We start from the raw sequence: 57671 nt of genomic DNA, 5'->3' as shown, positions 1-57671 counted from the left end.
CCAGGTCGTCGAGGCTGAACGCCTCTTCGTCCGCGCCCGCCTGTTCGGCGCCCTGCTCTGCCGGCAGCTCGCCGTCGAGACTGCCGTCCAGGTCGAGATCCAGGTCGAGGGAGAAGTCATCCTCCGCTTCCTGGGTATCCTGCGCGCCGGCGCCGCCGCCGAGATCGTCGGACAGATCCATGGTCAGGTCGTCCAACAGGGAGGTGTCGCCCTCCAGTTCGCCGCTGGCGGCGCTGTCGCTGGCGAAGTCGTCCTCGAAAGAGGCACTGATATCATCCAGCTGCGCGGCTTCCAGGGATTCACTGGAGAAGTCCATTGCCGGCGCCTCGAAGGGCGGTGCGCCGGCAATGCTCTCGCGCAGGCGCGCGGCGCGGTCCGCGGCCGGGCCGTCGCTGATGCTGAGCAGCTGGCGGTAGTGATCGTCGAACTTGTCCACATTCTGCTGGTGCGCGTAGACCTCCAGCAGCATCAGCCGCGCATCGACGTTCTGCCCGTCCTGCTCCAGGCCCTGCAGCAGCTTGCTCTCGGCCTCGTCGTACTGGCCGAGGGACAGGTGGATTTCCGCCTCGGAGATCGGGTCGTCGGTGCCCACGCCGTCCAGTTCACCGATATCGAAGTTGTCGGCGGCCTCCATGGTTTCCAGCGCCGCCAGATTCTCGTCTTCCTGCCCAATTTCCGGCGCCTCGGCCAGTTCCCGCTCGGCGAGCATCTCGCGCTCGACCGCCAGCATGGCCTCCTCTTCCTCCTTGCGGCGACGCCAGGTGAAGAACCCGAACAGCCCCACCAGCAGCACGCCGGCACCGATGCCGATCAGCTGGATATTCTCCATCAGCCGCTCGACCAGCGTCGGCTCGGACCTGGTCTGGACCGACACCACGCGATTGCGGTTGTTGTCTTCCTCCACCTCGGGCTGGGCGGCGACTTCGGGCTCGACCGCCTCCGCCTCGGCATCGGCAACTTCGGATACCGTTTCCTCCGCGGCGGCCTGCCCGCTCTGTTCGGCCTGCTCGCTCTCTCCGACGCCGACCGGATCCAGAGACGGTTCGGACTGCTCCGCCGCCGCCTGGACCGCGCGCATCTCTTCGTTGGAGACCTCGACCAGGCGCTCCATGGTGTCGATCTGCTCGTCCAGCTCGGCAATGCGCTCCTGCAGCTCTTCATTCTCGAGGCGCGACTTGTCCAGCTCCTCCTCGGTGACGGCCAGCTCGCCGGCCAGCGCCTCGCTGTCCTCGGCGCCGCTGCCGGAGCCGGATATCACGGATTCGTTGTCCCCCGGCGCGGCGAGACTCACGCGGCCCTCGACCGCGTCGCCGGCCGAGGTCTCCTCGGCCACGGCGCGCGCGTCCAGCGGCGCACCGGTGGCCGCGTCGCCACCGATACGCTGGCGCCAGGAATCATTCTGCGAGGCCACTTCGGAGATGGCCTCGGTCAGGGGCAGCGCGCGCACGTCCTCCGCGCTCGGCAGGCGCAGTACGGCCCCCTTCTTCAGCAGGTTGATATTGTTGTTGATAAACGCCTCGGGGTTGAGGCGCTGAATCGCCAGCATGGTCTGCTGTACGGAGAACTCGCGGCTGACGCGGTTTTCCAGCGCAATCTCCCACAGGGTCTGGTTGGCGGATACGGGTCCATAGACCCGGCTGCCGCCGGGCGCGGTCTCGGGCGCAGCGGTCTCGACCTCGCGCACTGTGTCGGCCACCTCTTCGACCACAGGCTGCCGGGCTTGCGGCCGGGGGGCCTCCGCCTGCTGAGACTCGGCGGCGGGTGCCGGTTCCGCGGGGCGCACCGCCGGCTGCGGAGCGGGCCTCTGCACCGGCGTATCCCTGCGCACCTGCTGACGCTCGCGCTCGGCGGCGCGCACCGGCTGCTGCGCGGTATTGGTGGAGAAGGCGGGGAGATCCATCAACAGGGTGTATTCCCGCAGCAGGCGGCCGCTCGGCCAGCGGGTTTCCACCAGGAAATTCAGGAAGGGCTCGCGAATCGGCTCGCGGCTGGACACGCGGATGATCGGCTGACCGCTCGAGTAGTCCACATCGAAGCGCAACCCGGTGAGTAAATAAGATCTTTCGACACCGGCCCGCTCAAAGTCGTCCGGGCCCGCCAGGCGCACCTTGATCTCACTCTCGTCGAGGCCGCGAGTTTGCAGCAGACTGATTTCTGCATCGAGAGGCTGGTTGAGGGTGGAGTTCAGTTTGATCTCACCCAGCCCGAGCGCCAGAGCCGCGTTGCCACCCAGTGCGCTGACCAGACCTACCGCAAATGCCAGCTTTCGCACACGCATATCCGATTCCCTTTATTGTTAGAATCACCGGGTCTTCCGCAAATCACGCTTCCGAAATCCCCATCACTGTACAGTAAACGTTCAACCATGCGACTACCGCAATGGCAGCCGTTTCAACCCTGGCGAAATAGTCGCCACCCCCAAGCCGAACGAAAGTTAAGAATACACCTTCACTATGGCGGCTAAGTATTAAATATCAGTGGTTTTTTAGCAACAAGTGCACAATCTGTACGCAATTTATTGCCAGATCTTTGCGCAAGTTGTCCGACGCCGTACAAAAATTGAGCTGGCGCGAATTCAACAGGCTCTCGCGCAGACGGCCGACCAGAGTGACATCGCCACCGACGGCATTTTCCGCCGAGGGCCGTTCGGCCAACTGCAGGCGGGCGCCGTTGGCAAGCAGCGCGCGCACTTTTTCCAGATCCACGTCCTGGTTAAGCACCGCACGCAGGTTGGCCAACTGGCCGTGGAAAACCGACGAGGTATTGATACAGGCATCCACCGCCACCGCCTCGCCGAGCAGGCGGCGCAGGTCGTGTACCAGCGCCAGCTCGCTGATATTGTGGCCGCTGGCCAGCAGTGCCTCGCTGGAGCTCAGCTGATTGAACGCCAGGCGCTGGCCGATGGCCGGGTCGATTTCCGCCTCCTGGCCACTGAACATGCGCGCAGTCTGCGCCGCCATAGAATCCACCGCCGCCTTACCCAATTCGGACACCGGCTGGTTCAGCTGCACTTCCACCGCCTGCAGCTGGTCGAGCAGCGGGTACAGCGCTTCCGCCACCATGGCCGCGCCGGCCACCGGCAGCGCCAGCACCCGGCGCTCGGCGGTGGCGATGGCGCCGCTGTTCAGCAGCGGATGCACCAGGGTAACGCTCTCGTCGCCGCGGGTATTCTCGGCCGCATCCAGCACCCAGGCGCCGGCCGCCTCGGCCGCGGCCAGGGCCGCCTGCGCCGCGTCGCCGCGCTTCAGCAGCAGCACCACCTGTTCCGCGGCGAACTTGAACTGTTGCAGCGACTGCACCGGGATATTGCGCTTGGCGAACACCTGCGAATCCACCTCGCTGTCCTCCACTTCCAGCAGGCGCAACTGCTCGGCGGCGACGGTGCCACGCTCTTCGAGGATTTCCAGCAGGGGGGCAAAGGCGGCGTTATCGACGCCGACGATAACCAGTTCGCGGGTAGCTTCCGACATGGTGATTCACTTCTTGGGATGGGGTACAAAAGAGGGGCGATTATACCCGCAGGGCACAATCAAAAAAGCCGCTCCGGGATTTCGGGGCGGCTTATTTGTGAGAAGAGGTTCACAGGTCGAAGCCCGGATCCGTAAGAGGGCTGTAGCGGGGGCGGTGGCGGCCCCGCTGCCGGGGCTCTGCGCGCCCGGCTTACAGCTTGCCGAGCAGAATCAGCAGCACCCGGCGCAGGGGTTCCGCCGCGCCCCAGAGGAGCTGGTCGCCGACGGTGTAGGCGTTCAGGTACTCGGGCCCCATATTCAGCTTGCGCAGGCGGCCCACCGGGATATCCAGCTTGCCGGTCACCGCGGTCGGCGTCAGCTGCTGCAGTGTGGCCTCGCGCTCGTTGGGCACCACCTTGACCCAGTCGTTGGCGGTGCCGATCAGCCGCTCGATTTCCGCCAGCGGCAGGTCTTTCTTCAGCTTCACAGTAAACGCCTGGCTGTGGCAGCGCATGGCGCCGATACGCACGCAGGTGCCATCCACCGGGACTGTGCTCTGGGTGCCGAGGATTTTGTTGGCCTCCACCTGCGCCTTCCACTCCTCGCGGCTCTGGCCGTTTTCCAGCTGGGTATCGATCCAGGGCAGCAGGCTGCCGGCCAGGGGCGCGCCGAATTCGCTGGTCGGGAAATCCGCGGAGCGCATCTTTTCGGCCACCTTGCGGTCGATCTCCAGGATGGCGCTGGCCGGGTCGGCCAGCTCATCGGCGACACCGTCGCGGATGGCGCCCATCTGCGCAATCAGCTCGCGCATGTTTTTCGCACCGGCACCGCTGGCGGCCTGATAGGTCATCGCCGACACCCACTCCACCAGGTCCGCCTTGAACAGGCCGCCGAGAGCCATCAGCATCAGGCTGACGGTGCAGTTGCCGCCGATAAAGTTTTTCGTACCGGCCGCTATGCCCCTGTCGATCACGTCGCGGTTCACCGGGTCCAGCACAATAATCGCGTCGTCCTCCATGCGCAGGCTGGAGGCGGCGTCTATCCAGTAGCCATTCCAGCCCTTTTCACGCAGCTTGGGGAAGACTTCTTTCGTGTAGTCGCCGCCCTGACAGCTGACGATGGCATCGAGCCCGGCCAGCGCGTCTATATCGTAGGCGTCGCCGAGCGGCGCCACGTCGCGGCCAATATCCGGGGCTTTGCCGCCGGCATTGGAGGTGGAGAAGAAAACCGGCTCCGGGATATGGGCGAAATCATTCTCTTCCAGCATGCGGCCCATCAGGACCGAGCCGACCATGCCGCGCCAACCGATAAAACCTACTTTTTGCATTGCAATCAACCTTTGGATTCCGTGGTGTATGGGTTCCGGCCCGGGCCGGAACGACGACGAGTGAGGGAGCGGCGCAACTATCAGAAAGCGGCCACCACTGCTGCGCCCATCTCCGCGGTGGATACCTTCTCACTGCCTTCGGTGTAGATATCCGCGGTGCGCAGTCCCCGATCCAGCACCTTGCTAACCGCCGCCTCTATCGCGTCTGCCGCCTCGCCCATATCCAGCGAGTAGCGCAGCATCATCGCGGCGGAAAGGATCGTCGCCAGCGGGTTGGCGATACCTTGGCCGGCGATATCCGGCGCGGAACCGTGGCAGGGCTCGTAGAGGCCGAAGCCGGTCTCGTTCAGCGACGCGGACGGCAGCATGCCGATGGAACCGGTCAGCATCGCGGCGGCATCGGAGAGGATATCGCCGAACATATTGCCGGTGACCATCACATCGAACTGCTTGGGCGCGCGCACCAGCTGCATGGCCGCGTTGTCGACGTACATGTGCGACAGTTCCACGTCCGGGTACTCCGGCGCCAGGCGGTCCAGCACCTCGCGCCACAGCACCGTCACCTCCAGCACATTGGCCTTGTCCACGGAGCAGAGTTTGCCATTGCGCTTCTGCGCCGCCTCGAAGGCGGTGCGCGCGATACGCTCGATTTCCGACTCGCTGTAGACGTAGGTGTTGAAGCCCTGCTTCTCGCCGTTCTCCAGCGTGCGGATACCGCGCGGCTCGCCGAAGTAGATACCGCCGGTCAGCTCGCGCACGATCAGTATATCCAGGCCGGAAACCACCTCGGGCTTCAGCGAGGAGGCGTCGGCCAGCTGCGGGTAGAGGATGGCCGGGCGCAGGTTGGCGTAGAGGCCCAACCTGCTGCGGATCTTGAGCAGGCCCTTCTCCGGGCGGATCTCCCGCTCGAGGGTGTCCCACTTGGGGCCACCGACGGCGCCCAGCAGCACCGCGTCGCAGGCGCCGGCCGCTTCCAGCTGCGCATCGGTGAGCGGCTCGCCGTGGGCATCGATGGAGGCGCCCCCGATCAGGCCCTGTTCAAAGGAGAGGCCCAGATTGAATTTTTTGTCCGCGGCTTCCAGTACCGCCACCGCCTGCTCGACAATCTCCGGGCCTATGCCGTCGCCCGGCAGAATCATGATTTTTTTGCTCACGAGAATCTGTTTCCTCTAATCGCATTTTTCCGGCATGGCCTCGGACTTCGATGCGAAGGCGCTGCTGCCGGGAACTTCCTGCGGGACTGTCGGCCGGAGAGACCCGGCCGACAAGCCTACAGGGATGTATTCACGGCGTGTCCCGCAGGAAGTTCCCGGCAGCAGCGCCGCCCGGAACTGCGAGCACCACGACTATTTAACGGCGTCGAACAACCAGGGCGCCTGCTCGCGGCGCTTGGCCTCGTAGGCGCGGATAGCCTCCGCGTCCTCGAGCGTCAGGCCGATATCGTCGAGGCCGTTCAGCAGGCAGTGCTTGCGGAAGGCGTCCACCTCGAAATCGATGGTGTCGCCATTCGGCTTGACGATCTGCTGCTTTTCCAGGTCGATGGTCAGCTCGTAGCCTTCCTGCGCGTACATCTCCTCAAACAGCTGATCGACGATTTTCTCGTCGAGCACGATCGGCAGCAGGCCGTTCTTGAAGCAGTTGTTGAAGAAGATATCCGCAAAGCTCGGCGCGATGATCGCGCGGAAACCGTAGTCGTCCAGGGCCCAGGGCGCGTGCTCGCGGCTGGAGCCGCAGCCGAAGTTCTTGCGCGCCAACAGCACCGACGCGCCCCGGTAACGGGGGAAATTCAGCGGGAACTCCGGGTTCAGCGGCCGCTTGGAACAGTCCTGCCCGGGCTGCCCCTCATCCAGATAGCGCAGCTCGTCGAACAGGTTGGGGCCGAAGCCGGTGCGCTTGATGGATTTCAGAAACTGCTTCGGGATGATCAGGTCGGTATCCACATTGGCGCGATCCATCGGCGCCACCAGACCCTTGTGCCGGATAAAAGCCTTCATTTACGCAGTCTCCAATTGGGTTTCAAATTCACGCACATCCACGAAGCGACCGGCAATCGCCGCGGCCGCCGCCATGCTCGGACTCACCAGGTGCGTGCGACCGCCGTAGCCCTGGCGCCCCTCGAAGTTGCGGTTGGAAGTGGAGGCGCAGTGCTCGCCCGCACCCAGCTTGTCCGCGTTCATCGCCAGACACATGGAGCAGGAGGGCTCGCGCCACTCGAAGCCCGCCTCGATAAAGATGTCGTGCAGGCCCTCTTTTTCCGCCTGCGCCTTCACCGCCTGGGAACCGGGCACGACCAGCACCTGCTTGACGCTGTCGGCCTTTTTCCGCCCTTTGGCCACCGTGGCGGCGGCGCGCAGGTCCTCGATACGGGAGTTGGTACAGGAACCGATAAACACCCGGTCGACTTTGATATCGGTGATCTTCTGGCCGGCGGTGAGCCCCATATACTCCAGCGCGCGCTCGATACCGGCGCGCCTGGTCGCATCGGTTTCGTCGGCCGGATCCGGAACGCGGGCGCTGACCGGCGCCACCATCTCCGGGGAGGTACCCCAGCTCACCTGCGGCTCTATATCCTCGCCGCGCAGCTCGACGACCGCGTCGAACACGGCGTCGTCGTCGGAGTGCAGGCGGCTCCAGGCCTCGACGGCCCTGTCCCAGTGCTCACCTTTCGGCGCGTAGGGCTTGCCCTTCACATAGTCGAGGGTGATCTGGTCCACCGCCACCATACCGGCGCGGGCGCCCGCCTCGATGGCCATATTGCACACGGTCATACGGCCCTCCATCGACATCTTGCGGATCACCTCGCCGCCGAACTCTATCGCGTAGCCGGTGCCGCCGGCGGTGCCTATCTTGCCGATAATCGCCAGCACCACATCCTTCGCGGTCACGCCCGGGCGCAGCTCGCCGTCGACGCGCACCAGCATATTCTTCATCTTCTTCTGGATCAGGCACTGGGTGGCCATCACATGCTCCACCTCGGAGGTGCCGATACCGTGCGCCAGTGCACCCAGGGCGCCGTGGGTGGAGGTGTGGGAGTCGCCGCAGACCACGGTCATACCCGGCAGTGTCGCGCCGGTTTCCGGACCGATAACGTGCACAATGCCCTGTCCCGGCTCGTTGATGCCGAACTGCACCACGTCGAAATCGCGGCAGTTTTCGTCCAGAGTCTGCACCTGGATACGCGACACCTCGTCGCGGATACCGGCCACGCCGGCGGCGCGCTCGGCCGCATCGGAGGGCACATTGTGATCCGGCGTCGCGACCAGGGAGTCCCTGCGCCAGGGCTTGCGACCAGCCAGTCGCAGACCTTCAAACGCCTGCGGGGAGGTCACCTCGTGGATCAGGTGGCGGTCGATATAGATCAGTGCGGTGCCGTCTTCGCGGCTCTTTACCAGGTGGTCCTGCCAGAGTTTGTCGTAGAGCGTCTGCCCGGCCATGGCCGTTTCTCCTCGTTTTTGGATTGACGCAGTCTAGACTCGGGCATTGAATAACATCAATTTATATTTATTATAAGTAAAAGTCGCATTTGGAATAAGAGCAAGGCAGCTACAACCCAATCCGACAAGAATACGGAATTCTGATGCGAAGGTGCTGCTGCCGGTACTCGTTTGCGGGACTGTCTGCGAGAGGGACCTCGCAGACAAGCCTACAGGGACGTATTCACGGCGTGTCCCGCAAACGAGTACCGGCAGCAGTGCCGCCACCTCACCTGCTCGCAGGCACCAACCACAGGAGCATCAAACATGGAAATCCAGTGGCTCAAAGCCTTCCTCGCCACCGCCGAACAGGGATCTGTCTCCGAGGCCGCGGCGCAGCTGCATCTGACCCAGCCGGCGGTCAGCAAGCGTCTGGCGGCGCTGGAGCAGCAGCTGGGCACGCCGCTGTTCGACCGCATAGGCCGGCGCCTGCAGCTAACCGATGCCGGCCGCGTGCTGCTGCCGCGGGCGCGACATATCCTGAACGAGGTCAGCGACGCGGAGCGGGAGCTGCGCGCCCTCGGCGGCGCGGTGACCGGCAGCCTGCGCATCGCCACCAGCCACCACGTGGGCCTGCACCACCTGCCGCCGGTGCTGAAGGCCTTCAGTTCCCGCTACCCGGACGTGGCCCTGGATATCGACTTCGTCGACTCGGAACAGGCCTACGAGGCCCTGATGGCCGGCGAGTACGAGCTGGCCGTCGTGACTCTGGCGCTGAAGGAATACCCGAGCCTCGAGGCGCGGGTCATCTGGCCGGACCCCTGCGTCGTCGTGGCCGCGCCGGATCACCCGCTGTCGAAGATGCCGGCCCTCGACCTCCCCGACCTGGCCCGCTACCCGGCGATACTGCCGGACCTGAACACCTATACCGGCAGATTGATCAAGCGCGAATTCGATGCCCGGGGCCTGAAACTCACCGCCAAACTCGCGACCAACTTCCTCGAGACCATCAAGATGATGGCCGGCGTCGGCCTCGGCTGGAGCGTACTGCCGCGCACCCTGGTGGACGACAGCCTCGCCGTACTGCCGGTGGAAAAGCTGCACATAGTGCGCAACCTCGGCGTGATCAGCCACCGCGCGCGCACGCTCAGCAACGCCGCCGGCGCGCTGCAGCAGCTGCTGTTGTCCACAGCGGACAAAAATTCGGCGGAAGAACCCTGATACGAGGCGCAATTCGCGGAAATTGTGCGGCCGACAACATCGCAACGGGCAAAAAAAGGTAAACTCCGCCGCAGCAATAAAAACGGAGAGAACCCAATGAAAAAAACAGCACTCGCCCTCTGCGCAGCCCTGGCCAGCGGCGCCGCCAGCGCCGACACCATTCTCGGCTTCGACGCCAGCGCCGGTGTCTGGCAGCCGGCCTACACCGGCAGTATCGGTGTGGACGATTTCAACGTGGACGAGTTTTCCCTGGCGGAAGACAATATCACCTTCCTGCAGGCAGCCCTGGAACACCCGGTGCCGCTGATTCCGAATATCATGCTCTCCCACAGCAAGGTCGAGACCAACGGTGAGGCCGTACTGGACGAGTTCGTCACTTTCGGCGACGAAACATTCCTGATCGGCTCCGAAGTCAGTGCGGACCTGGATCTGACTCACACCGACGCCACCCTCTACTACGAAATACTGGACAACTGGGTCAACCTGGATATCGGCCTGACCGCGCGCCAGTACAAGGGCGAGATGATGGTGGCCAGCCAGTTGCAGTCCGAAACCATCGAACTGTCCGGCGTGCTGCCGATGGTCTACGGCATGGCCCGCTTCGACCTGCCCTTCACCGGCTGGTCCGTGATCGCCCAGGGCAACGGCACCGGCTACAAGGGCGACACCCACACAGACCTGACCGCCAAGGTGCGCTGGGACTTCGTGCCGGCACTGGATTTCGCCATCGAGGCCGGCTACCGGGTGATGAGCCTGGACCTGCAGGAGTTGGACGAGCTGCAGAGCGATATCGAGATCAAGGGCCCCTATATCGGCCTGAACCTGCACCTGTAATCGCCATTGCGGATAGGCGCCGGCTGCCGGCGCCTTTCTCCTTCCCCGCAAGCGACGGCTTTTTACTTCCCGCCTTGGCCCTCAACTCCCGCCTCCAATTCCCCTCCCGTTTTTACTTTTTTTCCGGCGCCCGCATCCGAATCCATCCCGCGCGTCGTCCATAAGACGATTGGCAAAGGGCGCCCATCGCCAATCCTGCTCGTTCCGGCTTCCGGCCCATAGGCAAAGCTCCGGGTTTCGTGATTCCATGAATTGCGACCGGCGCCAGGGACCGCCGCTGGCGAATCTTGCAATCCAGGCAGATAAAACGCATGAACAAGAAATATTTGAAAGCCGCCGCACCGGTACTGGTGCTGGCATTGGGTTTTGGGGTTGTACAGCTCATGGGCGCGGCCAAGCCGGCGCCAGAGAAAAAGGAAGAAGAGCAGAGACTGCTGTCGCTTTTCTACTCCGAAGCGCGCGAGGAGACGGTGCATCTCGAAGTTGCCACTCAGGGCGAAGTGCGCCCGCACACCGAAATCGACCTGATGCCCCAGGTCCCCGGCCGGATTGTCGCCATCACGGACAAGTTCGCCGAGGGCGCCGGCTTCGAGCCCGGCGAGACCCTGATCCAACTGGACGATGCCGACTACCGGCTGGCCCTGGCCCGCGCCAAGGCCGGTGTGGCGCAGGCCGAGGTGCAGCTGTTGCAGGCAAAGGCGGCGGCCGCGATCAAACTGCAACAGTGGCAATCCATCCATCCGCACAAGGAACCCACCCCGCTGCAGGTCAACCGGCCCCAGGTAGAGGAAGCCGAGGCCATGCTGCGATCCGCCAAGGCCGAGCTGGCCGACGCCGAGCTGAACCTGGCGCGCACCCGCATCACACTGCCCTTTCGCGGACGCGTGATTCGGCGGGATGTGGGCGTGGGCCAATATGTCACCGCCAGTACCCCGCTGGGCCGCGTGTTTGCCACCGATCGGGTGGAAGTCCGCCTGCCACTGACCGATTCGCAGCTGCAGGAACTGGACCTGCCCATGGGCTTCGTCGCCAGCGAAGAGCAGCCGGGTCCACAGGTGACGCTTTCCGCCCAGGTCGGCCGGCAACAGCACCAGTGGCAGGGGCGCATAGTGCGCACCCAGGCCGCGGTAGACCGGCAGACCCGACTCATTTATGCAGTGGCGGAAGTGCACGCCCCCTATGGCGCGGGCGCCAGCGACGGCGTGCCGCTGGCGGTGGGACTGTTCGTCACCGCTAGAGCAGAGGGCGTGCAGCCCCACCGGGCCCTGGTGCTGCCGCGGGATGCGCTGCGCAATGCCGACAAGGTGTATGTGGTCGATGGGGACAACCGCCTGGATATCCGCACCGTGGAAGTGTTGTCCACTTCCGAGAACCGGGTAGTGGTGGCATCCGGCGTTGCCGACGGCGAGCGGGTGGTCACCTCCACCGTCGCCAATGTGGTGGACGGCATGGAAGTGCAGCCCATCACCCAACTCGCCAGCAAGTAACGGAGGCCGCGCATGAACAAACTGATTGAATGGTGGGCGAGCAACCGCGTGGCCGCCAACCTCGCCATGGTGGGGATCTTCGTTGCCGGCTGGATCGGCTTCGGCCTGATGGAGCGGGAAATGGATCCCCAGGTGCGCTTTCCGGGCCTGGAAATCCGGGTCGCCTGGCCGGGCGCGGCGCCGCAGGAAGTCGAGGAGCAGATAGTCGCCAGAATCGAGGAGGCGGTCAGCGACCTGGACAACATCGAGTGGGTGCGCTCGTCTTCCGCCGAGGGCTGGGGCGAAGTGTATATCCTCGCGGAGTCGACGGTGGATTTCCCCCGCTTTATGAACGACATCAAGATCCGCGTCGACGGCATCAACTCCTTTCCCCGCGACATCGAGCCGCCGCAGGTGCAGCAGTGGGTGAACCGGCAGGAATTTATCCGCGTAGCGATGCACGGCGACCTGAGCGAGCGCGAACTCAAGCGCCTGGCGGAACAGCTGCGGCGCGAGGCCGCCACCCTGCCCGCCATATCCCTGGTGGAACTGTTCGGCACCCGTATGGAGGAGGTCTCCATCGAAGTCAGCGAACTGGCGCTGCACCGCTACGGCATGACCTTCCAGGAAGTGAGCGATGCCATCCGCGCCAGCTCCCTCAACCAGTCCGCCGGCACGGTGCGCACCGAAGTGGGCAGCTACCAGCTCAAGGTGCGCAACCAGGCGGATACCGAACAGGAATTTGCCGATATCATCGTGCGTCAGACCGCCGACGGCGGCACCATTCGCGTCGGCGATGTGGCCACTGTCGTGGACGGCTTCGAAGACAACGAGATCCTCGCGACGCTGAACGGCGAACCGGCGATACTGCTGCAGGTGATGAGCACCGAGACGATGGATATCGTCACCGCATCGGAGTCGATCCGCGGCTGGATCGAAGAGCGCCGCAAGACCCTGCCCGCCGGCGCCGAGCTGACCCTGTGGACCGACAATGCCGTCGACTTCAAGAGCCGCCTCGACACCATCGGCAGCTCCGCGCTCCAGGGACTGCTGCTGGTATTGCTGGTACTGGTCTTCAGCCTGCGCCCGATCGTGGCCTTCTGGGTTGCGGTGGGCATAGCCACCGCCTACGCCGGCGCCTTTGTACTGCTGCCCACCGTGGGCGTGTCGCTGAACATGCTGTCCACCTTTGCCTTCCTGCTGGTGCTGGGCATAGTGGTGGATGACGCCATTGTGGTGGGCGAGAGCATTCACACCGAATCCCACAATTCCACCCACAAGACGCCCCTCAGCGCCGCCGTGCTGGGCACGCAGTTGGTGGCCAAGCCGGTCATCTTTGCGGTGGTGACCACCATTCTGGCATTCCTGCCGTGGATCTTTATCAGCGGCTCCACCAGCGAGTTCACCCGCCATATCACCTGGGTGGTGATACTCGCGCTGGTTTTCTCCCTGATCGAATCCCTGTTTATCCTGCCGGCGCACCTGAACAACCTGAAGCCGCGCACCCGCCCGGGCCGCTTTGGCCGCGTGCAGCAGCGCATCGCCGATCGCATCGTCCACTTTGCCCAGAACCACTACCGCCGCACCGGCGAGTGGGCGGTGGAGCGCCGCTACCTGACGCTGAGCATTTTTATTGCCGTACTGATGATCGGCTTCGGCATGTTCGGCAGCGGCTGGGTGAAGAAGAGCTTTATGCCGGAGATAGAGTCCGACCAGATCATCGTCAACGTCGTGATGCCGGAAGGGGCGCCCTACAGCCGCGCGCTGGAAGTGCTGGCGCAACTGCAGGACGCCGAGAAGCGCCTGGAGGAAGAGGTCAACCAGCGCACCGAGGGCCAGGGGGTGCTGATCGAAAACTGGTACACCCGCTCGCGGCGCGACAGCGTGATCGCCATCGTCAAGCTGGCGCCACCGGAAGTGCGCGACATGTCGGCCAAGGACGCCGCCCTGCGCCTGCGCGAACTGCTGGGCGACGTACCCGACGCCAAGGAAGTGTCGGTGCAGTACTCGATGGGCAACGACGGTCCCGGCTTCGAACTCTCCATCCGCCACCCGGACCTGGACGTGCTGCGCAGTGCCACGGCGGAACTGGAGGCCCAACTGCGCAGCTACGAAAGCCTCTACGATGTGCGCAACAACCTCGAGGGCGCCTCCGAGGAAATCCGTATCGACCTGAAGCCCGGCGCCGCCAGGCTGGGGCTGACCCTGGCGGAAGTGAACCGCCAGGTGCGCCAGGCCTACTTCGGCGAAGAGGTGCAGCGCCTGCCCCGCGCCGGTCAGGACGTGAAGGTGATGGTGCGCTACCCGCTGGAATCCCGCCGCTCCATCGAGAGCCTGAAGGATTTCCGCGTGCGCACCGCCGACGGCCGCGAAGTGCCCCTGCTGGCGGTGGCGGACCTGGAATATGCACCGGGCATCAAGCGCATCCAGCGCTGGAACGGCAACCGCGCCGCGCGGGTCATGGCGGATCTGAAAGACGATGTGCGCGGCGACATCATGGACGATCTCAATGAAAACTTCTTTCCCGAGTGGGAGAAGCGCTACCCCGGCATCAGCCGCGGCGCCGTGGGTCAGGCCGAGGGCGAGAAGCGCTTTATCCAGGAAGTGCTCGGCCTCTACACCATGGCCTTCTTCGCCATGTACAGCCTGCTGGCGGTGGCCTTCCGCAGCTACTTCCAGCCGATACTGATCCTGATCGCCATTCCGTTCGCCTTTGTCGGGGCCATATTCGGCCACGGCGCCATGGGCATGACGATGGCGATTTTCAGTTACTTCGGCATCGCCGCCGCCGCGGGCGTGGTGGTCAATGACAACCTGGTGCTGATGGACCACTGCAACCGGCTGCGCAGCCAGGGCATGGCCCCGATGAAGGCCATCGTCGAGGCCGGTGTGGCGCGCTTCCGCCCCATCCTGCTGACCACCGTCACCACCATTGTCGGCCTGATGCCGATGATGCTGGAGCGCAGCATTCAGGCGGCCTTCCTGCAGCCGATTGTGGTGGCGCTGGCCTTCGGCGTGTTCGTGGCCTTTTTCGTCACACTGCTGCTGGTGCCCGCGCTCTATGCGATCGGTGTGGATATCGGCGCGCTCAGCGCGCGGGTGTGGAACAGGCTGCTGGCGCGGCTGAATATAGGGAGTAACGCCGCGGCGGCTGATTAATGTGCCGCTCAGAGCAGTGAGGACGCCGCCCTGTTTCTAATCGGGTGCGGTGGCGGCAAAGCACTGGGGCGAGTATTTCGAATCGCTGTAAATACATCCCTGTACGCTCCGGCGGCGACGGTCCGGCCGCTGCAGGCATTCGCGGCGCCTTCGGCCCTGTCGCCGACGGTTCGAAATACTCGCCCCAGCACTTTGCCTTAAAGACTGACTGCAGAACTCCGTTAGGAATCGGGACGGCATTTGAACATGCCGCTATTTAATCCCCGACCGTAATCACCCCGGGCGATACATCGCCATTCTGCCCGCGCTGGCGCAGCGCGTGATCGATCAACACCAGCGCCATCATCGCCTCGGCGATGGGGGTCGCGCGGATGCCGACGCAGGGATCGTGGCGGCCCTTGGTCACCACCTCGATCGGATTACCGTGTACGTCTATGCTGCGCCCGGGTATGCGCAGGCTGGAGGTGGGCTTCAGCGCGATATGGGCGATGATGTCCTGGCCGCTGGAAATGCCGCCGAGCACGCCGCCGGCGTTGTTGGACAGAAAGCCCTCCGGCGTTATCTCGTCGCGGTGCTCGGTGCCCTTCTGCTCCACGCTGGCGAAGCCGGCCCCGATCTCCACCCCCTTGACCGCGTTGATACTCATCAGCGCGTGGGCCAGGTCCGCGTCCAGGCGATCGAAGATCGGCTCGCCGAGGCCCGCCGGCACATTGCTCGCGTGCACCGAGATGCGCGCGCCTATGGAGTTGCCCTCCTTGATCAGCGCCTGCATATAGGCCTCCATCTCCGGCACCTTGTCCGCATCCGGGCAGAAAAACGGATTCCGCTCCACCTGCTCCCAGTCCAGCTTTTCCACCTTGATCGGCCCCAGCTGGGACAGGTAGCCGCGCACCTCGATACCGTACTTCCGCCGCAGCCACTTCTTGGCGATGGCCCCGGCGGCGACGCGCATGGCCGTCTCCCGCGCCGAGGAGCGGCCGCCGCCGCGGTAGTCGCGCAGGCCGTACTTCTGCCAGTAGGTGTAGTCCGCGTGGGCCGGGCGCACCTGTTCGGCGATATTCGCGTAGTCCTTGGAGCGCTGGTCGGTGTTCTCGATCAACAGGCCGATGGGCGTGCCGGTGGTTTTGCCCTCGAAGACGCCGGACAGAATCCTGACCTGATCCGCCTCGCGGCGCTGGGTGGTGTAGCGGGAGGTGCCGGGCTTGCGCCGGTCCAGTTCCCGCTGGATTTCCTCTTCGCTGATCTCGAGCCCCGGCGGGCAGCCGTCGACGATACAGCCCAGGGCCGGGCCGTGGCTCTCGCCGAAGGTGGTGACGCAAAACAGCTTGCCAAAGGTGTTGCCGGACATATTCCCTGCCTGTGCGCAATTTTTCGTGGAAAGCCGCGCATTATAGAGGATTCCCCTCCAGCGGAGCGCGGCGCGGCGCAAAAAGCACAAAGGGTGCGCGCGGCGCCCCCTGCGCAAGAGAATTTATTCGGCTTCGAAAGTGGATTGGTAGGCGAGCAGCTCCTCGCGGCCGATTGCGAAGACGCCGTGACCGCCGTCTTCGAATTCCAGCCAGACGAAGGGCACCTGCGGGAAGGCCCGCTCCAGCGCCTCCCAGCTGTTGCCCACCTCGCACACCAGCAGCCCGTCCGGCTGCAGGTGGTCGGCGGCCTCGCGCAGCAGCCTGCGGGTAAAGTCGAGGCCGTCCGCGCCGGAACCCAGCGCGATCTCCGGTTCGGCGCGGTACTCCTCCGGCATCTCCGCCAGGTCGCGGGCATCCACATAGGGGGGATTGCACACGATCAGGTCATAGCTCAGCCCCTGCAGGCCGGCGAACAGATCCGACTGCACCGCGCGCACCCGCTCGTTCAGCTGGTGGCGGTTGATATTGATCTGCGCCACCTCTATGGCGCCGGCGTCGATATCGCTCAGGTCCACCCTGGCCTCCGGGAAGGCCTCGGCGCAGGCGATACCGATACAGCCGCTGCCGCAGCAGAGATCCAGAATCGCCAGCGGCTCGACCTTCAGCCAGGGCTCGAATCCATTCCGGATCAGCTCGCCGATCGGCGAGCGCGGTACCAGCACCCGCTCGTCCACATAGAAGGTCATGCCACAGAAATGCGCCTCGTTGGTCAGGTAGGGGGCCGGCAGGCGCTCCTCGGCGCGGCGCTCCAGCAGCGCCATCACCTCGCGCCGCTCCTCCATGGTCAGGCGCGCCTGCAGCACCTCCGGCTTGCTGTGCAGCGGCAGGTGCAGGGCGTGCATCACCAGCGCCAGCGCCTCGTCCCAGGCGTTATCGGTGCCGTGGCCGAAGTAGAGGCCCGCCTCGTTGAACCGGCTGGCGCCCCAGCGGATATAGTCCAGCACTGTACACAATTCGTGCAGGCTGGCCTCACGCCTCTCGATCATTGACTCTATCCTTTTAATACGGTGGATGTACGGGGAACTTTACTCAAAGATGACAAAAGCTTAGGGTAGCGCACCCGCCCTCTCGGGCTGAGATGTTGGAAACGTACAGCATGAACGAACACTACGCGCGAATTATCGAAGCAATCGGTGAGGATCCGCAACGCCCCGGCCTGGTCGACACCCCCGAGCGGGCGGCAAAGGCGATGGAATACCTGACCCGCGGCTACAAACAGACAGTCGACGAAGTCGTCAACGGCGCCCTCTTCCCGTCCGATTGCAGCGAGATGGTGCTGGTCAAGGACATAGAGCTCTACTCCCTGTGCGAGCACCACCTGCTGCCGTTTATCGGCAAGGCGCATGTGGCCTATATTCCCGACGGCAAGGTGGTGGGCCTGTCCAAGGTCGCGCGCATCGTCGACATGTTCGCGCGCCGCCTGCAGATCCAGGAGCAGTTGACGGTGGAAATCGCCGAGACGCTGCAGAAGGTCACCAACGCCGCCGGCGTCGGCGTGATCATCGAGGCCAAACATATGTGCATGATGATGCGCGGCGTCGAGAAGCAGAACTCGGTGATGAAGACCTCGGCCATGCTCGGCACCTTCCGCAGCAACCAGGCGACCCGCAACGAGTTCCTGTCCCTGATCCGGTAACCCGCTAAGCTTTAAACGCCCCGTAGGAGCCTGCTTGCAGGCGAATGGCCCAAGCCTCCCGGCCGTTCGCCTGCAAGCAGGCTCCTGCACCCCCCGCCCCGGAGAGAGACCTATGCCCCATCTGGTAATCGAGTACGCGAAGAAGCTCGAGGACAAAATCTCCATCGCCGCGCTGGTCAGCTCCGCGCAGGAGGCGATGCACCAGTCCGGTCTCTTCGCGCCCCACACCATCAAGACCCGCGCCCTGCCCTATGACCAGTTTATCGCCGGCGAGAAGGGTGGCAGCTTTATCCACGCGGAAATCCGCCTGCTCGAGGGCCGCAGCGAGCGGGAGCGGGAAGAACTCAGCTCGGCGGTGTTCAACTGCCTATGCCAGTTCGCCGACGGCGTGCCGGCGGTGACGGTGGAGGTGCGGGAGATGGACTCCGGCTGCTACTCGAAGCGCCTGCCTTTCTAGGGAAGGTGATTAATCGACGTCGCCGCGCAGGAAGGGGCCGAACCACTCCGCAATCGCCTCGGCGCCCTCCTCCATATGCAGATGGTGGCCGCCGGGGAGCTCCCTCACCTGGATATTTTCGCGGCCCTCCAGCACCGGGCGCAGCCGCTCGATCATATTCACTATCCCCTCGCGCGCCAGCACCAGGCGCACCGGCATCGCGGCCCTGTCGAGGAAAGCCTGTACCTGGGCGTTGTTCAACTTGGCGGTGGAAGTGGCCATCAGGCGCGGATCATTGCTCCAGGTGACACCCGCGCCGATCCGCAGGGTGCCGCGCTCGGTCAGTGCGCGGGCCGCGTCCTGCGACAGCGGAAACATCCCCTTCCTGCGCGCCTCCACCGCCTCCTCGAAGGCGTCGAAGTGGCGCGGCTTGCGCGCGCCGTAGCGGGCCCGCTGGGCTATGGCCTTGGCGAGGATTTCCGGCGCCTCCCGGTCTTCCGCCGGCGGCGGCACCAGGCCGTCGATCAGCGCCAGCCTCTTGACGCGGCCGGGGAAGGTACCGGCGGTGATCATCGCGGCCACGGCGCCGCGGGAGTGCGCCAGCAGCGAGAAGTCGTGCCAGCCCAGCGCCTGCGCCATACCCAGCACATCCTCCACCTCCTCCCAGATGTTGTAGTTGGCATCGCGGGAGCGGTGGTAACTGCGGCCGTGTCCGGCCATATCGACGGCCACCAGGTCTATGTCGCCGAGCAGCGGCGCCAGCCGGTCGAAGCTGGCACAGTTGTCGAGCCAGCCGTGCAGGGCCAGCACCGGCTCGCCGGAGGGTGAGCCCCAGCGGCGGGCGGCGATGGCCTTGCCGTCGAACTCGAGATTGATTTCGCGGGGAGATTGATTCATGGGCGGCGACATCCGGAACAAACAGGCGGGAAATGTTGCAGCGATTGATGGCGGCCTGCAATGACCCGATGGGCCAGGATGGTTGGTGACCCGCACTATCGGCAAGGGCGCCTGGCGGCGCGGCCGGCGATCCGGCGATCCGGCGATCCGGCTATTCGCTGTGCTGCAGCCAGTCGAGTTCGGCGCAGCCGCTGGCCCAGACTTCGGCGCTGAGGCAGGCGAGGCTCGCGGTGCCCATTGGGTGTTGGTTGCCGCTGCCGCAGAGGCCGTTGACCAGGCTGCCGACCAGGGGCTGATGGCTGACCAGCAGCAGCGGGAAGGCCTCCTCCGCCTGCGGCAATGCGTCCAGCAGCCGCTGCGGGGGCGTATCGCCGATCAGCAGGGGTTCCGTCTCGACCGGCAGCCCCAGCTTGTCGGCGACTATCTGCGCCGTCTGCTGGGTGCGCACGAAGGGGCTGGCCCAGATGGCGCGCACCCGGGCCAGTTCGCCAGCGCGCTTTTCACAAACCTGCGCCACCTCCTCGCGGCCGCGATCGGTCAGCTGGCGGGCGGCATCGTCGCCGACCATCGGCTCGGCCTGGCCGTGGCGCAGTATCAGCAGTTGCACATCGAGCCTCCCTGTGGGCGTCTCTACACCTTGCCGCTGCTTTCATCCTCTTTGGCGTCCTCCGTGGGCTTCTCCGCCGCTGAGGATTTCCCAGCGGAGGAGGACTTTTTTCGGCCCGCCGCAGGCTTCTTCTCGGGCGCCTTCTCTTCCGCCTCGTCGCTGCCGAGCACAATCGCCTCTTCGGCTTCTTCGGCATCGGAAACCACTTCCGCATCCACCTCCTCGGCACTCTCGTATCCGGACAGGTCCTCGATATCGGATTCCGGCCACTCGGAGAAGGGGAAGGGTTTTTCCTCGGTGTTGTAAATCAGGAATTGCAGCGTCTGGTAGAAATAGGAGGCGATCTGGTCCCCGAGGCGGCGCAGGTTGTCGTTGGCGCTGCCGGTAAAAATGGCAAACAGGAATTGCAGCACCACCACCGCCAGCATCACCAGGCCGGCGATTTCCAGCAGGAAGAAGAAGAGCACCATATACAGCAGGCGCATCCACTGGTTACCGGAGGTCAGATTTTTTTTCAGGTCGTCGTTGTCCATAAAGTTCCCCGTCAGGATTTGGCTCTCTTTACCTAAGTCTACGGCTTTGCCGAATAGGCCACATCGAATGTCTGCGCGCCCGACATCAAATCGCGTATTACCTCCGGAATCGGCCGCTCCTCAAATAATATGGCGTGAATCGCGGAAACCAAGGGCATATAGACGCCCATTTCATCGGCTTTGCGCTTGATCAGGCGAACCGTGTTGACGCCCTCGGCCACCTGACCGATTTCCGCGACAGCCTGTTCCAGCGGACGCCCCCGGCCTACCAGGTAGCCGACGCGGTAGTTGCGGCTGAGGTCGGAGGAGCAGGTCAGTATCAGGTCGCCGACACCGGCGAGGCCGATAAAGGTCATCGGGTCCGCGCCCATGGCCTCGGCGAAGCGCATCATCTCCGCCAGGGCGCGGGTGATCAGCAGGCTGATGGTGTTCTGCCCGCGCTCCAGCGCGGCGGCCATGCCGGTGACGATCGCGTAGATATTTTTCAGCGCGCCGGCCAGCTCCACCCCGAACACATCCTTGCTCGAGTAGATGCGGAAGGTCTCCGAGTGCAGCACTTTCTGGATGCTCGAGCAGAGCTCCTCGTCCTCGCTGGCGATCACGGTGGCGGTGTAGTGCCCCTCGACGATTTCCTTGGCGAAGTTGGGCCCGCTCAGCACACCGATGCGCATACCGCTGGTCTCTTCGCGCAGTATGTCGCTCATCAGGTGGAAGCTGTCGTGCTCTATGCCCTTGGTGGTGGAAATCAGTATCGTGCCCGGCGCCAGCAGCGGTGCCACCCGCTGCACCACTTCGCGGAAGGATTTCGAGGGTATGGCCACAAACACTATCTGACAGCCGTCGACGGCCCGCGGCAGGTCGCTGGTGACGTCGAGTTCCGGGTGCAGGGGCACGCCGGGCAGGTAGTAGTGGTTCTCGCGCATCTTGCGACAGTCCGCCGCGCGCGCCTCGTCGCGCATCCACTGGCGGGTGTCGTGGCCATTGCCGGCGACGATATTCGCGATCGCCGTGCCGAAACTGCCGCCACCGAGGACGGCGATGGATAGGGGTTGGGAAGTTTCCTGCTGATTCGTCATAACCGCTTACGTTTTTTTGAGTTTTGCGGATTATAGAGGGGCTGGTGTGGCAGCCCAACGACGGTGGGAGAAAAATGTGGATTTCGGTCAGGGTGGATAAATATTGAGCTAAATAAGGATCAGTGACGCCTTATAGGTAGTGGCGGTAGCCAGTCGGGCGGCGGCCCTGCTGCCGGGGGCCTTTTGCCAGACACGCTATGAATACATCCGTGTACGCTCTCCACGGCCATCCATGGCCGTGAAAGGTCTGGCAAAAGGCCCCCGGCAGCAGGACCTGCGCATTTAGCATCAGCCGTTTTCCGGCACCTCAGAAGGCTGATAAAGCTCGAAAGCCCAATGCGAAGGGGCTGATACCGGTATTCGTTTGCGGGACTGTCTGCGAGAGGGATCTCGCAGACAAGCCCCCATGGACGGGTTCACGGCGTGTCCCGCAAACGAATACCGGTAGCAGCGCCGCCACGGAAGCGGCCACAAGGCCCCCGCCCCCACAAGGGAGCGGGGAGGAACTCTAGCGGTTCAGCTCCAGCAGCAGCGCATTCAGGCGGCGCACATAGTCCGCCGGGTCGGCCAGCTGGTTGCCGGCGGCCAGGTTGGCCTGGTCCATCAGGATATTGGTCAGGTCCGCGAAACGGTCCTCGTCCTGCTCCTGATCCAGTCGCTGCACCAGCGGGTGGGACGGGTTCAGCTCGAAGATCGGCTTGGCCTCCGGCAGCTTCTGACCGGCCTGCTCGAGGATGCGGCGCATCTGCGGGCCCATATCCTGCTCGCTGACCACCAGGCAGGCCGGGGAGTCCACCAGGCGCGTGGTCGCGCGCACTTCCTCGACGCGGCCTTTCAGGACTTCCTTGACCCGCTCCACCAGCGCACCGGCTTCCTTCTCCACCTTCTCGCGCTCGGCCTTGTCCTCCTCGCTCTCGGCGTCGCCCAGGTCCAGCGCGCCCTTGGCCACGTCCTGGAACGGCTTGCCGTCGAACTCGTGCATATGGCCGACGAACCACTCGTCCACCTGATCGGTGAGCAGCAGCACCTCTATGCCCTTCTTGCGGAACACCTCCAGGTAGGGGCTGGACTTGGCGGTGGCGAAGTTGTCGGCGCAGACGTAGTAGATGTACTTCTGGCCCTCCTTCATGCGGCCCACATAGTCCTCGAGAGACTGGTCCTGCTTGGGCTCGTCGGTGTGGGTGCTGGAGAAGCGCAGCAGCTTGGCGATCTTCTCCCGGTTGGCGAAGTCCTCCGCCGGGCCCTCTTTCATCACGTTGCCGAACAGATCCCAGAACTTCTGGTACTGCTCCGCGTCCTTTTTCGCCAGCTTCTCGAGCATGTCCAGCACCCGCTTGGTCAGGGCGCTCTTGATGGCGTCGGTGTTGCGATCCTTCTGCAGTATCTCGCGGGACACGTTCAGCGGCAGGTCATTGGAGTCCAGCACGCCCTTGACGAAGCGCAGGTAGAGCGGCAGGAACTGCTCGGCGTCGTCCATGATAAAGGTGCGCTGCACATACAGTTTCAGGCCGCGGGCGGCGTCGCGCTGGTACAGGTCGAAAGGCGCGCGGCCGGGGATGTACAGCAGGCTGGTGTAATCCAGCTTGCCCTCGACGCGGTTGTGGCTCCAGGTGAGCGGGTCGTCGAAGTCGTGGGAGATATGCTTGTAGAACTCCTTGTACTCCTCGGACTTGATCTCGCTTCTGGGGCGAGTCCACAGGGCCTGGGCGGCGTTGACTGCCTCGAACTCCGGGGCTTTTTTGTCTTCGCCCTCTTTGTCCTCGCCCTCGGCGGACGGGGCCTGCTCCTTCAGCATCTCCACCGGGATGGCGATATGGTCTGAATACTTCTTGATGATGGAGCGGAGGCGCCAGCCGTCGGCGAACTCCTTGGCATCCTCCTTCAGGTGCAGCACCACGCGGGTGCCGCGGTGCGGCCACTCGACATTCTCCACCGAGTACTCGGCCTCGCCGTGGCACTCCCAGTGCACACCCTGGTCGGCACCCAGGCCGGCGCGGCGGGTGAAGACGTCCACCTTGTCGGCGACGATAAACGCGGAGTAGAAGCCCACACCGAACTGGCCGATCAGGTGCGCGTCCTTCTTCTGGTCACCGGTCAGCTGCTGCATAAAGGCGGCGGTGCCGGAGCGGGCGATGGTACCCAGGTTCTCGATCACCTCGTCGCGGCTCATACCGATGCCGTTGTCGGTGATGGTAAGGGTGCCCTCCTCCTTGTCGAACTCGATGCGGATGCGCAGGTCGGGGTCCTCTGCGAGCAGCTCCGGCTTGGACAGGGCCTCGAAGCGCAGCTTGTCGGCGGCGTCGGAGGCATTGGATACCAGTTCGCGCAGGAAGATCTCCTTGTTGGAGTAGAGCGAGTGGATCATCAGGTGCAGCAGTTGCTTGGCTTCCGTCTGGAAACCGTGGCTCTCTTTGTGGGCCTCAACGGTCATGGATTCGTCTCCCCGTACACTTCATTCGGAACAGGGAGCAGATATAGGGGTGAGTGGCGGGGTTTCAAGGGCCGGTCGCAGAGTTCCAGCGCTGCCGCTATTCGCGGCGCCTTCGGCCCCTACACGGCGGGCAGCGGGTATAGGTATGGGGCTATTTGTTGGCCATAGCCGTGGCCAGGGTGCCGTTGCCGGTGATATCGATAACGAAATTGGCGGTCAGGTCGGCGATCACGCGCGACTCGGCGTTCATCAGAATCGCTATACCGATCTTCTGCTTCTCCGAATAGGCCACCGCGGCGCGGAAGCCGGCCACCCAGCCGCCGTGGTAGATGATGCGGTCGTCGCCGATGGTATACAGGCGCCAGCCGAGGCCGTAGCCGGCGTGGGACAGGTAGTCGCGCCAGACGCGGTGGCGCATATGCCGCTGGGTCGCGACCCGCTCGGTGGTCATATCCTCGATCACCTCGGGGGACAGCACCTTCGGGTAGTAGCCCATCTGTGCCTTCAGCCACTGCGCCATGTCGGAGATGCTGGCGTTGACGCCGGCCGCCGGCGCCGCCAGGTAGTACTCCCTCTCCACCTTCACCGGGCGCCAGCCCCTGCCGGTCTGCACATGGGGGGCGGCGCGGTTGTCGCTGGCCATAAAGCTCTCCCAGCCGACAGAGGCGTTGTCCATCTTCAGCGGGATAAAGAAGCGCTCTTTCAACTGCCGCTCATAGGTCACGCCTGTGGCCTTGTAGATCACGTCCTCGATCAGGCTGAAGAGCACATTCTGGTAGCCGTAGCACTTGCCCGGGGTACAGCGCGGGTCGATATTGGCGAACTTGGGCAGTATCTTGCTGAGCGGCTTGTTGTCTTCCAGATAGTTGTCGTAGGCGTTGGGGGTCAGGCCGGAGGAGTGGCTCAACAGGTGCTCCACCTGTAACTGCCGCGACAGGGAGGGGGTCTTGAAGCTGAGCTCGGGCACATAGCGCACCACCTTGTCCGCCCAGCTGAATTTCTTCTCGTGCTCGAGCACCGCGGCCATACTGGCGGCGAAGGTCTTGGAAACCGAGGCGAGGCGGAACACCGTATTGCGGTCCACCCTGCCTTTTTTGCCCTTGACCCGCACGCCGTAGGTGTCCATCGCCACCACCCGGTCGCCGTCGACAATCACATAGGCGCCGCCGGGAATGCCCTTTTTCTTCATCAGCAGGCGGAAATAGCGGTCGAACTCCTTGGCGCTGCTGTCGATATCCACTTCCGCCGCGCGCGCGGACAGCCCCGAGGCGCAGAGTATCAACGCCAGGCAGATTTGCAGTGCGCCACGCCGGCGCAGACAGCGGATGATAGTGGTGAACAGGTGTGTAGGTCTCATGCCGTACTTCGAGCCGCCGCGGCAATCTGGTTCCGGTACTTGTTGTAAGACTAGCAGCGGGAGGAAAGATTCTCCCCTCGTCCGCCGCCTGCATCCGCCTCCGGGCGAGGGGCTGCATTGTACCCCATTGGATGCCGGGCGGTGAGTGGCCGGCGGGGCAGAAACAGTCAGCGGCCACCCGCCGCCGGACACAAAAAAACCGCCCGAAGGCGGTTTTTCGCGAAGGGGCGCGATGCGCCCCGCTGGCGCCGAGGCTTACAGCTTGTCGGCGTTCTCGCTCAGATAGGCCGCTACGCCTTCCGGGGAGGCGTTCATGCCCTTGTCGCCTTCCTGCCAGCCGGCCGGGCAGACTTCGCCGTGCTCCTGGTGGAACGCCAGCGCGTCGACCATGCGCAGCATCTCGTCGACGTTGCGGCCCAGCGGCAGGTCGTTGACCACCTGATGGCGCACCACGCCCTCTTCGTCGATCAGGAAGGAGCCGCGGAAAGCGACGCCGGCTTCGGCCTCTACGTCATAGGCCTGGCAGATTTCGTGCTTCACATCCGCTACCAGGGTGTACTTGACCGGGCCGATACCGCCTTCGTTGACCGGGGTGTTGCGCCAGGCGTTGTGGGAGAACTGGGAATCGATGGACACACCGATCACCTCCACGCCGCGCTTCTGGAACTCCGCGTAGCGGTGATCGAAAGCGATCAGCTCGGACGGGCACACGAAGGTGAAGTCCAGCGGGTAGAAGAAGACCACGGCCTTCTTGCCCTTGATGGCTTCTTTCAGGTTAAAGGAATCGACGATCTCGCCGTTGCCCAGTACCGCCGCCGCGGTGAAATCCGGTGCTGGTTTGCCTACCAGTACTGCCATGAGAACCTCCTCAATCCAATGATGGGTTATTGATGCAAGGTGAAGTGATCAATTTATATGCAAGCGCTATAAATTAAATAAGAATTGATAGTGGGCCGCTATGATACACAGCCGTCTATTGCAGTCCCATAAAATTTTTATATGGCGTCGATAGTGGCGCAATTCCATACCTGAGACCCAATCTCCACCCCTGGTCACAAGCGTCCATCCGGTCACAAATAATACGACTAGACTGAGAATTGAGCGTCACAGAATCTTATTGACACTCATTCTCACTTGCAATACGATCTGCACACTGTCCAAATGTGAGCGAATACTACGCCAGGGTTCCAGCAACGATGTACGTGTGTATCTGTAAAGGCATTACCGACCGTCAGATCAAAGAGGCCGTCTACGACGGCTCCACTTCGGTGAAAGCCCTGCGCCGCCACCTGGGCGTCTCCTCCCAGTGCGGTCGCTGCGCCGAGCTGACCCAGGAGATTATCGACGAGACCATGGCCGGCGGCGTGATCGCGGCCGCCAACAACGGCCTGTTCTATTCCGCCAGCTAGTTTTATCCCACCCCCAGAGAGGGTGCCCCCACTGAGGCCCGGTCGCCGAAAGGCGATCGGCGCGCGACTCACCCACTCCCCTCCCCGCCGGCAACGCCCGCAACCCGCTGGACTAAGCTGACTTCACATCCGTACCCGCCGCGTCAGCGCATCCATGAAACAGTATCTTGTACACCTGGGCGAAAGACTGCGCGCCAGCTTCTGGAGCCTGCCGCTCGTGATGATCCTGCTGGCCATGCTCCTGGCCCATATCCTGCGCCTGCTGGATATATGGATAGATCCGGCGGAACTGTTCGGCCTCGACTGGCTGCGCCTGAGCGACCCCGACAGCGCCCGCGCCCTGCTCTCCACCATCGCCGCGTCCACCATCACCGTCGCCGGCACCGTCTTCTCCATCACCGTCGTGGCCCTGACGCTCGCCTCCAACCAGTTCGGGCCGCGCCTGGTGCGCAACTTTATCCGCGACCGCGGCACCCAGGCGTCCCTGGGCATCTTCCTCTCCACCTTCGTCTATGCGCTGATGACCATGCGCAGTATCGACTCACTCGGCGATGAGGCGGCCAGCTATGACCTGGCGGTGCAGGCGGGGCTGGCACTGGCCCTGATCAGCATCGGCTTTCTGATCTACTTCATCCACAACGTGGCCCAATCCATCCAGGTGGACAATATCGCCCACCGCATCAATCTGGAATTTCACCGCGCCATAGAGCGCGAATATCCGCGCTCGGTGGAAGATAGCGGCGGCGAGTTATTTGATCCGCGGCGGCTGGAGCTCGGCCGCGGCTGGATTGACATCCCCGCCGAGCGCGGCGGCTATGTGCAGCTGGTGGACAGAGCAAAGCTGATCGCGCTGGCACAGGAGTACGACTGCTGCCTGCAGATCACCTGCCACCCGGGCGCCTACCTGCACCACTGGGGCAGCATCGGCCGCATCTATCAGGCCCGCGCCAATTCCGACACACTGATCGCAAAGGTGCACGCGGCCCTGCAAATCGGCCCGCTGCCCACGGCGGAGCAGGATATCGTCTACTCGGTGCGCCAGCTGTCGCAGATCGCAGTGCGCGCCCTGTCGCCCGGCGTCAACGATCCCTATACCGCCTACTCCTGTATCGACCGCCTGATCGAGGGGTTGGGCACGGTGGTGCAGCGGCCGCAACCGCCCAATTGCTTCAGCGATGCCGAAGGGCACCTGCGCCTGCTCAGCAGCGAACTGGAATTTGCCCAGCTGCTCGACGCCGCCCTGGACGAAATCTGCGAACACGGCCGCGCCAACGGCGTCGTGATGCGCCATCTGCTCAGCGCGCTTTCGGATCTGGCCGATGTCTGCGCGCGGGAAGGCGACAAAAAAGCGCTGCACGATTACCTGCAGCGCCTCGCCGATGACAGCCCGGTTTTTATCGAGAGCCGCACCGACCTCTCGATCATCGAAGAGAACATTGCGCAAATTCAACGGAAACTGTCGAACTATTAACCCGGCAATAAAATATATGAATCCTCATATATTTCATTGCCGCCCGCGAAATACTGGCGCAGATACGCGAATCTGCTGGTATTTCGCGGGCTCGCGCCGGCCGATGGCCGGCGGCGGCATATCCCTGTGCCGCATTAACCCGTTAACCTGTTCGGTTGCCGGGTTAATAAAACAGAATCGTTTTCGTTCAGCTTCTTGGCCGAATTTGCGTTAAACCCCTTGTTTTTCCCCCTTTGCGCAAAGCCGCGGCGCGCTTGACACACCCGTGAGCGCACCGCAAACTCGCCCCCATTGCGGTTGCGACCCTACAATAATTTCAGGGCAACCGAGCAGCGGCAGACATTGTCAATCCGGCAACCAACAACAGGAATACTCTGCAGACCGATTCGCGCTCGCAGGGCCACAGGAGCAAAAGCTATGAAAGGCGATCCCAAAGTCATCGAACACCTGAACAAAGTACTGGGCAACGAGCTGGTTGCGATCAACCAGTATTTCCTGCACGCCCGTATGTACGACAACTGGGGTCTGAAAGCGCTGGGCAAGCACGAGTATCACGAGTCCATCGATGAGATGAAGCACGCCGATTGGCTGATCGAGCGCATTCTTTTCCTCGAGGGCATCCCGAACCTGCAGCACCTGGGCAAACTGCTGATCGGCGAAGACACGGTGGAAATGCTCAAGTGCGACCTGAAACTGGAGTCCAAGGCCATCCCCGATCTGCGCGACGCCATCGCCTACTGCGAATCGGTGCGCGACTACGGCAGCCGCGAACTGCTGAAAAAAATTCTCGAGTCCGAAGAGGAACACGTCGACTGGCTGGAAACCCAACTGGAACTGATCGACAAGGTGGGCATCCAGAATTACCTGCAGTCGCAGATGGAAAAGGCCTCGGAATAAGATGGTGGGAGCCTGCTTGCAGGTGAACAGCTGCGGAGCACCGGACTTTTCGCCTGCAAGCAGGCTCCTACAAGGAAAGCGCACGGGTACTCCCACAAAAAAACCGCGGCAATGGCCGCGGTTTTTTTGTCTCTGCAAAAAGGCGCTTCTTACTCGCCGCCCTCGCTCTCGGCCGCCGCCTCGTCGATCAGCGTCTTCAACTCGCCGTTCTCGTACATTTCCATAATGATGTCACAGCCGCCGATCAGCTCGCCCTTCACCCACAGCTGCGGAAAGGTGGGCCAGTTGGCGTACTTGGGCAGTTCGGCGCGGATATCCGGGTTGGACAGCACATCCACATAGGCAAAGCGCTTACCGCAGGCCATCAGCGCCTGGGAGGCGCGCATGGAAAAGCCGCACTGAGGTGCGTTGGGGCTGCCTTTCATATAGAGCAGTATGGCGTTGTCGGCGATCTGCTGCTTGATGTTCTCCAGTGTGTCCATAGGGATGACTAACCTCGGGTAGTGGAAGTGTTGGGTAAAAATGCTGCGCCGGGCAGTTGCGCGCTGGCCGGCATTGTAACCCAGTGTGGCGCCGGGTACGAAAAGCCGGATGATCGGCGGGAAGCCCGGAAAAACGATGGCCTCCATGCCTGGCGCGACATCGCCCATATGGTAGTATTGCCGGCCTCCCGGGGAAACTGCGGAGCGTAGCCGGTCGCACCGAATTATCTGCGGAAATCCCGTTTTTTCAGCGCCACCACAATAGGAGACAGGCAGTGGCCACACCCGCACTGATGCAGAACTACGGAGACAGGACCCTGACGCTGACCAGGGGCGAGGGCAACTACGTGTGGGATGACGCCGGCCGACGATACCTGGACGCCCTCTCCGGTATCGCCGTCTGCGGGCTGGGCCACTGCCACCCGGCGGTGACACTGGCCCTGCAGGAGCAGGCCAACACCCTGCTGCATGTGTCCAACCTGTACAACATCCCGGCGCAGGAGCAGCTGGCGGACAGGCTGGTGTTCCTGTCCGGCATGGACAATGTCTTCTTCTCCAACTCCGGCGCCGAGGCCAACGAGGCGGCCATCAAGCTGGCGCGCAGACTCGGCAACGAGCGCGGCCTGGCGCTGCCCAGGATTGTCGTGATGGAGGGCGCCTTCCACGGCCGCACCCTCGCCACCTTGACCGCCACCGGCAATGAAAAAGTGCAGCAGGGCTTCGCGCCGCTGCCGGAGGGCTTCCTGCGCGTGCCCTTCGACGATGTACCCGCGATCGAGCGGCTGGCCGCCAGCCACGACGACATAGTCGCGATACTGGTGGAGCCGGTGCAGGGAGAGGGCGGAATCCGCGTGCCGGCCAGCGACTATCTGAACAAACTGCGCGCCCTCTGCGACAAACACGACTGGCTGCTGATGCTGGACGAAATCCAGACCGCCAACGGCCGCAGCGGCAAGCTGTTCGCCTACCAGCACGCCGGTATACTGCCGGATGTGGTCACCACCGCCAAAGGTCTCGGCAACGGCGTGCCCATCGGCGCCTGCCTGGCGCGCGGTGTGGCGGCGCAGCTGTTCACCGCCGGCAGCCACGGCTCCACCTTCGGCGGCAACCCGCTGGCCTGCCGCGCCGGCCTCGCGGTGCTGGAAACCCTGGAGCGCGAGTGGCTGATCGAGCGCGCCGAACGGCTCGGCCAGCGCCTGCTGCAACAGCTGCGCCTGCGGCTGGGGGACTGCGCAGCGGTCAGGGAGGTGCGCGGCCTCGGGCTGCTGGTCGGCATAGAACTCGACCGCCCCTGCGCCGAACTGGTGGACATGGCGCGCGCCGAGGGGCTGCTGATCAATGTCACCGCCGGCAATGTGGTACGCCTGCTGCCGCCGCTGACCCTGACCGACGACGAGTGCGAGCGGATCGCGAATACGGTCAGCGCACTGATTCAACAATTTGCCCGGTGCGGCCTGACTTAAGAGGGGAAACGACTTATGGCCACCAGACACTTCCTGACCCTGCTGGACCTGTCCAGGGATGAACTGATGGGCGTTATCGAGCGCGCCATCGAACTGAAGGCGCTGCGCGCCCAGGGCATCACCACCGAGCCCTTCCGCGACAAGGTGCTCGGCATGATCTTCGAGAAGTCCTCCACCCGCACCCGCGTGTCCTTCGAGGCGGGCATGGCGCAGATGGGCGGCAGCGCCCTGTTCCTGTCCCCGCGCGACACCCAGCTGGGCCGCGGCGAGCCGATCGAAGACAGCGCGCGGGTCATCTCGCGCATGGTGGACATGGTGATGATCCGCACCTTCGGCCACAACGTGCTGGAGCGCTTCGCCGAGTACTCGCGCGTGCCGGTGATCAACGCCCTGTCCGACAGCTACCACCCGTGCCAGTTGCTGGCCGACATCCAGACCTATGTGGAGCACCGCGGCAGCCCGGCGGGCAAGGTGGTGGCCTGGGTCGGCGACGGCAACAACATGTGCCACTCCTATATCAACGCCGCGCGCCAGTGCGACTTCGAGCTGCGCATCGCCTGCCCCGAGGGCTACGAACCGGACGAGTCGATCGTCTCCGCCGCCTCCGACCGCGTCACCATAGTGCGCAAGCCGGTGGACGCGGTGCGCGGCGCGGACTGGGTGGCCACCGACGTCTGGGCATCGATGGGCCAGGAGACGGAGCAGCAGATCCGTATCAAGGCCTTCGAGGGCTTCCTCGTCGACCACGAGCTGATGAGCCACGCCAACAGCGACGCGGTGTTTATGCACTGCCTGCCGGCGCACCGCGGCGAGGAGGTGAGCGGTGAACTGCTGGAGGACGAAAACATCTCCGTGGTCTGGGACGAGGCGGAAAACCGCCTGCACGCGCAGAAGGCGCTGATGGAATTCCTGGCGGAGAACAGCAAGTAACTGCCCACTTTTCCGCCGGCGTTTTGCCATTGCGCAAAAATCGATCGCGACCATGGGCCGCTCCTACAGAATTCTGAAATATCTCCCCCCGTAGGAGCGGCCCATGGCCGCGATCGCCCCCCGATCAAATTTCACGCAGGGATTAAATAGACGCCAAGAAAACTGTGCATCCGAGTACCACTTTGCTCAACGACTAGACAGGACGAAACAGTTATTGCCACGATTAATTTAGGGGGCGGTTACTATTAAAAAAAATTCTTAAAAATCCCCCCGGACAAAAAGCCGCTGTACACGATTCAACCACCCCCAGTAACGGCGGGCGCTGGCGCCAAAGTGGCCACTGACCTTCACCGCCTACCCACAATTTATCCACAAAAAACCACGAAGTTATTCGCCTTGAATTAGCCCCCCCACCGCATTATCTTGTAGCGCAGTCGAGACGCCACCCCAATATGTTGGGGTGCGATCCGGTAAGGACCCCAATTCAACGGAGCCGAATCCGGCGCGGCGCCCCACCCACAGACCGTGGCCGGTGGTGCCGCCAGTCAGACAGAGCTTTTCAAAGCGATTCAGAGGTAACAGGCGGAACGGACTCTCCGCCGCAGGCACTCGGAGGTCGCGCCCTCAGGCGCCGCCGCCGGCAAAGCGGCCTGTTCCCATCCCGGCTCGAGCCCAGCGCGACGAGTTTGCGGGAAGCCTGGGAAAAACGACGGACCCGTTCCGCACCCTGCCCGCCGCCGGGGATCACCCGTTCGGCGGCGCTGTTCAACAGGCAGTAGCGGAAAAAACAACAGTACAAATCTTGCGGAGATCTTCATGCACACAGAGACAGGGCGCTCTCAATCCGTGCCTTCAGAAAATGCGGGCACTTCCAAGGATCAGGCCAACGGCGGCACCAGCCTCGCCGCCACCGCGCCGGGGCAGATACGCGTTATCAAGCGCAACGGCACCGTAGTCCTCTACGATGACAGCAAGATCTCCGTCGCTGTCACCAAGGCGTTCCTCGCCGTCGAGGGGGGCACCGCCGCGGCCTCCAGCCGCATCCACGAAAAGGTGGGCGAACTGGTTGCGCAGATCAGCGCCACCTTCAAGCGCCGCATGCCCTCCGGCGGCACCATCCATATCGAGGAAATCCAGGACCAGGTGGAACTGGCGCTGATGCGCGCCGGCGAACACAAGATCGCCCGCGACTATGTCCTCTACCGCGAGGAGCACGCCCGCCTGCGCGCCGAGAAGGAAAAGCAGGCCAAGGCCGCCCAGCCCGCGGACGCCCACCCGAGTATCCGCGTCAAGATGGAAGACGGCAGCCTGGTACCGCTTGACATGGAGCGCCTGCGCACTATCGTGGCCGAGGCCTGCGAGGGCCTGAAGGACGTGGACGGCGAGGCCATCCTGAACGAGGCGCTGAAAAACCTCTACGACGGCGTCTCCGAAACCGATATCAACACCGCGCTGGTAATCACCGCGCGCACCCTGGTCGAACAGGAGCCCAACTACACCTACGCCACTTCCAGCCTGCTCCTCGACAAGCTGCGCAGCGAGGCCCTGCGCTTCCTCGGCGTGGCCGAGCGCGCCACAGCGCACGAGATGGAAAGCCTCTACGCGGCGGCCCTGCCCGCCTATGTCGCCAAGGGTATCGAGCTGGAACTGCTGGACCCGGCACTGGCCACCTTCGACCTGGAGCAACTGGGCGCGGCACTCAAAGCCGAGCGCGATCACCAGTTCACCTACCTGGGCCTGCAGACCCTGTACGACCGCTACTTCCTGCACTCTGACGACACCCGCTTCGAGCTGCCGCAGATCTTCTTTATGCGCGTCGCCATGGGGCTGGCCATCAACGAGGACGACAAGAACGCGCGCGCGATCGAGTTCTACAACCTGCTCTCCTCCTTCGACTACATGAGCTCCACGCCGACCCTGTTCAACGCCGGCACCCTGCGCCCGCAGCTGTCCTCCTGCTACCTGACCACGGTACCGGACGACCTGCACGGCATCTACGGCGCCATCCAGGACAACGCCATGCTGTCCAAGTGGGCAGGCGGCCTCGGCAACGACTGGACCCCGGTACGCTCGCTCGGCTCCTACATCAAGGGCACCAACGGCAAGTCCCAGGGCGTCGTGCCCTTCCTGAAAGTGGCCAACGACACCGCGGTGGCGGTCAACCAGGGCGGCAAGCGCAAGGGCGCCGTGTGTGCGTACCTCGAAACCTGGCACCTGGATATCGAGGAATTCCTCGAGCTGCGCAAGAACACCGGCGACGACCGCCGCCGCACCCACGACATGAACACCGCCAACTGGGTGCCGGACCTGTTTATGAAGCGCGTCTTCGAAGACAAGGAGTGGACCCTCTTCTCCCCGGCGGACTGCCCGGACCTGCACGACCTGTACGGCAAGGCGTTCGAGGAGCGCTACGAGCACTACGAGCGCCTGGTCGCGGAAGGCAAGCTGAAGCTGCACAAGAAGATCCGCGCGGTGGACCTGTGGCGCAAGATGCTGGGCATGCTGTTCGAGACCGGCCACCCCTGGATCACCTTCAAGGACAGCTGCAACCTGCGCAGCCCGCAGCAGCACGCCGGCGTGGTACACAGCTCCAACCTGTGCACCGAGATCACGCTGAACACCAAGGCCGGTGACGAAATCGCCGTGTGCAACCTGGGCTCGGTGAACCTGGCCCAGCACATCAACGATGCCGGCGAACTGGACCGGGAAAAACTGGCCCGCACCGTCAAGACCGCCGTGCGCATGCTCGATAACGTCATCGACATCAACTACTACTCGGTGGAGACCGCGCGCCAGTCCAACATGCGCCACCGCCCGGTGGGCCTGGGCCTGATGGGCTTCCAGGACGCGCTGTACAAGGCCGGCATCTCCTACGCCAGTGAAGAGGCGGTGCAGTTCGCCGATACCACCATGGAGGCGATCAGCTACCAGGCCATCTCCGCCTCCAGCGACCTGGCGGTGGAGCGCGGCAAATACCAGAGCTACGAGGGCTCTCTGTGGAGCAAGGGCATACTGCCGCTGGACTCCATCAAGATACTGGCCGAACAGCGCGGCGAGCAGTTTATCGAGCAGGACACCAGCGCCACCCTGGACTGGGACAGCCTGCGCGAGAAGGTGAAGAAACAGGGCATGCGCAACTCCAACGTGATGGCGATAGCCCCGACCGCGACCATCGCCAATATCACCGGCGTCTCCCAGTCCATCGAGCCCACGTACCAGAACCTGTACGTGAAGTCGAACCTGTCCGGCGAATTCACCGTGGTCAACCCCTACCTGGTGCACGACCTGAAGGATCGCGGCCTGTGGGACCAGGTCATGGTCAACGACCTCAAATACTATGAAGGTTCTGTGCAGAAGATCGACCGCGTGCCGGAAGACCTGAAGGCCAAGTACCGCACCGCCTTCGAAGTGGAGCCGCGCTGGATCGTCGACGCCGCCAGCCGCCGCCAGAAGTGGATCGACCAGGCCCAGTCCCTGAACCTGTACATCGCCGGTGCCGACGGCAAGAAGCTGGACCTGACGTACCGCATGGCCTGGTACCGCGGCCTGAAGACCACCTACTACCTGCGCGCCCTGGCCGCCACCACCACGGAGAAATCCACCGTGAACAGCGGCACCCTGAACGCGGTCAGCGCAGGCGGCAGCGGCGTCGCGGCCGCACCGGCGGCGGCCCCGGCGCAAGCGGAGCCGGCCCCGGCAGCCGTGCCCAAGGCCTGCTCCCTGGACGACCCGGACTGCGAGGCCTGCCAGTAAAGGCCACCCGCCCGAGTAAAAAGAACGCTCGGGGGAGAGCGTCACTAGAACAGGCGAATGCCCGGAAACGCGGAGCTCCGGCTCCGCAAATCGGCGATAGCCGAGCAGAGAAACTGAAAACACCAACTACCGAACACACAAAGAAAAGACGGATCAAAAGGCCAACTATGCTGAGCTGGGACGACTTCGACACACAGCCCCAAAAATCCACCAAAGCCACCGAACCGCGACCGGCGCCGGAGACGCTGCAAAAAGAAGTATCCGAGCCGAGCCCCGCCTACGAGGCTACCAGCGCTCCGGCGTCGCCCGCGGCCCAAACCACGCCTTCGAGCGCGGCGCCCTCCTCCGCCGTCGAAGCCGCGCGGGCCGCCGTAGCCGAGATGGACCCGGCCCCGGGTCTGGAAGAACTGGAGATGGGCGCCGCCCGCATCCAAGTGGACGAAAAGCGCATCATCAACTGCCGCGCCGACCTGAACCAGCTGGTGCCCTTCAAGTACGACTGGGCCTGGCAGAAATACCTCGACGGCTGCGCCAACCACTGGATGCCGCAGGAAGTGAACATGAACAAGGACGTGTCCATGTGGAAAGACCCCAACGGTCTGACCGAGGACGAACGCCGCATCGTCATGTACTCCCTGGGCTACTTCTCCACCGCCGATTCCCTGGTGGCCAACAACCTGGTGCTGGCCATCTACCGCCATATCACCAACCCGGAGTGCCGCCAGTACCTGCTGCGCCAGTCCTTCGAGGAGGCCATCCACACCCACGCCTACCAGTACTGCGTGGAGTCCCTGGGCATGGACGAGGGCGAAGTGTTCAACATGTACCGCGAGGTGCCGAGCGTGGCCAAGAAGGCCGCCTGGAGCCTGTCGCACACCCAGGCCATCGGCGATCCCACCTTCAAGACCGGCACGCCGGAAGCCGACCAGGAACTGCTGCGCAACCTGATCGCCTTCTACGCCGTCACCGAGGGCATCTTCTTCTACTGCGGCTTCAGCCAGATACTGTCCATGGGCCGCCGCAACAAGATGACCGGCGTCGCCGAGCAATTCCAGTACATCCTGCGCGACGAATCCATGCACCTGAACTTCGGCATCGACGTGATCAACCAGATCAAGCTGGAAAACCCGCACCTGTGGACGCCGGAATTCCAGCAGGAAGTCACGCAGATGATCCTCGAAGGCATGGAACTGGAAGTGGCCTACGCCCGCGACACCATGCCCCGCGGCGTGCTCGGCATGAACGCGAACATGATGGAGGAATACCTGCACTTTATCGCCAACCGCCGGCTCTCGCAGCTGGGCCTGAAAGAACAGTTCCCGGGCGCCCAGAACCCCTTCCCCTGGATGTCCGAGATTATGGACCTGCGCAAGGAGAAGAACTTCTTCGAAACGCGGGTTATCGAATACCAGACCGGCGGTGCGCTTCAATGGTAAGAACAGCCAAGAAGCAATAAGCAGGGACAACTACAATAAGTAGTCGCTCACAGGAAGAGAGGTATTGAAAGCGGGCGAAAGCCCGCTTTTTTTGTGTTCCCCAAAAATGATCTGCCGAACTATCAAAACACAGAGGAAACAGGCCAAGATCACGAGACGCGTCGTCTATCCACGGCAGGATTTTCCTAAGTCATTGACTTTAAATGGGCACCACTTATGATCAAACTACAGCAATTCAGGTTACTAAACGCGACGCGTCCTGTTTCTACGCAAAACCCTTTTGATGAGGGTCGATAAATAATTGAAAATAATAAATTTCTTGACCCACCTTCATTTCCACACCATGGATAGACGATGACTGGATATAAAGACGCGTCTTTTGAATAAACTGTTAGGAATAAACATGGAAACCGATCCGCAGAATGTTGGCTTAGATGCAATTGGAATAGCCATCGAGAACGGAGAACTCGTGTTTGGCGAAAAATCGAAGGGCGTGGACTTCGATCGGGCCTGTGATCATATAGTGGTTTTGCTTCGCGATGCAGTTTCTTGCTTCGAGCGTGATTCCTATGGAACCGCGGTATTCCTGGCTATTACGGCAATCGAAGAAATCGCGAAAGCCGAGGTAGGCTTGTACCGCAGAGAAAAAAATATCAAACCAACGAAACGAGGGAACGATAAACTATTCAATCATGCAGCTAAACATCAAATGGCAATTCTTCCCACCGTATTAATGGGTAAGCGGTTAGAGGATACGCTTGGGGAAGAACGCTGTAAGGGGCTCCTGAAAGAGGCTACAAATGGCGAATTTCGTAGTCTTCGTGAGGATTCCCTTTACTTCAGCCGTTCTGACGGCCAATCCGTCACTCCGCGTGATTTGATCTCCAGAAGCAAGGTAAGAGAAATACTGCTGCTTGCCATTGAGGCTGGTGATGATCGGCTAGTGGGCTATACCGGGCACACAGGGCTGATTGAGCAGAACATACGGGGTCAGGTCAACATACGGGGTCAAGCCTTACAATTTACATGTGAAATGCAAGGCCTGCAAACATTCACACCCTGGCCTACGAAAAGATGGTCGTCGACTATATCGGGCATTTGAATGACCAGCAGAGCCTGGTTCAAAATCTTCGCCGGATCAGGAGACACCTGGAAGAAGGCGACCGCATCCTTTTTATGCGTGAAGAGAAGCAGCTGGCCTATAAAGAGAAAATGAAACTATTGGCATGAAGTATTTCAGACTTCAAGAAGTGAGCAGCGTCTTTGGCCTTCTGGAGATCGACTCTTGTAAGATCACTGAAGCCTACGACGACGATATCTTTGATGAGTTGAGGGAGGCCTCGGCACCGATTGGCGGGAACTGGCCCGATTGTCACGGTGTTTACTATGATATGACGACAACCGGCAGCAAGGTTATTGAGGAAGTTCCCGATATCTATATCTGGAATAGTTCTTCGCTGGCACTCTCCCCAAAAGCCATGTCTGCCCTCGAAGGCCTGATCGGTCCGTTTGGCGAGTTCCTGCCTTTCCAGTGTCAGAACAGACAGTTTCACCTGTTTGTCGTTCATGCCATGGTCGAGGCAGACGAATCGGTTTCTGCAAAGTTGCATGACGAGTTCGGGGAAACAGGAATCAAGAGCCTGGGTTTCCGCGCTGAGTCAGTGGGAACCAAGCCGCTATTTAAGACGGGTTTCGATTCCTGCACCCATCTGTACTGCACAGAGCGATTTAAAGATGCCTGTGCCAACAAGGGTCTGCGCGGCCTGGTATTTCACGAAGACCTGTCAAGCACTATTGGGGAAGTCCTATAGCGACAGGGATTCCCTATCCTAGCCAGTCGAGACGTCACCTGATAGCAATGGTTCGCTGTCGCGGACTTTTCCACCCCCTCCTCCGGCGCGATCAGGGATATTTGGGTCAGAGTAAATTTTTGACACCGAAATCAACTTCTCTTAGAAAACGGATCAAATCAACATCTTGATATTGAATCACCAGAAAACATGCGCCAGAATTTTACCCACTCCTATTTGCCTATCAAATTCAGGCCGATTCAGCTTTAACCCTGTACCCATGAACATACAGCGAGAATATCAATCCACTAAAGATTGATGGCGCTCCGAGTAATGACGGCCGCCTCTCCTGAAAAACACCCCCGGGAGCAACAAAATAATGAAACGAATCCTAGTAAAAATTTTTGCCGGGTATATTCTACTGAACCTGCTTCTGGCCGCGGTTTTCGTGTCAGCCGGCGGCCTGCAAATGCTCAAGAAACCGGCAATTCCGCCAGCAGGCCCCACACCGTCACTGCAATCCGACTTGGCATTCTTCCACGATGTCGTTCTTGCCAACGAAAAGGATATTACTCCCGAGCAAGCTGCGCGATTCTCAAGCATTGTTGAAGAAGCTCCAACCCCCACCACGGCTGACGATCTGACGCTTATCGCACTATGGGCATTGGCTGTTTTCGACAACGCCCATACCACAGTGCTGACAACGAAGATGTATCGCCTCCCACTGCGCTTTCACTGGACCGCTGACGGCCTGATTATCGTTAAGGCGCGGCCAGAGTATGCCCATCTGCTGGGCCACCGCATCCTCTATCTGGGAGGAAAGACTCCTGAATCCATGATCCAGGAGACAGCCACATTAACGGGAGGCGGAACGCCAGCCTGGCAGCGATATCGCAGCCAGTTCTTGTTTTCCGCCCCAAGCGCGCTCGCGCTTCTCGGTGCCGATGTCCATCAGCAATCGGTCGAGCTGCGCACACTGGGTCCGCAGGGCTTGGAGACGACGGTAGTTCTCGAGGCCGACAAAACCATCATGCCGGGCGACCCGTTCTGGGACTTCCGCAACACTTTCCCAGACGATGAGCATTTCAATACTAAAGGCTGGGCTTCGCTTCTACATCGGGATCAGGCGCTCCCGCTATACCTGCAGGAGAGTGAAAAGCTACATTTACTCCGGGAAATCCCGGATCACGATGCCGTATATGTGCGCATGAACGCAAGCTTTGCGGACAAGTCAGAATCTCTAGACCAATTTGAACAGCGAATAAGCCAGCTCGTTTCTCAGGAAGAGCCAAACAATATTATTGTCGACTTTCGATACAACAGGGGTGGCGACTACACAAAGGTCCTTCCTATTGTGCGGTCACTATCCGGTGCAGTGCCCCCCTCGGGCAGGCTCTATTTGATCGTTGGGCCCAACACGTTTTCTGCCGGAATTATTGCCGCCAGTCAGTTCAAACGCTTCGCGAAGAGTCAGCTAACGGTCGTTGGCAGTGAAATTGGAGATAAATTGCGCTTTCGGGCCGAAGGCTTTTACCCAACGCTGCCAGAATCCGGCATTCAACTGTATTTGACCAAGGCCTGGACAGATCTCGTTCATGGTTGTGGGTGGTTCGATGACTGCTGGCCGCCCAACAAGCTACTCTTGGAGGGGATAGGATCACTGGAAATCGATATACCGGTGGAAAACACCTGGGATTCTTATCTCAACGGCAAGGATCTTGTGATGGCGGCAGTGCTGGAAGATATCGGGGAAAACCGCAAATAAATAGCAGCATAGGGTGAATTCCTGACATTTACATATGGCAATGTCAGACAATCAACATTGAGGGCAGGATCAACTTTTTTTGAAAAAGCCTTGATCGCTCACTGCCTGGAAATATTACAATCGGGCAAAGGCGCAAGCAGCCGGTTACAGTGATCGAAACCAATCCCTTAGTTGGCCAATATTGGATAAAAGATGGACGAAATTAAGCAGAAAATTGCACTTTTCATCGATGCGGACAATGCCCCGGCAGGAAAGTTCGAAGATGTCCTGAGTGAGGTGGCCAAATACGGTGTGGTCACTATTCGCAAGGCCTATGGCAACTGGAAGTCACCGACGCTCAGGGCCTGGGAGGAGCTGCTGCACGAGCACGCCATCCAGCCAGTGCAGCAATACGACCTGACCAAGGGCAAGAATGCCTCCGATATCGCCCTGGTGATCGATGCGATGGATGTGATGTACACCAAGGATATCGACGTGATGTGTTTCATCTCATCGGATTGTGACTTTACCCCGATGGTGACCAGGGCCCTGGCGGAGGGCAAGGTGGTGCTCGGGTTTGGCGAGCGCAAGACGCCGCCGCCCTTCGTGAACGCCTGCTCCAAATTCCTCTTCCTCGACCAGTCGGAAACGGTCAAGGAGAAGAGCGGCGAAAAGCGCAAGAACATCAAATCGGATGCAAAATTGATCACCCTGCTGCGGCATGCCATCGAGGCCACCGAGGACGACGATGGCTGGGCCGAACTCGGCGCGGTGGGCTCCAACATCTCCAACAGGACCTCATTCGACTGCCGCAACTACGGTTTCAAGAACCTGAGCAGCCTGTTCCGGGCCATCGACCTGTTCGAATTGAAACGGGGCCAGGGCAAGTCCTACCTGGTCAGGGATACCAGGAGAAACAAGAAGAGCCAGTAGTATTGGCGCCAATCGGCATCCAACAGTCACCAGGGGCAGATCAATAGGCTGGCGTTGAACCAGCAAAGCAACCACGCGCCAAGATTTTGAACAGCTGGCCCCATTTTTTAAACTTGCTTGCTAGTATCGACGTCTCGCGCCGCCAATGGCCCGCCCGGGCACCGTGTATCCTGCCACTGTGGCGCCGTCGAATTGGAGCTCGATTTACCGCAGGGCCTGGTGGATATCCGCCGCAGCGATTGCTCCCTGTGCCGCAGGAGAGGCGCCATTGGCGCCTCGGTGTCGCTGGACGGCATTCCCACCTACGACGGCGCCAATCATCCGGCGGATCGGTAGGCGCAATTTCACAGACCAAGTGCAGACACCCCACAGCGAGGGTCAGCATCGAAGAGATGCAGTCATGATTCGCAAAGCGCGCAGTGACGATGCCCAGGGTATCGCGGCAATCTACAACCACTATGTCGAGAACACCTGCGTCACCTTCGAAATAGAGCCGGTGGCGGCCACGGAAATAGCCCGTCGTATCGAGGAATGTGAGGCCGACAATCTTCCCTGGCTGGTGGCGGAAGACGATGGCCAACTGGTAGGTTACTGTTACGCCAGCAAGTGGAAGGGACGTTGCGCGTATCGGTATTCGGTGGAAGTTACGGTGTATCTGCACCCCAATGCCACGGCGAAAGGCTGGGGCTCCAGGCTGTATGCCGAGCTTCTTGCGCAGCTGAAGTTGCGGAGAATACACGCGGTAATCGGTGGTATCGCGCTGCCGAATGCCGCCAGTGTCGCGCTGCACGAGAAGTTCGGCATGGAGAAAGTGGCCCATTTCAAGCAGGTGGGCCGCAAGTTTGGACAGTGGGTGGATGTGGGTTACTGGCAGTGTTTTCTTGAGACCTGAATCGGCCTGAACCTGAAACTCATGGCTGTCCGGCGATCTGCTTCAGCGCGTTACGCGGGCGCTTTCCTGGCCAGAAAAATCGTATGTCGCGCCCCCTTGCCCGGGCGCTCGCGCACCGTCCTGGCCTCCGCGTCAAAGCCGGCCTCCCTCAGCCGCCGGACGTATAGCCTGTCGGGGCCCGCCGACCACACCGCCAGCATGCCGCCCGGCGTCAGGCTGTTGTAGATACTGCTGGTGCCGTCGACGGAGTAGAGCCAGTTGTTGTCGCTGTGGGTCAGCCCCTCGGGGCCATTGTCGACATCCAGCAGCACGGCGTCGTAGGCACCGTCATGCCTTTCCAGCAGCTCGCGCACGTCGCCGATATACACAGTGCAGCGGCTGTCGTCCAGTGGCCGCCCGGCGCAGGCCCCCAGCGGCCCGCGATTCCACTCCACTACCTCGGGGATCAGGTCGGCGACAATGACCTCGGCATCGGCCGGCAGTACCTCGAGGGCGGCGGCCAGCGTGTACCCCATGCCCATGCCACCGACGACCGCGCGGGCTTTCTTATGCCTCTTCAAGTGGGCGCAGCCCAGCAGCGATAGCTGCCGCTCACTGTTGAAGCGGCGGCTGTTCATCAGTTCGCCGCGGGGGCCGGACAGGGAGATGGAAAACTCCTGATCGCGCTGGCGCAGTGTGAGTATGCCGCCGTTGTTGGGAATAGGGGCGGTACCGAGTTCGATCCAGGGTTTCATGGCGTATGCTCGCGGTGGGGGGAGATAGGGCGAGCAATGTAGCATAAAACCTCGCCGTATTGGTTACCGAATGCCATTCTGGTCGGGACTTATGTTTTACATGTAAAGCATAATATTTAGCCCTACTCGGAACAGAGCAATATTTAAATAATCTTTTTTGTTACGATTTATCAAAGGATATAGCTTGTTGTCTACCAGCTAGTAGATAAGCTGAAATGGATTGCCGATCGCATGTCGGTAATCAAGGATGCGAGGGATTCCATAGCATGATCGAATACCAATACAACGAAGAGAAAACTGTTGCCCTTTACTTCTCAGACCTCCTGGATGATACCCTGTCCAAGGAGATTTTAACCAAGGGCTTTGTCACGTCAAAAGAGGAAGCTATTCATTTGAGCAGGTTCTTCTGGGCTGTGGTCAATAAGTCAGCTGAAGAGAAAGTGACTTTACCCTGTGAGGGAAGCCCCCAGTATTGGACCGAGAAACTCTACAATTCACTCGGTGGCTACCTTGAGCGCGCAGGATATGAAGATCAGTGGAACGAAGAGGTCGATAAAGCATAGGGTAAACATTTAATTTACTGCTTCTGCAAATTACCGCGCAAAAAAATACTGCCGCTCTAGCCAAGCGAAACATCGCCGTCTTGCAATAACGCACTGTCCGCGGCCTTCTCCGCCCCCTCCTCCGGCGCGATCAGGCTGACGATCTGCCAGTCGGCCGCAAGCTCGAATTCGTGTGAGACCGTATTGATATGCACCCTGCCCTGCGGGTCCAGCGCATAGAGTCGCGTGGCGCGGTTGCCGTAGGTTTCCCGGTAGTCCTCGATGGTGAAGGTTTCCGTCAGGCGCGTGGTCCTGATAGTCGCGCCTTTCGCCACCAGGCTGGCGAGGCGGCCGTAGGTTGCGTTCTCCGAGAAGAGTTCCAGTTTTTTTGCGTAGTCCTCCGACACCCGGTGGCTGGCCCGCTCCTCCCGCGCACCCTGGCTCAGCCCCAGTACCGAGCCCTTGCCCAGCAGGTGCTCGAAGTGATAGGCCACCAGCGGGTTCAGCTGCTTGTAGGGCGACAGCACCAGCACCTTGCCGACCGTGGAGAGATCCATCGTCAGGCTGGCGTGCTCCGAGACCGGGTTGCCGTAGTAGGTGGGGATATTTTCCATGCGCGCCTCGCTGATCGCGTCCCAGTTGGTATCCGCGACAACGACGGGAACGCCCTTGTCCATCAGGTCTTTGGCCAGCAAGCGCGCAAACCTGCTGCCGCCGAATATCAGGTAACCGTTCGGGTAGCGAGCGCGCACGCCCAGCAGCTTGGCAATGCCCTTGGAGGTCAGGCTCTGCAGGACGACGGTGGCGATAATCACCAGAAACACCATCGGCACCAGCAGTTCGGACTTTGCCAGCCCCAGCGCATCCAGTTTCAGCGCAAACAGCGAGGACACCGCCGCAGCGACGATGCCGCGGGGCGCAATCCAGCTGAGCATCGCCAGCTCGCGCCAGTTCAACCCCGAGCCCGGGGACGACAGGAACACCGACAGCGGCCGCGCGACGAACATGATCGCCGCCAGCACCAGCAGCGATCCCCAGCCCAACTGCGTCAGCGTGAACAACTCCACCCGCGCAGCCAGCAGGATGAACAGCGCCGAGATCAGCAGTACGCTGAGGGTCTCCTTGAACTCGAGAATATCGTCGACATCCAGGCCCTTCATGTTCGCCATCCAGATACCCATCACGGTCACCGTCAGCAGTCCGGATTCGTGGGCCATCAGGTCGGAGGCGGCATAGGCACCGAGCATCAGCGTCAGCACCGCGGTATTGCGCAGGTAGTGGGGTACCCAGTTGTTCCTGAGCAGCGTGCCGAGAAAGTGCCCCATCAGGGAGCCGAGCCCGAGGCCGATCGCCACTACCTGCAGCAGAATCACCAGCGTGTGCTCGACGGCATCCTGCGCGGCCACAACATACTCGTACACCAGCACCGCCAGCAGCGCGCCGATCGGGTCGATAACGATCCCCTCCCAGCGCAGGATATTGGAGATGCGCGTATTCGGGCGCACCGAGCGCAACATCGGCATTATGACCGTCGGCCCTGTCACCGTGACGATGGCACCGAAGAGCGCCGCCAGCTGCATCGGCATACCGAGCACATAGTAGGCGGCGGGGGTCGCGATCAGCCAGGTCACCAGCGCACCCAGCGTACACAGATTGCGCACCATGGTGCCGTGCCCGGCGAGATCCGACAGCTTCAGCGTCAGCGCCCCCTCGAACAGGATGATCGCGACCGCCAGTGACACCAGCGGGAACAGCAGGTCGCCGAACAGGGCATCCGGGTCGAGCACGCCGGTCACAGGCCCGAGCGCGAGCCCGGCCACAAGCAGCGGCAGTATCGCCGGCAGCTTGAGCAAGTACGCCAGGTACTGACACGCAATCGAGACGATGCCCACCATCACCAGCAGGGCCATTGGATTCGAGAGAATTTGTTCCATAGCGGGGATCAGCCGATTGCGATAGATACTTGAGCGCGGGATTATACGTCAGCGAATCGCCGCCGTAATTCAATGACTCGGGCCCGATGTCATGCGCTACGCCCCCACCCGATTGCCAGCGCCGAGGAAGTACCTGCACTTGCGGCGATGCATCGGGAAAAGCCAGAGGCCATAGCGAAATTGGTGCAAGTATCTCCGCCGCCCAACAGACAGAAAAAGAAGACGTCGTTATGGGCGCGGGCGCCAATACCCGGTAAGCTTTCCTCAGGCGCCATTCCCTTGCGGGCCTATTTTGGCCAAATGGCCACCAACCATTTTCGTTGCCGGAGTCACCATGAATCAGCCTGATAGCCGTTCCTGGCTGGACAAATTACCCGCGGCCTTCCAGGCCTACCGCAATGGCCGCAGGCTGGATGAGGTGGAGTGCATCGTTCCCGACCTGAACGGCATGTCCCGCGGCAAGGCGATGCCGCTGAAGAAGTTCTCTCCGGAGACGCCGATCTTCCTGCCGATTTCCATTTTCTACCAGACCATCACCGGCCAGGATGTGGAAATGGATATCGTCAACCAGTGGGCCGAGAGCGATATGCTGCTGGTGCCGGATATGTCGACGGCGATGGCGGTGCCCTGGGCCAAGCAGGCCACGCTGCAGATCATTCACGACCTGCAGGATCGGGACGGCAAGCCGATTTTCTGCGCGCCGCGGAATATTCTCAAGCACGTTATCGGCCTGTATAAACAGCGCGGCTGGCGGCCCGTGGTCGCCCCGGAGCTGGAGTTCTACCTGACCAAGCCGAATATCGACCCCAATGAGCCGATACAGCCGCCAGTCGGCCGCAACGGTCGCTCCGGCACCGCGCTGCAGTCCTATTCGATGTCCGCCGTCGATGAATACGGCCCGGTGATCGATACCATCTACGATTATGCCGAGGCCGCCGGCCTGCAAATCGACTCGGTGATCCAGGAGGACGGCGCCGGTCAGGTGGAGTTCAACCTGACCCACGGCGACCCGCTGCTGCTGGCGGACCAGGTTTTCTACTTCAAGCGCATCATCAAGGAGGCGGCGCTGAACAACAATATGTTCGCCACCTTTATGGCCAAGCCGATGCGCGACCAGCCCGGCAGCGCCATGCATGTGCACCAGAGCGTGGTCGATGTCGCCAGCGGGCAGAATATCTTCTCCGATGGCGACGGCAATGCGACAGACCTGTTCCGCCACTTTATCGGCGGCACGCAGAAACACCTGCGGGAAGTAATGCCGTTGATTGCGCCGAACGTCAATTCCTACCGGCGTTTCGAATCGGAAGCCAATTCCAGTGCGCCGACCAATCTCGCCTGGGGTTACGACAACCGCGCCACCGGCCTGCGGGTGCCGCACTCCGGCGCCCAGGATCGCCGCCTGGAGAACCGGGTGATCGGTGTGGACACCAATCCGTACCTGTCGATCGCCGCGAGCCTGGCCTGCGGCTACCTGGGCATGGTGAGTCGAATCGAGCCGGGCGCGCCGGCGGAGGGCGAGCTGGATGACGGGCAGCGTGCGGAGTCCTATATCCCCACCACCTTCGACGAGGCGCTGCGTATCTTTGCCGATGCGGACGACGTCCACCAGGCGCTCGGGGAGGACTTCTGCCGGCTGTATGCGGAAGTCAAGAAGGAAGAGCTGCGCCAGTTCCACCGCGAGATCTCACCCTGGGAGCGCGAGCACCTGTTGCTGAATGTGTAGGCTGCGCGTGAGCCACGCCGATGATTGATATTCGGGACAAAGCCAGGTTTTTTAGCGCGAACCTGTGACAGTGTTTGATACCATGGCTTTACGCTGTCCAAACTTTTGATTGCCCCCGGCCGACACGCCAGGCGCACCGTGCCACCATTCGGATGGTTCCGCCCCGGGATTCCAACCAACAGAATCGAATCACACTATGAGCAAAGAAGAGCTGGACGCAATATTGGGCCTGAGCACTGGGGAGCGCTTCGAGGTTTTCCTCGACCTGGTCGGTGAGGAAAGGGAAATCTGGATACTGGTCAACGGCGAGGAGCACTTCCTGAAGCTGCACTCGGACGAACACGGCGGCTTCGAGTACCTGCCGGTGTGGCCCGCCGCGGATTTTGCCGCAAACTATGCCGGCGACGACACTGACCTCAAGCCCAGGAATATTCCCCTGCCCCAGTTCCTGAACAAATGGCTGGCGGGGCTGGAGAGAGACGGTATCGAAATCGGAGTGTTCCCCGGCCCGGACAAGAGCGTCTGGCTCACAGAGCCGGCAGATCTGGGGCAGGACCTGCGCGATGAGCTGTCCCGCTTCTGAGCGAATGCGTCCACCAATCGCAGACACCTGATCAAAAATTGTACTGCGGCTGACTTGCTGCGGCGCAATCCCCACTGAGCCGCAGCAGCCACGGCACAGTATTGCCGGGCCAGAGCAGACGCCTGTTGCCGGCCGAATCACCGCGCCGGGCGAACGCGGCGTATCTGGCGCCAGGCTATACGCTACCCACCCGGCTGTTCAGTTTCCATTCAGCCCCACCTTGCACACTGGTACCATTTGTAACTTCCCGTCTGCGCCGGAGTTGAACCGCAGTTACCGGCACGTCGTCCTGCCATGCCGGTATGGGACTGAGAAGTCCGCTTTGCTAACGATAAGATCCGATGAATAAGAGACTGCTGGTACCGCTTCTTGTCCTGACAGCCACGACCACGGGCTGTAGCCTCGCCCCGTACAGGCAGCCCCCTGCGGAACCGGCTGCCGACCCCACCGCACAAACCCCGCAAGAGCCGCGGCGGGCACCTCCCAAGTCCATTGAGAAAGACAGGAGCGTGAAGGAAAAGTTGTATCTGCAGCACCGGGAATGGAAGGGAACCCGCTATCTACTCGGCGGCATGAGCAAACGGGGGATCGATTGTTCCGGGCTGGTCTTGGCCATTTACCGCGATCACCTCGGCATAAAGCTGCCCCGTACCACCAAATACCAGTCCCTGGTCGGCAAGGCGATCAAGCGCAGCGAGCTGCGCGCCGGCGATCTGGTGTTTTTCAAGACCGGTTCGAACAGCCGGCACGTCGGCATCTACATCGAAGACAACAAATTCCTGCACGCATCGACAAAGCACGGCGTGACGATTTCGCGGCTGACCGATTACTACTGGCGCGACAAATACTGGCAGGCGCGAAGGGTGTAGCCTGATGCCCGACGCGATCACGCGGAGTTAGCCTTCCCGAAGAAAATTACGGCATCGCAGCAGCTCCCGGCACCAGCAGTCGCGCCCCCCTTTTCCGGGGTATTGGCATCAATACGCGCGCTAGGCTTAAATTGTGGGGCAACGCTGGCGAAGCCCGGACAACAGCGCGCAATGGACGAGCCGACATGAACCCCGAGGATACGAGCGTACTGCAGACACTGGCCGAGGTCTCGGTGACCCTGGCCGGGTTTATTGGCGTGGTGCTGGTCTTTCTGCACCGCGGGCGCGACGCGTGGACCCAGGGGGAGAGAAACACCATATTCCACCTGCTGTTTACCAGCCTATCGGCCCTCGGCTTGTCCATATTGCCACTGGTCGTGCAGCTGGCCGTTCACAGTGACTATTGGCTGTGGCGTATCTGCACACCGGTGCTCGGCATCGTGCACCTGGGAGGCGCGCTCAGAGCCAGTAACGAATTTCTGCGCGGCAAAATCGCCATGCCCACGGCGGTGGTCGTGGCGCTGGCGGCGGGCTCACTGACGATTATCGCACTGGTCGCCCTGGTGACATTCGGCCATCTGGCAGAGCTGGCTGCCTTTACCTACCTGCTCGGTGTCAGCTGGCTGCTGCTGGTTGCCGTCTGTGCCTTTGTTTCGCTATTGTTTCGCGGCGGGCCCTAACAGGGCCGGCAAGCGCGGGGCAAAGCACGGCAGCGCGCCAATGTGCGCCCTCCCTCTTGACCTCCTCTATCGACCTCCTACCGCGAATGGCAGTCCGGTAGGGACAGGCCCGACCGGCGCAGATATGAAAATCACGCTGTTGACACACGAGCGCGAGCTCACCCGCAAGACCAACACCGGCACGCTGGCCCTGCAACACTGCGGGGAATTGGTCGAGCGCGTGCTCTGGGCGCGCCGAGAGCCGGATCCGACACTGGTGGGCCTTATTGAGCGCGGCGAAGCGGTACTGGTTTACCCCACGGAGGATTCAACACCCGCACGGCTGGAAGATTTCAGCCGTGTGATACTGATCGACGCCACCTGGCAGGAAGCCCGTAAAATCTATAACCGCAGTCCCTATTTGCAGGCGGCCCCACGCGCGACCATCGGGGCGGACGCCGTTTCCAGCTACCGCCTGCGGCGCAACCAGCCGCAGGGCGGCCTGTGTACCGCCGAGTGCGTGATCGAGATACTGCGCAGACTCGGTGAGAACGGGGCAGCCGACCGGCTGCAGACCGCGTTTATGCAGTTCAACCAGGCGCCACATAGCAGCCCCTGATCGCGGCCGCCGGACACAAAAGGTAATATTCAGTAGAGCAGTTCCCCACGAGCTAACACGGAGCCGAAAAATGGAATTTATCATCCTACTGATCGTGATACTGGCCGTTCTGGTACTGCCACTGAAAATGGCCGCAGCCATGCTGGGCGCCCGCAATACCGGCGCCTTCCACTGCCTGTTCGCGCTGCTGCTGGCGGTAATTATCCAGCGCTTTGTCGGTGGCATGATTCCCGGCGTGACCGAGGAATACGGTCTGCTGATTGCGATACCGCTGGCGGCCATCGCCTATATGCTGGTGCTGGGCACCGGCTACCTGAAAGCCATTCTGATCGCCATCATCCAGGGCCTGATTCTGATCGGCGCCAGCCTGCTGATCGGCACATTGCTCGCGGCAATTTGATCGGCGCATCTTTCCGCTTTCAGTTCCGGCTTTTAGGATCGCCCCGCAGCTGCCCGCAACTCTGCTTCGAGCTTGTCGCTCTCCACCGAACGCGGCTTGTGGAAGCGCCCTAGTCCCAGGTAAACCACCGGCGTCAGGTAGAGGGTAAACAGGGCCGCCAGGCCCAGGCCGCCGAACATAACCCAGCCTATGGCTGCGCGGGCCTCGGCACCGGGACCGCTGCTCAAGATCAGGGGCAGGCCACCGAGCACTGTGGAGAGCATCGTCATGGCGATGGGGCGCAAGCGCACCCGCGCCGCTTCGATGACCGCCTCATAGACGCTGTGGCCACGGTCGCGCAGCTGATCAGCAAACTCCACCAGCAGGATGCCGTTCTTGGCCATCAGGCCGATCAGCATCACCAGCCCGATCTGCGAGAAGATGTTGACCGTGGTACCGGTCAGGAAGAGCGCGTAGACCGCCGCCGCTAGACCGAACGGAACCGTGGTCATCACGATCACCGCGCTGCTGACGCCCTCGAACTGGGCGCACAGCACCAGAAAGACCACCAGCGCTGCGATGGCGTAGGTCATGGCCACTTCCCGCGAGCTTTCCTCCAGCGTGTCCGCCTCGCCCAGGAACACGATGCCGATGTCTTCCGGCAGTATTTCGTTGGCAAGGCTGCGCAGCTCCTCGACCGCACTGGCCAGCGGATAGCCGGGCTCCAGGCCCGCGTCGATCTCGATCGCGCGGCGCTGGCCGTGGCGGTCCAGTTCTGCAGCCACACTTTCCTCGCGTAGGCTGACCATGCTCGACAGCGGCAACAGGTCGCCGCTTTCGCTCTTCACATAGAGGTTGACCAGGTCCTCCGGAGAGGAAACCGTGGTATTGGCGGCTTCGAGCATAACCGGTACGGATTCGTCGCCCACATTCAGGTCCACTACATCCAGGCCATCGACCACGACACGCAGGGTGGTGGCGATATTCTGAAGCGGCACGCCCAGATCCGCCGCGCGGCGGCGGTCGATTTCAACCGACAGTTGCGGCTGCGTGGGCCTATAGCTGATATCCGGCCGGCCCAGGTGGGGCAGACGGTCCTCAATGGCACGCGCCATCTGCCGGGACGCTTCGTAAATACGGGAATAGTCGTTGCCCACCAGCGCGACCTCGATGCCGCCCCCGCCGCCGCGCAGCGACAGGCTGTTGGGACTGCTGACACGGATGCGCGCCCCCGGAATTGCCTCCAGCGGCCCGAGAATCTCCTCTGTCAGTGCCTGCTGCGAAACGGAACGCGCATCCCAGGGGGCCAACGGCAGCGTGACCCGGGCGCGGTTCGGATCATAGCGGCCGATTTCGGTGACGATATCGGTGACATGGCCGCGCGCCACCAGCGGCCGTACCACATCCTCGATATGCTCGGCCTGGCGACCGATATAATTCTGGCCGACACCGTCAGGACCAGTGGCATCCACGCGGATGACACCGCGATCCTCCGCTGGCAGCAGCTCCTTGCCCAGTACCTGATAGAGGAATCCCGCTCCCACCGCCAACAACAGCGCAGCGGAAAAACTGAGCCAGCCATGGCGCAAGCAGGCAACCAGGCTGCGTTGATAACCGGTACCGATGCGTTCGCCATACCTCGCCAGCCGCTCGTAGACGCTGTTTCGCCCCTTATCCCGATCGTCCCGGGTGATTCGCGCGGTGAGCATCGGCACCAGTGTCAGCGCCACCACCGAAGACAGCGCCACCGCCGTGGCCAGCACCAGACCGAACTCGCGGAACATGCGGCCAGCCGTGCTCGGCAGCAGCGCAATGGGAATAAACACACTGATTAGAACCGCGGTAGTGGCGAGCACCGCGAATATCACCTGACGCGTGCCCAGCACCGCGGCGGCGCGGGCGCCCATCCCGAGGCCTCTGAGCCGCTGAATATTCTCCAGCACCACAATCGCGTCATCCACCACAAGCCCCGTGGCCAGCACTATCGCCAGCAGCGTGAGAATATTGATGGAAAACCCCATCAGCCAGATTCCCGCCAAGGTGCCCACCAGTGCAATCGGGATCGCGGTGCTGGGCACCAGTGTCGTGCGGAGCTTGCCGAAGAACAGCCAGATGGCGGCAATCACAATCAGCACCGTGTAACACAGGCTGGTGACCACTTCCTTCACCGAGCCGCGAATAAATACAGCGCGGTCTTCGGTGATAGTGATTTCCAGGTTGTCGAAACGCTGGTTGAGCCGCGCCACCGCGCGGCGCACGCCGTCGCTGATTTCGATGGTATTGCTCTGGGCCTGGCGCACCACACCCAGGCCGATCACCGGTCGGTCGTTCAAATACACCAGCGACTGTACATCCTCGGGGCCGAAGGAAACCTGCGCGACATCACCGATACGGACATCGCCACTGATAATGATCTCCCGTACCTGCGCTTCGGTGACCGTAGAGGCATCGGCGCGAACCAGCAACTGCTGGTCCTCCGACTGGAAGCTGCCCGAGGGTACATCCAGGGGCGCTTGTTCGAGGGCAGCGGCCACATCGCTGACGGACAGGCCGAAACTCGTCAGGCGCAGCGGGTCCACTACCACGCGCAATACCCGCTGTCGCTGACCGGAAATGGGGACATCGGCGACGCCGGGAACTGATATCAGCTCGGGAATAATGTCTTTTTCGATAATGTAAGTCAGCGCCTCGTCACGCAACTGGTCGCTGGTAACGGCGAGATGCATAACCGGTTCCGGGCGATCGGCAGCCTTCACCACCACCAGCTGCTCCACATCCTGTGGCAATTCCCGCTGCACCTGGCTCACCGCCTCGCGCACATCGGACGCGGCGGTATCCAGGTCGACGTTGGAATTGAATTCGACGTGAATACGAAAATTGTTTTCTTCGCTCGACGACTCAATATGCTTGATGCCGGAAACCCGGGCCACCGCGCCTTCGACAATACTGGTCACCTCTGAGTCCATCGTCTCCGGTGATGCGCCAGGCATCTCGCCGCGCACAGACACTACGGGCACATCCACATCGGGCAGTTCGCGCACCTCCACCGCACTGAACGCAGCGATACCGGCAATGGCGATCAACAGATTCAGCACCAGCACCAGCACCGGCCGCCGGATGGCCAGTGACGCCAGATCGCTGCGCTGGGTATCGATGGGATTGTTTTCGTAAGCTTTGCCGGTCGGATGGTCGCGCATGAATTACAACCCCGCGATACTGGCTATGGGCAGACCCTCGCGCATCCGCTGGGTACCCTCGGTCACCACCGGCATGCCTTCGGGCAGATCCGCTTTCACCAAAATCACGCCCTGCAGCCGCTGCACTACCGTAGCCGGAACACGTCTCACCCTGTCTTCTTCAACCGCCCAGACGAAGGCGCCGTCATTGCCCCATTGCAGCGCCACTTCCGGCACCGCCGGATAGCGCCCGGATATCAGGTTCAGAGCCACCCGGAAGCTCATGCCGGGGCGCAGCAGGTCTTCGCTATTGTCCACCCGTGCGCGCACCGCGAAGGTTCGGGTGCGGGGATCGACACGGCTGTCAATATCCGTGACCTCGCCCGAGTGTTCCGGGCTGCCGTTGGCCCAGGTGGCCACAGAGATCGACTGGCCCTTATCAATCTGCCCGAGAAACAGCTCCGGCACTTGAAAGGTAACCAACAGGGTGCTGCGATCATCGATGGTGGTAATCGCCGTAGTGGGTGCCACCTGGGCGCCGGGATCGAGATCGGTGATGCCGACATAGCCATCGAACGGCGCCTCGATGGAACGGTGACCCAGCGCCACCTGGGCCCGCTGAAGGCTGAGCCGGGCGCGCTCTACCGCACTGCGCGCATCGTCCAGCGCACTCTGGGTAACACTGCCGGATCCCCTGGTGCGTTCATAGCGGCTGAGGAGCCGTTCGGCATCCTCCAGCGCCACGCGAGCCTGGGCTACCGCCAGGCGCTGGTCGCGGTCGTCAAGCCTCAAAATGGTCTGACCAGTTTTCACCTTGTCGCCGGTGTTGAAGGAAACTTCGACGACCTCACCGCTCACCTCCGGATAGAGAGTCACGCTCTTGCCCGCCCGCGACGTGCCTACCGCCTCGATACGCACATTGCGCGGCATCCAGGTCACGGTTTCCGTTACCACCGGCTGTGCCGGGGTCATTTTTACCGCCGGAACCATCTCATTCTCCGCCTCGCAGCCTGCGAGCAGAACAAGGGCCAGAAAGCCGGCGCCAACACTCGCGCTCCGGGAACGGCAAATACGCCCTGAAATAGCTGGCTTCAAGATACCTCCGGTAAACTGTTTTGGTCATACCAATGGGTAAGGGGAGGCATACAGCTTAATAGTTCTAATTCGCAATTGTCACTCAGCCAACCCTCAAGAAACGTAAAGATTGCGCTCCTTCCTGAGGCCCGCTGAGGCTGGGGCGGGGAAGATTCTCGATTGACTTGGCGGCCAAATATTTCGCTCCGGCCGCTGGCGCGGTGCCTTCGGCCCTGAAACGGCTATTGCGGCGCTATGCGCCGCGAGCCCTTGTCATCTACGGCTTACGGCGCGGGCAACAGCTTCAAACCAGATTGCGTTCAAACAGTGCCAACAGCCGCTCCCAGGCCCGCTCCGCCTGAATTCGGTTGTATACCGCCGAATCCGGCGGGCACCAACCGTGCAGAGCGCCTTCATAAACTTCAATCTCGGCCGGTACAGCGGCGCTGTCAAAAGCCTTCCGCAATACGCTCTTGGCCCCGGGATCGCGCTCGTCATCGTTCTCCGCAATGGCGATCAGAAAGCCGGCCTTGATTTTCGGCACCAGCCGGTGGGGGCTGTCTACGCTGTCGGTCACCAGACCGCCGCCGTGGAAGGAGGCCCCGGCACCGATACGCTCCGGCATATCCGCCGCCAGACGGAACGCATAGGAGCCGGTCATGCAGTAGCCCACGACACCCATCTTCTTTCCCGTGTCCACCGACGGCTGCCGGTCTAGAAACGCGGCGAAAGCACGACCGTCTGCGACCGCCGTAGCCGGCGACAGAGTTCCGGCCAGAGCTTTCGCCCTGGGCCAGATTCGCTTGCGCAGCTCGGGATCGATCACCGCCGCGTCGTCGGGGATCAATTGTTGGTTAGTGGTGCGGTAATAGGGGTTGACCACCAGTACCGAATAGCCGGACTCCGCGAGGCGCTTGCCCATCTGGCGGAAGGCCGCGCGCATACCGAAAATATCTGGCCACAGGATCACCGCGGGATACCGCCCCTTGGCCGGGTGCGCGAAATAGCAGTCCGCCTCGCCACTGGGTGTCGACACGGTTACACGCTCTTCGACCACCGCTTCCGCCCGCGACGCCAACGGCAGCATCATCGCCAGCGCCGCGCCCAAGCCCGCTTTGCCAAATTCCCGACGGGTCATGCTCCCACTGCGGAAAAAGGCTTCCACATCTTTGTTGGTCAGCTCATCACACATAATCCCTGTCTCCTACGAATGAAAAGTAGCAACGTCGAGCCACCGAAGCCACTAACCCACGGAGTAAGCCAGTATCTGGCTGATCTCATTCAAGCTGCGCCCCGACTGCCGCTGCCAGTTCTCAATCGCCTCCTGCAGCGCGGCCCAGTCCTTTTTCGACGACGGCGTTTTCTGCACCACACCCTCGCGCACCAGCGCCTTCACCATATCACTGGAGAACACCAGCGTATCCACCCCCATGCGGCGCAGGAACACCTGCGCAGACTTGCCGCCGAGCCTGTCTCCGCCCTTCTGCAGCGCGCGGAGGTTGTCGGCGTAGTTGGCGCTGTTCCAGCTGGCGAAATAGCTGCCCAGCCCGCCGTGAGCTTCGGACAATTGCCAGAAGAAATCCGCATTCAGCGGAATGGACTTGGTCTTCTTCCAGTGCCTGATCATGCCGTCCTCGCGCATCAGGCCCTCCAGCGCCTCGTCGGACAGAAAGCGGCAGAAGCGCAGGTCGAAGCCGCGGAATATCTCCTCGATCCGCGGCCACTTGCTGTCCACCACCTTCCAGTTGAAGCCGGCCTGGAACACGGCCCTGGAGGCCTCAGACAGCCAGCGCCCGTCGGGGATTTTCCCGATGGTGCGCGGAGACTTGGGCCTGGTCAGGCGCCGTTGCAGCGCCTCCTCACCCCCAAACCGCTCGACTACCGCCGCTTCAATCTCGCTGAATTCGCGCATCTTCGCCTTCCTTTCCTCTCTGTCACCGTTGACCCGGCAACCTGTCTGGTTGCCGGCTCAACGATTGCGCCCGGTTATAGCAGGCCAGTGCCGCACAGGCCAGCGCCGCGGGGCAGCGAGTGAATACCCCGCAGAGAGGCCATGGAGTTATCCAGAGGTTTCCTAGCTTCGATCAAACCAGCAGCAGGCGACTCATACCTGCGATAATCAGCGAAGCGAGCACACTGAGCACCGCGCCCTCGCGCACCATATCCTGCATACGCACCTTGCCGGTGCCGTAGGCGATCGCATTCGGCGCCGTGGCCACCGGCAGCATAAAGGCGCAGCTGGCGCACATGGCGGCGGGAATCATCAACACCATAGGATCGAACCCGGCCGACTCCGCCGCGACGGCGAGTATCGGCATCAACAGCGTCGCGGTGGCGGTGTTGCTGGTGATCTCGGTCAGGAAGGTCACCGACAGGCACAACAGCACCAGCATCAGCCACAGCGGCATGGCGGTCAGGAAGGAGAGGCCGTTGCCGAGCATGTCGGAAAGGCCCGAGGCGGCGAAGCCCTTGGCGATGGCGATACCGCCGGCAAACAGCAACAGCATGCCCCAGGGAATATTCTCCGCCGTCTGCCAGTCCAGCAGGCGGCCACCCTTGCCGTCCGGCACCAGGAACATCAGCACCACCGCGGCCAGCGCGACCGTGCTGTCACCGGCGCCTTCGATACCCAGCCATCCGCTCCAGCCGCCGAACGGCTCGTTGCGGGTGACCCAGAAGAGTATCGCGATACCGAACACGATCAGCGTGCGCCTCTCCTCGGGGCGCCACTCGCCCACCTGCGGCACTTCCAGCGCTTTGTCCAGGTGCACCTTGCGCGTCAGCCACAGGGCCATAAGCGGCAGCGTCACCAGCACCACCGGCAGGCCGATGGCCATCCACTCGGCGAAACTGAACTCGCTGCCGGTGACCTCCTCGTAAATCCCCATAAAGATCACATTGGGCGGCGTGCCCAGCGGGCTGCCTACG

General features: G+C 62.0%; 49 protein-coding genes (2 of these 49 cut by a window edge). 26 read left to right on the top strand and 23 right to left on the bottom strand.

All coding sequences use genetic code 11. The features are described 5' to 3' along the window. The 6 genes from ACXAF3_RS03490 to leuC all read right to left on the bottom strand — a co-directional run. On the bottom strand, nt 1–2278 hold the 5' portion of the coding sequence (locus ACXAF3_RS03490) for a motility hub landmark protein FimV (RefSeq protein WP_475110892.1). The gene continues 671 nt to the left of window position 1, outside the view; only the first 2278 of its 2949 coding nucleotides appear in the window; its start codon is at nt 2276–2278; its stop codon lies off the left edge, out of view. Between the two features lie 196 nt (nt 2279–2474). Further along, nucleotides 2475–3470, bottom strand: a complete 996-nt coding sequence (locus ACXAF3_RS03485) for an Asd/ArgC dimerization domain-containing protein (protein ID WP_475110890.1) — start codon at nt 3468–3470, stop codon at nt 2475–2477. A 190-nt stretch (nt 3471–3660) separates the two neighbouring features. Continuing rightward, on the bottom strand, nt 3661–4776 hold the full coding sequence (asd, locus tag ACXAF3_RS03480; RefSeq protein WP_475110889.1) for an aspartate-semialdehyde dehydrogenase: 1116 nt from the start codon (nt 4774–4776) through the stop codon (nt 3661–3663). A gap of 80 nt (nt 4777–4856) precedes the next feature. Further along, nucleotides 4857–5930, bottom strand: a complete 1074-nt coding sequence (leuB, locus tag ACXAF3_RS03475) for a 3-isopropylmalate dehydrogenase (RefSeq protein ID WP_475110888.1) — start codon at nt 5928–5930, stop codon at nt 4857–4859. Between the two features lie 192 nt (nt 5931–6122). Then, nucleotides 6123–6770, bottom strand: coding sequence for a 3-isopropylmalate dehydratase small subunit (gene leuD, locus ACXAF3_RS03470; protein ID WP_475110887.1), 648 nt, complete (start codon nt 6768–6770; stop codon nt 6123–6125). Next, nucleotides 6771–8210 carry a 3-isopropylmalate dehydratase large subunit gene (leuC, locus tag ACXAF3_RS03465; RefSeq protein ID WP_475110886.1) on the bottom strand — a complete coding sequence of 480 codons (1440 nt, stop codon included), beginning with the start codon at nt 8208–8210 and terminating at the stop codon, nt 6771–6773. It abuts the gene before it with no gap. Nucleotides 8211–8516: 306 nt separating this feature from the next. On the opposite strand from leuC, the gene ACXAF3_RS03460 reads away from it, so the two are divergent. From ACXAF3_RS03460 to ACXAF3_RS03445, 4 genes are all read left to right on the top strand, one after another. Further along, nucleotides 8517–9410 carry a LysR family transcriptional regulator gene (locus tag ACXAF3_RS03460; RefSeq protein WP_475110885.1) on the top strand — a complete coding sequence of 298 codons (894 nt, stop codon included), beginning with the start codon at nt 8517–8519 and terminating at the stop codon, nt 9408–9410. 96 nt (nt 9411–9506) lie between these two features. Then, entirely contained in the window at nt 9507–10244 is a 738-nt protein-coding gene (locus tag ACXAF3_RS03455; RefSeq protein ID WP_475110884.1) for a TIGR04219 family outer membrane beta-barrel protein, read from the top strand. A gap of 311 nt (nt 10245–10555) precedes the next feature. After that, the gene (locus ACXAF3_RS03450) at nt 10556–11731 is read left to right on the top strand and encodes an efflux RND transporter periplasmic adaptor subunit (protein WP_475110883.1); all 1176 of its coding nucleotides are present in this window, start codon (nt 10556–10558) and stop codon (nt 11729–11731) included. Nucleotides 11732–11743: 12 nt separating this feature from the next. Next, nucleotides 11744–14869 carry an efflux RND transporter permease subunit gene (locus ACXAF3_RS03445; RefSeq protein ID WP_475110882.1) on the top strand — a complete coding sequence of 1042 codons (3126 nt, stop codon included), beginning with the start codon at nt 11744–11746 and terminating at the stop codon, nt 14867–14869. 256 nt (nt 14870–15125) lie between these two features. On the opposite strand, the gene aroC is transcribed toward ACXAF3_RS03445, so the two are convergent. Both aroC and prmB read right to left on the bottom strand, forming a co-directional pair. Continuing rightward, complete coding sequence (gene aroC, locus ACXAF3_RS03440; protein ID WP_475110881.1) at nt 15126–16217, bottom strand: chorismate synthase; 1092 nt, start codon at nt 16215–16217, stop codon at nt 15126–15128. A 123-nt stretch (nt 16218–16340) separates the two neighbouring features. Then, nucleotides 16341–17264: a 50S ribosomal protein L3 N(5)-glutamine methyltransferase gene (gene prmB, locus ACXAF3_RS03435; protein ID WP_475110880.1), complete on the bottom strand. Its 924-nt coding sequence runs from the start codon at nt 17262–17264 to the stop codon at nt 16341–16343. A 110-nt stretch (nt 17265–17374) separates the two neighbouring features. Between prmB and folE the strand changes: the two genes are divergently transcribed. Both folE and ACXAF3_RS03425 read left to right on the top strand, forming a co-directional pair. Next, nucleotides 17375–17914: a GTP cyclohydrolase I FolE gene (gene folE, locus ACXAF3_RS03430; RefSeq protein WP_475110879.1), complete on the top strand. Its 540-nt coding sequence runs from the start codon at nt 17375–17377 to the stop codon at nt 17912–17914. A gap of 112 nt (nt 17915–18026) precedes the next feature. After that, nucleotides 18027–18371: a 5-carboxymethyl-2-hydroxymuconate Delta-isomerase gene (locus tag ACXAF3_RS03425; RefSeq protein ID WP_475110878.1), complete on the top strand. Its 345-nt coding sequence runs from the start codon at nt 18027–18029 to the stop codon at nt 18369–18371. A 9-nt stretch (nt 18372–18380) separates the two neighbouring features. Here the strand turns inward: ACXAF3_RS03425 and ACXAF3_RS03420 are convergent, their stop codons facing one another. The 7 genes from ACXAF3_RS03420 to ACXAF3_RS03390 all read right to left on the bottom strand — a co-directional run bounded on the left by ACXAF3_RS03420 (nt 18381) and on the right by ACXAF3_RS03390 (nt 26109). Then, entirely contained in the window at nt 18381–19247 is an 867-nt protein-coding gene (locus tag ACXAF3_RS03420) for an alpha/beta fold hydrolase (RefSeq protein ID WP_475110877.1), read from the bottom strand. 151 nt (nt 19248–19398) lie between these two features. After that, nucleotides 19399–19854 (bottom strand): phosphohistidine phosphatase SixA, encoded by a 456-nt coding sequence (gene sixA, locus ACXAF3_RS03415; protein WP_475110876.1) that lies wholly within the window; start codon nt 19852–19854, stop codon nt 19399–19401. A 23-nt stretch (nt 19855–19877) separates the two neighbouring features. Continuing rightward, a complete protein-coding gene (locus tag ACXAF3_RS03410) occupies nt 19878–20387 on the bottom strand; it encodes a DUF4389 domain-containing protein (RefSeq protein WP_475110875.1) in 510 nt (169 codons plus the stop codon). A 38-nt stretch (nt 20388–20425) separates the two neighbouring features. After that, nucleotides 20426–21463 carry an NAD(P)H-dependent glycerol-3-phosphate dehydrogenase gene (locus ACXAF3_RS03405; RefSeq protein WP_475110874.1) on the bottom strand — a complete coding sequence of 346 codons (1038 nt, stop codon included), beginning with the start codon at nt 21461–21463 and terminating at the stop codon, nt 20426–20428. 508 nt (nt 21464–21971) lie between these two features. Next, the gene (gene htpG, locus ACXAF3_RS03400; protein ID WP_475110873.1) at nt 21972–23894 is read right to left on the bottom strand and encodes a molecular chaperone HtpG; all 1923 of its coding nucleotides are present in this window, start codon (nt 23892–23894) and stop codon (nt 21972–21974) included. Nucleotides 23895–24045: 151 nt separating this feature from the next. After that, a complete protein-coding gene (locus tag ACXAF3_RS03395; protein WP_475110872.1) occupies nt 24046–25251 on the bottom strand; it encodes a serine hydrolase domain-containing protein in 1206 nt (401 codons plus the stop codon). Nucleotides 25252–25506: 255 nt separating this feature from the next. After that, a complete protein-coding gene (locus tag ACXAF3_RS03390; RefSeq protein ID WP_475110871.1) occupies nt 25507–26109 on the bottom strand; it encodes a peroxiredoxin in 603 nt (200 codons plus the stop codon). Nucleotides 26110–26447: 338 nt separating this feature from the next. On the opposite strand from ACXAF3_RS03390, the gene ACXAF3_RS03385 reads away from it, so the two are divergent. From ACXAF3_RS03385 to bfr, 3 genes are all read left to right on the top strand, one after another. After that, nucleotides 26448–26660 (top strand): bacterioferritin-associated ferredoxin, encoded by a 213-nt coding sequence (locus ACXAF3_RS03385; protein WP_475110870.1) that lies wholly within the window; start codon nt 26448–26450, stop codon nt 26658–26660. Nucleotides 26661–26814: 154 nt separating this feature from the next. Beyond that, nucleotides 26815–28131, top strand: coding sequence for a DUF2254 domain-containing protein (locus ACXAF3_RS03380; protein ID WP_475110869.1), 1317 nt, complete (start codon nt 26815–26817; stop codon nt 28129–28131). Between the two features lie 417 nt (nt 28132–28548). Beyond that, complete coding sequence (gene bfr / locus ACXAF3_RS03375; protein WP_475110868.1) at nt 28549–29028, top strand: bacterioferritin; 480 nt, start codon at nt 28549–28551, stop codon at nt 29026–29028. A gap of 149 nt (nt 29029–29177) precedes the next feature. Here bfr and grxD read toward each other — a convergent pair whose 3' ends face one another. Continuing rightward, a complete protein-coding gene (gene grxD, locus ACXAF3_RS03370) occupies nt 29178–29510 on the bottom strand; it encodes a Grx4 family monothiol glutaredoxin (protein ID WP_475110867.1) in 333 nt (110 codons plus the stop codon). Between the two features lie 275 nt (nt 29511–29785). Here grxD and ACXAF3_RS03365 point away from each other — a divergent pair, with 275 nt between their 5' ends. From ACXAF3_RS03365 to ACXAF3_RS03320, 10 genes are all read left to right on the top strand, one after another. Beyond that, complete coding sequence (locus ACXAF3_RS03365; RefSeq protein ID WP_475110866.1) at nt 29786–30973, top strand: acetylornithine/succinylornithine family transaminase; 1188 nt, start codon at nt 29786–29788, stop codon at nt 30971–30973. Nucleotides 30974–30988: 15 nt separating this feature from the next. Continuing rightward, on the top strand, nt 30989–31903 hold the full coding sequence (gene argF / locus ACXAF3_RS03360) for an ornithine carbamoyltransferase (RefSeq protein ID WP_475110865.1): 915 nt from the start codon (nt 30989–30991) through the stop codon (nt 31901–31903). Nucleotides 31904–32719: 816 nt separating this feature from the next. Next, the gene (locus tag ACXAF3_RS03355; RefSeq protein WP_475110864.1) at nt 32720–35656 is read left to right on the top strand and encodes a ribonucleoside-diphosphate reductase subunit alpha; all 2937 of its coding nucleotides are present in this window, start codon (nt 32720–32722) and stop codon (nt 35654–35656) included. A 167-nt stretch (nt 35657–35823) separates the two neighbouring features. Beyond that, a complete protein-coding gene (locus ACXAF3_RS03350) occupies nt 35824–37092 on the top strand; it encodes a ribonucleotide-diphosphate reductase subunit beta (RefSeq protein WP_475110863.1) in 1269 nt (422 codons plus the stop codon). A gap of 403 nt (nt 37093–37495) precedes the next feature. After that, nucleotides 37496–38194: an AbiV family abortive infection protein gene (locus tag ACXAF3_RS03345; protein ID WP_475110862.1), complete on the top strand. Its 699-nt coding sequence runs from the start codon at nt 37496–37498 to the stop codon at nt 38192–38194. A 124-nt stretch (nt 38195–38318) separates the two neighbouring features. Further along, complete coding sequence (locus tag ACXAF3_RS03340) at nt 38319–38903, top strand: hypothetical protein (protein WP_475110861.1); 585 nt, start codon at nt 38319–38321, stop codon at nt 38901–38903. Between the two features lie 358 nt (nt 38904–39261). Next, the gene (locus tag ACXAF3_RS03335; protein WP_475110860.1) at nt 39262–40647 is read left to right on the top strand and encodes a S41 family peptidase; all 1386 of its coding nucleotides are present in this window, start codon (nt 39262–39264) and stop codon (nt 40645–40647) included. 192 nt (nt 40648–40839) lie between these two features. Continuing rightward, nucleotides 40840–41559, top strand: a complete 720-nt coding sequence (locus ACXAF3_RS03330; RefSeq protein WP_475110859.1) for an NYN domain-containing protein — start codon at nt 40840–40842, stop codon at nt 41557–41559. A gap of 192 nt (nt 41560–41751) precedes the next feature. After that, on the top strand, nt 41752–41895 hold the full coding sequence (locus ACXAF3_RS03325; protein WP_475110858.1) for a hypothetical protein: 144 nt from the start codon (nt 41752–41754) through the stop codon (nt 41893–41895). 64 nt (nt 41896–41959) lie between these two features. Then, nucleotides 41960–42451 carry an arsinothricin resistance N-acetyltransferase ArsN1 family B gene (locus ACXAF3_RS03320; RefSeq protein ID WP_475110857.1) on the top strand — a complete coding sequence of 164 codons (492 nt, stop codon included), beginning with the start codon at nt 41960–41962 and terminating at the stop codon, nt 42449–42451. A gap of 50 nt (nt 42452–42501) precedes the next feature. Here ACXAF3_RS03320 and ACXAF3_RS03315 read toward each other — a convergent pair whose 3' ends face one another. Then, nucleotides 42502–43185, bottom strand: coding sequence for a spermine/spermidine synthase domain-containing protein (locus tag ACXAF3_RS03315; protein ID WP_475110856.1), 684 nt, complete (start codon nt 43183–43185; stop codon nt 42502–42504). A 266-nt stretch (nt 43186–43451) separates the two neighbouring features. On the opposite strand from ACXAF3_RS03315, the gene ACXAF3_RS03310 reads away from it, so the two are divergent. Further along, nucleotides 43452–43748, top strand: coding sequence for a hypothetical protein (locus tag ACXAF3_RS03310; RefSeq protein WP_475110855.1), 297 nt, complete (start codon nt 43452–43454; stop codon nt 43746–43748). Nucleotides 43749–43804: 56 nt separating this feature from the next. Here the strand turns inward: ACXAF3_RS03310 and ACXAF3_RS03305 are convergent, their stop codons facing one another. Beyond that, nucleotides 43805–45661: a cation:proton antiporter gene (locus ACXAF3_RS03305; RefSeq protein WP_475110854.1), complete on the bottom strand. Its 1857-nt coding sequence runs from the start codon at nt 45659–45661 to the stop codon at nt 43805–43807. A 334-nt stretch (nt 45662–45995) separates the two neighbouring features. Here ACXAF3_RS03305 and ACXAF3_RS03300 point away from each other — a divergent pair, with 334 nt between their 5' ends. The 6 genes from ACXAF3_RS03300 (at nt 45996) to ACXAF3_RS03275 (ending at nt 50514) form a co-directional block, all read left to right on the top strand. Further along, complete coding sequence (locus ACXAF3_RS03300; RefSeq protein WP_475110853.1) at nt 45996–47384, top strand: glutamine synthetase family protein; 1389 nt, start codon at nt 45996–45998, stop codon at nt 47382–47384. A gap of 196 nt (nt 47385–47580) precedes the next feature. Further along, nucleotides 47581–47967: a DUF2750 domain-containing protein gene (locus ACXAF3_RS03295; protein ID WP_475110852.1), complete on the top strand. Its 387-nt coding sequence runs from the start codon at nt 47581–47583 to the stop codon at nt 47965–47967. Between the two features lie 509 nt (nt 47968–48476). Then, nucleotides 48477–48836 carry an NlpC/P60 family protein gene (locus tag ACXAF3_RS03290; protein WP_475110851.1) on the top strand — a complete coding sequence of 120 codons (360 nt, stop codon included), beginning with the start codon at nt 48477–48479 and terminating at the stop codon, nt 48834–48836. 185 nt (nt 48837–49021) lie between these two features. Next, nucleotides 49022–49516, top strand: coding sequence for a hypothetical protein (locus ACXAF3_RS03285; protein ID WP_475110850.1), 495 nt, complete (start codon nt 49022–49024; stop codon nt 49514–49516). A 124-nt stretch (nt 49517–49640) separates the two neighbouring features. Further along, nucleotides 49641–50114, top strand: a complete 474-nt coding sequence (locus tag ACXAF3_RS03280; protein WP_475110849.1) for a tRNA-uridine aminocarboxypropyltransferase — start codon at nt 49641–49643, stop codon at nt 50112–50114. A gap of 70 nt (nt 50115–50184) precedes the next feature. Continuing rightward, nucleotides 50185–50514 carry a hypothetical protein gene (locus ACXAF3_RS03275; RefSeq protein WP_475110848.1) on the top strand — a complete coding sequence of 110 codons (330 nt, stop codon included), beginning with the start codon at nt 50185–50187 and terminating at the stop codon, nt 50512–50514. Nucleotides 50515–50546: 32 nt separating this feature from the next. Here ACXAF3_RS03275 and ACXAF3_RS03270 read toward each other — a convergent pair whose 3' ends face one another. The 5 genes from ACXAF3_RS03270 to ACXAF3_RS03250 form a co-directional block, all read right to left on the bottom strand. Further along, nucleotides 50547–53690, bottom strand: a complete 3144-nt coding sequence (locus tag ACXAF3_RS03270) for an efflux RND transporter permease subunit (RefSeq protein WP_475110847.1) — start codon at nt 53688–53690, stop codon at nt 50547–50549. A gap of 3 nt (nt 53691–53693) precedes the next feature. Then, nucleotides 53694–54659 (bottom strand): efflux RND transporter periplasmic adaptor subunit, encoded by a 966-nt coding sequence (locus ACXAF3_RS03265; RefSeq protein ID WP_475110846.1) that lies wholly within the window; start codon nt 54657–54659, stop codon nt 53694–53696. Between the two features lie 388 nt (nt 54660–55047). Next, nucleotides 55048–55935 (bottom strand): dienelactone hydrolase family protein, encoded by an 888-nt coding sequence (locus ACXAF3_RS03260; protein ID WP_475110845.1) that lies wholly within the window; start codon nt 55933–55935, stop codon nt 55048–55050. A 51-nt stretch (nt 55936–55986) separates the two neighbouring features. Then, a complete protein-coding gene (locus ACXAF3_RS03255; protein ID WP_475110844.1) occupies nt 55987–56655 on the bottom strand; it encodes a DNA-3-methyladenine glycosylase I in 669 nt (222 codons plus the stop codon). A gap of 172 nt (nt 56656–56827) precedes the next feature. Next, nucleotides 56828–57671 carry the 3' portion of an SLC13 family permease gene (locus ACXAF3_RS03250; protein WP_475110843.1) on the bottom strand. Its footprint extends 533 nt past the window's final position, so only the last 844 of its 1377 coding nucleotides appear in the window; the start codon falls outside the window, past its right edge; its stop codon occupies nt 56828–56830.

This window comes from Microbulbifer sp. ABF4_143 (genome assembly GCF_056160225.1).
The sequence above is the reverse complement of the archived record's forward strand: the minus strand, read 5'-3'. Positions and strand labels throughout refer to the sequence as shown.

What these genes read in the sequence shown, in the direction of transcription:
- ACXAF3_RS03460 (WP_475110885.1), top strand. Translation starts at nt 8,517, where the DNA reads ATGGAAATCCAGTGGCTCAAAGCCTTCCTCGCCACCGCCGAACAGGGA.
- leuC (WP_475110886.1), bottom strand. Translation starts at nt 8,210, where the DNA reads ATGGCCGGGCAGACGCTCTACGACAAACTCTGGCAGGACCACCTGGTA.
- ACXAF3_RS03355 (WP_475110864.1), top strand. Translation starts at nt 32,720, where the DNA reads ATGCACACAGAGACAGGGCGCTCTCAATCCGTGCCTTCAGAAAATGCG.
- aroC (WP_475110881.1), bottom strand. Translation starts at nt 16,217, where the DNA reads ATGTCCGGCAACACCTTTGGCAAGCTGTTTTGCGTCACCACCTTCGGC.
- ACXAF3_RS03450 (WP_475110883.1), top strand. Translation starts at nt 10,556, where the DNA reads ATGAACAAGAAATATTTGAAAGCCGCCGCACCGGTACTGGTGCTGGCA.
- ACXAF3_RS03350 (WP_475110863.1), top strand. Translation starts at nt 35,824, where the DNA reads ATGCTGAGCTGGGACGACTTCGACACACAGCCCCAAAAATCCACCAAA.
- ACXAF3_RS03425 (WP_475110878.1), top strand. Translation starts at nt 18,027, where the DNA reads ATGCCCCATCTGGTAATCGAGTACGCGAAGAAGCTCGAGGACAAAATC.
- ACXAF3_RS03455 (WP_475110884.1), top strand. Translation starts at nt 9,507, where the DNA reads ATGAAAAAAACAGCACTCGCCCTCTGCGCAGCCCTGGCCAGCGGCGCC.
- ACXAF3_RS03385 (WP_475110870.1), top strand. Translation starts at nt 26,448, where the DNA reads ATGTACGTGTGTATCTGTAAAGGCATTACCGACCGTCAGATCAAAGAG.
- bfr (WP_475110868.1), top strand. Translation starts at nt 28,549, where the DNA reads ATGAAAGGCGATCCCAAAGTCATCGAACACCTGAACAAAGTACTGGGC.
- ACXAF3_RS03335 (WP_475110860.1), top strand. Translation starts at nt 39,262, where the DNA reads ATGAAACGAATCCTAGTAAAAATTTTTGCCGGGTATATTCTACTGAAC.
- argF (WP_475110865.1), top strand. Translation starts at nt 30,989, where the DNA reads ATGGCCACCAGACACTTCCTGACCCTGCTGGACCTGTCCAGGGATGAA.
- ACXAF3_RS03445 (WP_475110882.1), top strand. Translation starts at nt 11,744, where the DNA reads ATGAACAAACTGATTGAATGGTGGGCGAGCAACCGCGTGGCCGCCAAC.
- asd (WP_475110889.1), bottom strand. Translation starts at nt 4,776, where the DNA reads ATGCAAAAAGTAGGTTTTATCGGTTGGCGCGGCATGGTCGGCTCGGTC.
- ACXAF3_RS03345 (WP_475110862.1), top strand. Translation starts at nt 37,496, where the DNA reads ATGGAAACCGATCCGCAGAATGTTGGCTTAGATGCAATTGGAATAGCC.
- ACXAF3_RS03265 (WP_475110846.1), bottom strand. Translation starts at nt 54,659, where the DNA reads ATGGTTCCGGCGGTAAAAATGACCCCGGCACAGCCGGTGGTAACGGAA.
- ACXAF3_RS03320 (WP_475110857.1), top strand. Translation starts at nt 41,960, where the DNA reads ATGATTCGCAAAGCGCGCAGTGACGATGCCCAGGGTATCGCGGCAATC.
- ACXAF3_RS03380 (WP_475110869.1), top strand. Translation starts at nt 26,815, where the DNA reads ATGAAACAGTATCTTGTACACCTGGGCGAAAGACTGCGCGCCAGCTTC.
- htpG (WP_475110873.1), bottom strand. Translation starts at nt 23,894, where the DNA reads ATGACCGTTGAGGCCCACAAAGAGAGCCACGGTTTCCAGACGGAAGCC.
- ACXAF3_RS03390 (WP_475110871.1), bottom strand. Translation starts at nt 26,109, where the DNA reads ATGGCAGTACTGGTAGGCAAACCAGCACCGGATTTCACCGCGGCGGCG.
- ACXAF3_RS03395 (WP_475110872.1), bottom strand. Translation starts at nt 25,251, where the DNA reads ATGAGACCTACACACCTGTTCACCACTATCATCCGCTGTCTGCGCCGG.
- prmB (WP_475110880.1), bottom strand. Translation starts at nt 17,264, where the DNA reads ATGATCGAGAGGCGTGAGGCCAGCCTGCACGAATTGTGTACAGTGCTG.
- ACXAF3_RS03300 (WP_475110853.1), top strand. Translation starts at nt 45,996, where the DNA reads ATGAATCAGCCTGATAGCCGTTCCTGGCTGGACAAATTACCCGCGGCC.
- ACXAF3_RS03485 (WP_475110890.1), bottom strand. Translation starts at nt 3,470, where the DNA reads ATGTCGGAAGCTACCCGCGAACTGGTTATCGTCGGCGTCGATAACGCC.
- ACXAF3_RS03255 (WP_475110844.1), bottom strand. Translation starts at nt 56,655, where the DNA reads ATGCGCGAATTCAGCGAGATTGAAGCGGCGGTAGTCGAGCGGTTTGGG.
- ACXAF3_RS03340 (WP_475110861.1), top strand. Translation starts at nt 38,319, where the DNA reads ATGAAGTATTTCAGACTTCAAGAAGTGAGCAGCGTCTTTGGCCTTCTG.
- ACXAF3_RS03310 (WP_475110855.1), top strand. Translation starts at nt 43,452, where the DNA reads ATGATCGAATACCAATACAACGAAGAGAAAACTGTTGCCCTTTACTTC.
- ACXAF3_RS03315 (WP_475110856.1), bottom strand. Translation starts at nt 43,185, where the DNA reads ATGAAACCCTGGATCGAACTCGGTACCGCCCCTATTCCCAACAACGGC.
- ACXAF3_RS03295 (WP_475110852.1), top strand. Translation starts at nt 47,581, where the DNA reads ATGAGCAAAGAAGAGCTGGACGCAATATTGGGCCTGAGCACTGGGGAG.
- ACXAF3_RS03405 (WP_475110874.1), bottom strand. Translation starts at nt 21,463, where the DNA reads ATGACGAATCAGCAGGAAACTTCCCAACCCCTATCCATCGCCGTCCTC.
- ACXAF3_RS03420 (WP_475110877.1), bottom strand. Translation starts at nt 19,247, where the DNA reads ATGAATCAATCTCCCCGCGAAATCAATCTCGAGTTCGACGGCAAGGCC.
- ACXAF3_RS03270 (WP_475110847.1), bottom strand. Translation starts at nt 53,690, where the DNA reads ATGCGCGACCATCCGACCGGCAAAGCTTACGAAAACAATCCCATCGAT.
- grxD (WP_475110867.1), bottom strand. Translation starts at nt 29,510, where the DNA reads ATGGACACACTGGAGAACATCAAGCAGCAGATCGCCGACAACGCCATA.
- ACXAF3_RS03275 (WP_475110848.1), top strand. Translation starts at nt 50,185, where the DNA reads ATGGAATTTATCATCCTACTGATCGTGATACTGGCCGTTCTGGTACTG.
- ACXAF3_RS03305 (WP_475110854.1), bottom strand. Translation starts at nt 45,661, where the DNA reads ATGGAACAAATTCTCTCGAATCCAATGGCCCTGCTGGTGATGGTGGGC.
- ACXAF3_RS03260 (WP_475110845.1), bottom strand. Translation starts at nt 55,935, where the DNA reads ATGTGTGATGAGCTGACCAACAAAGATGTGGAAGCCTTTTTCCGCAGT.
- folE (WP_475110879.1), top strand. Translation starts at nt 17,375, where the DNA reads ATGAACGAACACTACGCGCGAATTATCGAAGCAATCGGTGAGGATCCG.
- leuD (WP_475110887.1), bottom strand. Translation starts at nt 6,770, where the DNA reads ATGAAGGCTTTTATCCGGCACAAGGGTCTGGTGGCGCCGATGGATCGC.
- ACXAF3_RS03280 (WP_475110849.1), top strand. Translation starts at nt 49,641, where the DNA reads ATGAAAATCACGCTGTTGACACACGAGCGCGAGCTCACCCGCAAGACC.
- ACXAF3_RS03330 (WP_475110859.1), top strand. Translation starts at nt 40,840, where the DNA reads ATGGACGAAATTAAGCAGAAAATTGCACTTTTCATCGATGCGGACAAT.
- ACXAF3_RS03285 (WP_475110850.1), top strand. Translation starts at nt 49,022, where the DNA reads ATGAACCCCGAGGATACGAGCGTACTGCAGACACTGGCCGAGGTCTCG.
- ACXAF3_RS03410 (WP_475110875.1), bottom strand. Translation starts at nt 20,387, where the DNA reads ATGGACAACGACGACCTGAAAAAAAATCTGACCTCCGGTAACCAGTGG.